A 57,671-nucleotide genomic window follows, 5' to 3' on the forward strand; every position below is an offset into this window, starting at 1 on the left:
ACTGACAAAAACAATAAAAGCCCGAGTAACCAACTAAGGGTTTGCTCGGGCTTTTAGGGATAAAACTCATAAGCTAAATGATAAAAAAGCTTATTTCATTGTCTTTACCGATTATGCAGCTGGGCTATTGGCTTCAACCAACGGCTTTAACTCGCCTGATTGATACATTTGCAAAATGATGTCTGATCCGCCCATTAATTCACCATCAATCCATAACTGTGGAAAGGTTGGCCAGTTGGCAATTTTTGGTAACGTCGCACGAATTTCTGGATTTTCTAAGATATTTACAAAGGCAAATGGACGGCCAATTTGGGTAAGAACCTCAATCGACTTAGCAGAGAAGCCACACTGAGGAAACTGCGGCGTACCTTTCATATAAAGAATGACTTTATTGTCTTTAATTTGATCACGAATCAGCTGTTCAACATCGTTTGCAGCAGTATTGGGGGTTTGCTCAGTCATAAAAGCTCCTATTGATTAAATGGCTTGTGAAGCGTTAAAAATAGTTATATGTAGAAATAAGGTTGGCATGCTGCTGATACATGGGGTGATGAATGCCCTATTACAAGTTTAGATAGCATGGCTTACTGATTATTATTTATTTAATATTGTCAGTATTTATGAAACGCTAGATACTAATAATACCACGGCATTGGCCATGATACCCTCTTGACGACCGGTAAAGCCTAACTTTTCCGTCGTAGTGGCTTTAATGCTGACATTACTCACATCAGTTTGCAAGTCACTGGCAATATTATCACGCATGGCTTGATTATACGGCGCCAGTTTTGGACGCTCGCACATCACTGTGATATCGGCATTGCCCAAAGTATAACCGGCAGCTAACACTTTACCATATACATAACGGAGTAGTACCCGCGAATCAAGACCGGCATGTGCCATATCCGTATCTGGAAAATGCTGACCGATATCACCGAGCGCTAAGGCGCCAAGTAACGCATCGGCAAGCGCGTGCAATACTACGTCGCCATCAGAGTGCGCAAGTAGACTATGGCTGTGCTCGATAGGCACGCCTGCCAATATCACATATTGCTGCTGCTCGCCTGTATTATGAAACGCATGAACATCAATACCTTGACCAATTTTTATCATTATCATTCCAAGTAAGTTAAGGGTCATTAGAATAACTTAAAACCATTATCTGAATTTTCAACGCTGTTTTTCACCCACTAAGGTGCCATAGCTCGCCACCCGTTTCAATTAACTGGTATAATATAACGCTTATTTTATCATAATACTAAATCCAAAAGATAAACCGACACCGTCAACTTGCTAAGTTAACAATTATAACTTTTGCATTTTTTTCAGTGTCAGGATAAAAATTGGACAAAATATAAATAAATAGTTGAGCCGCTCTATGTCAGCCATGCCAAACACCTCAAGCCTACCCGTTTCTGATTCTTTTAACGCCCATCGTCCTTTAACCCTTGCTGATATTGACAACCCTAGCACAAAACATGTGATTGTTGGTATGTCAGGCGGGGTCGACTCTTCTGTTTCCGCGGTTTTACTACAACAAGCAGGCTTTGTGGTAGAAGGTCTGTTTATGAAGAATTGGGAAGAAGATGACGGTACTGAATACTGTACGGCCATGGATGATTTGGCCGACGCGCAAGCAGTGTGTGACAAAATCGGTATCAAACTACATACTGCCAACTTTGCCATGGAATATTGGGATCGAGTTTTTGAGCATTTCTTAGCTGAATATAAGGCTGGACGTACGCCCAATCCTGATATCTTATGTAATAAAGAAATCAAGTTTAAAGCTTTTTTAGATTATGCCTTGACCCTTGGTGCAGACTATATTGCCACTGGTCACTATACCCGCCGCAGTATCAATTATAAAAATAGCGATGGCGTAGAAGTCGCTCAGCTATTACGCGGCCTTGATAACAATAAAGACCAAAGCTACTTCTTACATGCAGTTGGTGGCGATAAACTGGCTAAAACACTATTCCCAGTCGGCGAGCTTGAAAAACCAGTGGTTCGTCAAATCGCTGAAGAACATGACCTGATTACTGCTAATAAAAAGGACTCTACCGGCATTTGCTTTATCGGTGAGCGTCGTTTTAAGGACTTCTTACAACAGTACTTGCCTGCACAAAAAGGCAATATCGTCACTGACGATGGCGTCACTATCGGCACTCATGATGGTCTGATGTATTACACCTTAGGTCAGCGCGGCGGCATCGGTATCGGCGGTGTTAAAGACCGTCCGGAAGAACCATGGTTTGTCTTAGCAAAAGACTTAGATAAAAACCGTTTAATCGTCGGTCAAGGTCACGAGCATCCCATGATGCTGAGCAATGAGCTACACGCTTATAAGCTCGATTGGGTCGATGGTCTATCACCTGCAGATATCTTTAGTAATGAAGGCTTACGCTGTATGGCAAAGTCTCGCTATCGTCAGCCCGACCAAGCTTGTACCGTATTTGCTAGCAATGAAGATGGCAGTGAAGTACGAGTGGTATTCGATGAACCACAGCGTGCGGTCACTCCGGGTCAGTCAGCTGTATTTTATATCGATGAAGTTTGTTTAGGCGGTGGCGTGATTGCGTCTATTGATGCGCCGTGTGGGTTTTAGGCTAAAAATAAAGAGTGAAAAAGATGGTCATCATTGTCTACACCCTTTGGATTGTCATTTTATTATACCTAATTATCAGTATTTTCAGATTTTCCAGTAAAAACAGCCCTAGATATTCACCAAAGAAACGTAATATTTTACTGATAGCTTTGACCATTCAAATTCTTTGCTCAGTGGCTTTTATCATACTATTTATATCCGCAGCGCTTGATGCTGCTGCGTCTTTTTAAAGCCATAATATTAATAGGCTAAGTATTAATTTAAGCATAAAAACAAACAGTTCTTAATTAAAATATTTAACTGATTTTGCACTTTAATTATAATCATTTTTTTACCAACCTGACTGACTTCATTAAAGGATATCTATGACCACCTCTTTATCTGCCTTGACCGCCCTATCCCCAATTGACGGCCGCTACGCTTCTAAAGCTGATAGCCTACGCCCTTATTTATCTGAATTTGGTTTAATTAAAGCCCGTGTTACTGTTGAAATTCGCTGGTTACAATCATTGGCTGATAACGATGCGATTAGTGAATTAGCGGCATTTGATACGAATACCAATGCTTTTTTAAATGCGATTGTTGATAATTTTAGCGAAGCTGACGCGCAAGCGATTAAAGATATCGAAGCGACGACCAATCATGATGTAAAAGCGGTTGAATACTTTATTAAAGATAAATTCCGTGGTCAGGCAGCGCTTGAGGATTCATTAGAATTCATTCATTTTGCTTGTACCAGTGAAGATATTAACAATCTATCGTATGCACTAATGCTCAAAGACAGCCGTGAGATTGTGGTTGCTAAAATGCAGCAAATGACCGATAGCATTGTTGACTTGGCGCTTACTCATGCTGACCAGCCGATGTTGTCACGTACTCATGGTCAAACCGCTAGCCCAACGACGCTTGGTAAAGAGATGGCCAACGTCGCTTATCGCCTAGCCCGTCAAATCAAACAAGTCGGTCAAGTCGAGCTATTGGGCAAAATCAATGGCGCGGTCGGTAACTATAATGCCCACTACGCCTCATATCCTGATGTTGATTGGCAGACCCATGCAGAGAAATTTATCGATGAAAGTCTTGAGCTGACTTTTAACCCTTATACCACGCAAATTGAGCCGCACGATTATATCGCTGAGCTGTTCGATGCAGTAAAACGTTTTAATACTATCTTAATCGATTTTAACCGTGATATTTGGCAATATATTAGCTTAGGCTATTTTAAACAGCGCCTAAAAGATGGGGAAGTGGGTTCTTCTACGATGCCGCATAAAGTCAACCCAATTGATTTTGAAAATTCAGAAGGCAACTTAGGTGTAGCTAATGCGATGCTTGCTCATCTAGGTGAAAAGCTGCCAATTTCACGTATGCAGCGTGATTTATCAGACTCTACTGTTCTACGTAATATCGGTGTTGGTCTAGCACAAAGTATGATTGCTTATGATGCTTGTCTAAAAGGCGTCAGCAAACTTGAATTGAATGCACAGCGTTTGAACGATGACTTGGACAACGCACAAGAAGTATTGGCAGAGCCGATTCAAACGGTTATGCGTCGCTACCGTGTTGAAAACCCATATGAGAAGCTAAAAGCACTCACACGTGGTAATGCCATGACTCGTGAAGCAATGCTGACGTTCGTTGAAAGTGATGAATTATCTGCGGTTAGCGATAGTGATAAAGCGCGCTTACGTGAGATGACGCCAGCGACCTATATTGGTAATGCAGCTGAGCAAGCACGTACGATTAAAGATTGGATTGCTAAGATTTAATGATTAATAAGCCTAATTTAGGTTTATATCGTCTTGCCAGCATGGCTAACTAACAATCCAATGATAATGAAACGATTAATGAACCGTTTTAGCAAACCTGTCGTCATCAGCACCTTTGGGGTCATTCTTGTCATGATATTGGCAAGTATTGATCCCTTAAACTGGTCAGACTACCTGCTTCATCAAGCAGGTACGCTACTGTTTTTAATGATGATGTTAGGCGCTTATCGTCATTGGCATATCAGCTCAAAGTCCTATGTATTTGCGGCTTTGTTTCTGCTTATTCATATTATCGGGGCGCGCTATTTATATTCGTATGTACCCTATGATGACTGGACGCAGCAGCTGTTTAATATAGAGTTAAGCACGCTGTTCGGTTGGCAGCGTAATATGTATGATCGTTTAGTCCATTTTAGTTATGGGCTATTATTGTTTAGCGCGATGTTTGAAAGCTTAAGATATATATTGAAAATTCAGTCACTAAAGCAGCTGATAGCATTAACACTAATGCTAAATATGTCGACTAGTATGCTTTATGAATTGATTGAATGGGGTATTGCCACGACATTGTCACCTGAAGCAGCTGAAGCTTATAATGGTCAGCAAGGCGATGTTTGGGATGCGCATAAAGATATGGCTCTAGCATTACTTGGAGGCATTATTGGTGCGCTAGTCTATCACGTCAGTTTAACTCGTCATTTATAAGCAGCTCTATAGAAGAGCGTGCATAGCATTTATTAAATAATTAGCAATGCTATTACTACCCTTTCTATTCATTTTATTCTTGATCGTCTTTATCTTTTTTATCACTGCTATCGCCCGGTATGATAGCTTTAGTCACAGCGACAGTGCCTTTAACGACGCCTTTGGTGGTTTTATAGGCGACTTTTACAGGTACGGTAACAATCTTGTGCACACAGGCTTGTAGCAAAAACATGCTGGCAATAATGACGATAAAATGCAGTTTTTTCATAAATTTCCTAATAATCGTTAGAGGCGCTGATGACAGTCATCATACAGGCAATAATCATAAACTATTAAAACCCTTCTATAAAGCATCCCTTATTATTAATCCCATACTCATTTAAGCATACGGATCTATCAATGACCTCTATACCTCTTTGTTTACCCGACTCCATGACGCCAGAGCAGTTTTTGGCAGAATACTGGCAAAAGAAACCACTACTTATTAAACAAGGTTTACCGCAACTGGTTGGGATGTTTGAGCCAGATGACATGCTTGGTCTAGCCCTTGAAGAAGATGCCTCAGCACGCCTATTGACCCAAGCAGCAAGCAAGAAAAATGGTCAGCCGCAATGGCAACTTAAAAAAAGCCCGCTCATTGAAGCAGATTTTGATAACCTGCCTGAACAATGGACAGTACTGGTGCAGAATTTAGAGCAATGGTCGCCTGAGCTTGGGCAACTGTGGCAAGCATTTGACTTTATACCGCAGTGGCAACGCGATGATATTATGGTGTCCTATGCACCTAAAGGTGGCTCCGTCGGCAAGCATTATGATGATTACGATGTATTTTTAGCGCAAGGATTTGGATCTAGACGTTGGCAGTTGGGTAAATTCTGTGATAAAGACACTGAATTTGTCGCAGATGAGCCAATTCGCCTCTTTGATGATATGGGCGAGATTGTCTTTGATGAGATACTAGAGGCCGGTGATGTACTTTATGTACCGCCTAAATTATCTCACTTTGGCTTAGCGCAAGATGACTGTTTAACCTTTTCCTTTGGTTGCCGTCGTCCGAACTTGATGCAAATCATCGATAGCATGGCTGATATCGCAACCAATGACAGCGATTTATTTATACCCATGCTATTGCCACAAGCGATGCAAGCGTCAGGTGAATTAAAAGCCGAAAGTATCGATGCTATAAAAACCCAATTATTACAAATGCTACAATCTGAGCGTGGTGATACGATTATTCGTCAAGCCGTGTCTGAAGTGGTGAGCAAGCGTCAATATGATGTACTCGTACCCGAAGAGTCGATCAATACCGATAAAATGATAGCAGCATTGGCTAGTGGCGCTACGCTACAAGCCGACTATAGCAATCGCTTGCTCTATAACCAAAATAACGATGACATCACGCTATACGCAAATGGCCAACTACTAGACAGTCTTGATGAGACCGCAACCGCAATGCTGGTACGCTTAGCAGACGGCGCACATTTGACTCTCAATGATATGGAAGGGATTGACCCCGATGAGGTGATGGAGTGGCTTGAGAATGGCTGGATTTGGCTAAATCATCCTGAGTAATAGGACAGTTATTAGTTAATTTTTACAGAACATTGGCTACTAAGCAGCAGCGTCTATTTACTAAGACTTTAATCTCTTAATAAATAGGCGCTGACTTTTTTAAACTATAAAACTCAATTTCCAATATTTATTTAGTATGTCGCTTTACGCAGCTACCTTTTTATAACGACTCACGCCAGCGATAATCGTTTCTTCAATCACTCTATCATCGCCCAGCATCATGAGCACAAATAATTGCTCATCGAATGACTTGGTCTGCGTCATACGGCGCTCCATTAAATCAGTACCGCCCATATCTATCACCACAAAATCTGCTTCTTTATTGGGCATAAAGTTACCAATTTTATCGTCTAATAATAATGACTGCGCGTTACCTAAAGTTATTTGATATAAGCCTTGATGGGCTGATAACGGATTGTTCTGTAATTGCTGAACTTTATACGCTTCTGATAACGTGGTCAACATCGACAGACTAGTCCCTGCACCCACATCAGTGGCGATACTCACGCCGGTATAACTCAAAGTTTTAGACAAATCAAACAAACCACTGCCCAAAAATAAATTAGACGTTGGACAATGGGCTATTTGCGTGCCAGTATCACGCAGCACTTCATACTCTGGCGTTTCAAGATAAATACCATGCGCTAAAGTAGTGCGCCTGCCAAGCAACCCCATATCATGATAAACGTCTAAATAGCCTTTATGATTTGGATAAAGCTCACGTACAAAGGCGATTTCATCAAGGTTCTCAGCCAGATGCGTTTGAAGATAAACGCTATCATAGCTGCGATAAAGCTCACCCGTCATTTGTAATTGCTTCGGCGTTGATGTAATGGCGAACCTTGGCGTAATGGCGACATGCTGACGTCCACGCTCGTGCCATTTATCGACGATATTTTGCGTATCACGGATACCTTTTTCAGTAGGTACACATAGATGCTCAGGGGCGTTTTGATCCATCAATACATTACCGGTAATCATACGGGTATTGATACGAGTACTTTCAGTAAAAAACGCTTCCACTGACTGCGGATGACTGGTAGAGAAGACCAATGCACTGGTCGTACCATTAGCAAGCAACTGGTTTAAAAAGAACTTTGAAGTATCATGTGCAACCTTTGGATCACCAAAATTTGCCTCAGTCACAAAGGTATAATTATTGAGCCAATCAAGCAATTGCTCACCAAAAGCAGCAATCATATCTATCTGGGGATAATGGACATGAGTATCGATAAAGCCTGGCATGATAAGTTTGTGTTTATGGTCATAAATTTGTACTGGCTCCTTGCCTGCTTGGTTGCTCGCGTTGCCGTTGCCATATCGTGACATAATAGACGTACAGCTACCATAATCTACGACGCGACCAGTCGCATCATCGATCACGAGTGCACCATCGGCAATATACTCAGGATAAACCTTTACGCCTGCCACAACCGGCAGCAATGTGACGTTTTTATCTACTACCGTGATACTAGGACGCTCAGCATTGGTTAAACTAACATTGGTTAAATCATCCGTATCTAAATGGTCGTGCTTGGCTCTTGTAGCCAGATTCTCTTCCGTTAGATAATGCAGCAGTTGAGCTTGATAAATATGTAGGGTCATAAAAAAATCTCACAATGATAGACAAGTATTTTGATTGAAAATTCATCCATATTATGTGTCTATCCTAATACAAGCACAAAGTTACTGAGCGCAGCCTATACCGTATGATGGCTGATGAAGTTGAGAACGATGTCTTAATGCTCTGAAGATAGACAGATAAATAAAGAATTAAAAAACTGTTAATTAGGGTTAATGTTGGTTATAAATTATTATAAAGTTGCATCACTTGCGCCGCGATAGAGATAGCGACTGCCATTGGCTCTTTTCCGCCAGTATTAAGTCCGATTGGCATGGTCAATTTATCCACTATTTGCTCACTATAGTCACGCTGCAGCAAGCGATCTCTGAAACGCTTGGCTTTGGTCGCTGAACTGATACAACCGATATAAGGCATTGACTGTAATCGGCTATCATTGGTGCTGATAGCGTTATTAGCATCTGTATCAATTTTTAGATAGGCGTCTAAAGTGGCACGCACCAAATCAAAATCAAGACTATGATCATGGGTCATGACCAGGATAAAATACTGAGTACCTTTTTTCATTGATGCATTTATTGAGGCACTTTTGATACTTTTAGCGATAAACGGCTGGATAAAATCAACCGGATCTTCATCAATATGCGGGCGAATATGAGTAGGCAATTGGTAAGTTACTTGTCCATCTACAGTGTCCACATTATGGGTCAAATAACGCTCAAACATTTCAGGTCGGCTGTCTATCCACTCTACTTGACAAGGCAGTTCAGCAAGTATGGTCATCAGCGCAGCCGCTACGTGTCCGGCACCAAACACCAACAGCGACATCGGCGGCGTCACATTGAAACATTCAAACATGACGGTGACACTACCGCCGCAGCATTGGGCTAATGTAGCGCCCAATGGATAATGCTTGGTGTAAACTGCATCGCGGCGTACTGCTTGCGCCTTTGCAGACTTCCCTTCTTTTAACGGTTGTGTACTTCTTGCGTCAGTCGCGTTAATTTCACCATTCAGCAATTGCCTTGCCGTTATCGTCACATCATGCTCAAGACTACCGCCACCTAAGGTGTCACAGCACGCGTCAAGCGTCACAATGATTTTAGACTGTAGCTCGCGAGGTGCTGAGCCATTGACCGCAATAACCGTTGCCAAAACGTGCGCAATACCATGCTGTTGATATTGCGCCAGCCCGTCATACCATCTTGTTGGTGATGTTGACGGTGTAAAAGGTGTCGATAACGCTGATGAATTATTCACTATGCGCAGGCCCACGAGCCGTTGATACATTAGGGTTTTCTATAGCTTCAGGCTGCTCGTCAAACAATTGACCTTCAGACTCTGGCGGATTGATATCTTTGCCATGTGCAACTTGCTGCGGCTTGACTTTATCATCATCAATCCCGCAATCGTCATCAGCTGGCGTCAAACTCTCAATAGTTTCAGCGTCTTCTTTAGCAGCAATATCCCACGCCTGACCTTGCATGCGCATCACCGCTTTTAGTACCGCCTCTGGCGTTGCCGGCATAGTTAGCTCAGGGTTTTTCTGGTAATCATCTAAACTTGCAATCGCGTTATTAATCGCGCACCAAACGCTAGCGGCAAGCATAAATGGTGGCTCACCAACGGCTTTAGAGTTATAGATAGTCTGCTCTTCATTTTTACGTTCAAACAGCTTAACGCTCCACTGTTTGGGCAAATCATGCGCAGTTGGAATTTTATAATTCGCGGCACTATTGGACGCAAGGTTGCCCTTTTTATCCCAAACCAGCTCTTCAGCAGTCAACCAGCCCATACCTTGTACAAAACCACCTTCAATCTGACCAATATCAATAGCAGGATTAATTGACTGCCCAACATCGTGCAAGATATCGCAACGTAGCACTTTATATTCACCCGTTAAAATATCAATTTCCACCTCAGAACAAGAGGCACCCAAGGCAAAGTAAAAGAATGGGCGACCCCACGCTTTTGAGCGGTCATAAAATATCTTTGGTGTTTTATAATAGCCAGTCGACGACAAGCTAACGCGATGCTGATATGCCAGTAATACCATTTCTGCAAAGGTCAGTGTTTCTTTATTGCTAATATGGACATGATTGCGCTCAAATTTGATATCTTCTGCACTCACGTCAAAATGTTCAGTAGCAAATTCAACCAAGCGGTCTCTGATGGTAATACAGGCATTTTGTGCCGCTTTACCATTCATATCGGTACCTGACGACGCCGCTGTTGGCGAGGTATTTGGCACTTTATCGGTACGCGTTGCCGTTACTTTTACGGTATCTAAATCGACATCGAATTCATTGGCAACGATTTGGGCAATCTTAATATATAACCCTTGCCCCATCTCAGTACCGCCGTGATTGATTTGAATCGTACCGTCGGTGTAGATATGAACCAAAGCACCCGCTTGGTTTAGCGTTTGCACTGTAAATGAGATACCAAATTTGACCGGTGTTAAAGCCAAGCCAAGGCGTTTGTCACTACCCTCGGCTTCAGCTTTTTGATTGCCTTCTGTGATTTGCTCACGGCGCTGATCATAATCAGTGTCATCAGCTAACGTCTGCATAATAGTCGCCAAATCAAAATGCTCAATAGGCTGACCATAATGGGTACTTTGACCGTTTTGATATAAGTTCGCCAAGCGTACTTGCAAGGGATCTTTACCCAAAGTATAGGCAATATGATCCATCATATATTCAGCCGTCAGCAGACCTTGCGGACCACCAAAACCTCGATAAGCGGTGTTCGATACCGTATGAGTCTTGCAGCGATGACCAGCTATTTGCGCGGCTGGATAATAATAGGCATTGTCACAATGGAACATTGCCCGATCGACAATCGCATCTGACAAATCTGGTGAATAGCCACACAATCCTGATAATTGCATATCAACGCCAAGCACTTGACCCGTATCATTGACACCGACATCATAGCGATTGGCAAATTCATGCCGTTTACCAGTCACGACCATGTCATCTTGACGGTCTAAACGCATACTTACTGGCACATTATGGCGTTTGGCAGCGATACCGCACAGACATGCCCATGCCGCAGCTTGTGTTTCTTTACCCCCAAAACCACCACCCATTCTTCGGACTACTGTAGTCACCGCATGGAACGGCAAATCAACCACTTCGGCGACTAGCTGTTGCACTTCACTAGGATGCTGCGAGGATGTATAGACTTCAAGCCCGCCATCATCGCAAGGTACAACGTATGAAACCTGCCCTTCTAGATAAAAATGCTCTTGCCCCAGCATATGAATATGCCCTGCAATACGAGTGGGTGCACTATCGAGCTCAGCTTGGGCATCGCCACGCGTCATAAAGTGACTTGGACGTACAAACTGCTCTTGCTTTAGCGCCTCATCAATCGTGAGGATTGCTGGTAATGGCTCATACTCTACAATGGCTTTGAGCACCGCTTTTTTTGCTGCACGGTGACTGGTGGCGACCACAGTAAATAGCGTTTGACCGACATATTCTGTAATCTGATCGACCATAAGTGGATCGCCATCAAACACTGCTCCGATATCCGTTTTGGCAGGCAAATCTTTAAAGGTGATAACGTCGATTACCCCGTCGGCTGCTTGTACGGCGCTCAAATTCATACTCAATACACGAGCATGGGCGTGAGCGCTTTTACCAATGGCCAAATGCAGGGTATTTTGTGGTTTTAGCATATCGTCCACATAAGTGGCGGTGCCCATGACATGGCTAATGGCGCTATCATGTTTTGCTTGGCTGCCAATCTTGTCTTTTGGTGGACGCTGTCTGCGGGTACTGTAGCTGTCAAATAATGAAGAATGGTGGCTCATAATGGCTCTCTCTTATATTTTTAGCAAAACCTATCTCTCTAGCAATAGTGTTTTGACTGTCTCTTTTAGCGATGCGATGATTAGGTTAGTTAGCATAATTCAATAAGTTAAAGCACTAAGGCTGTCTATTTAGCCCTCGCCGTGTTTATTGCTTATATGCTTACTTACGCATCTACCATTTGCACATCAGCAACCAATTGCTTACCACACTTGATGATTAAGCGCTGCATCACATGCATCCGATACTCTCGGCTGGCTCTCACATCCGTCATTGGCGAAACATCATTAGGTAGCATTTGTGCTGCCTGCTCAAAGCTAGCAACATTCACTGCTTGCCCAATTAGTGCCTGCTGACACTTTGCCGCCAATAAAGGTATCGCCGCCATGCCGCCAAGTCCAAATTTTGCATCTTGGATAGTCATACCATCAGCTGATAAATCGAGTCTCGCCGCTAGTAAGCACGCTGAGATATCATCTTCGTAACGTTTACTAATCTTATGAATATATAGATGCTGATGGTCTTGCATCAGCGGAATATGAAGGGCAACCACATAGCTACCAGCACGCAGCTTAGTCTTTTTATAATCTAAAAAGAATTCAGATAAAGGAATAATCTCGTCAATACAAGACGCCTGACTTGAATGGACATTATTAGCATTAGTATTGTCGGCAACACTATCGACAGCCGCGCAATGACGCAAATGAATATGAGCATCTAATGCCAATAAAATGGGTGGCAAATCTCCAATCGGTGAAGCGTTAGCAACATTACCGCCGATGGTGCCCATATTACGGATTTGCGGAGAGGCAATACGTTCAAACAAATTGGCGAATTCAGGGAAATACTGTTCAAGCGCAGGCAGCATGCTCTTATAGCTCATGCCAGCGCCCAATACTAGAGACTGTACTTCGCTATCGCCTTTTGACTGCTCATCAGTATTTACGTTTAACGTTTGCAGTGACCACGATTTTAGCTCATCAATCGCGGACAGTTGCACGATAACATCATGATCGACCAGATGTTGCGTCACACTCAAGCCCAAGTCCGTACCACCTGCCCAAATGGTTGCTTTTGGATGGGTAGCTAGTACTTGATTAAGCTCATCAATCGATTGCGGAATAAATAGCTTGCGCGAATCTTGCGTCAGTGCAGGCTCAATGAGATTGTTTGCGGTTGTAGAAGATGAATGCTGCTTGTGCTGCTGATTGCTACTTGCCATCGCATCGGTTGCTAAATGGATGCTCAAATCTTTAGCAGCTATTTGATCAGAATCTCGTTGTTTGCCGATAGCACTCATCGCCAAGCCTGCCTCGATAATAGGACGATAACCCGTACAACGGCAAAGATTCCCTGATATTGAAGCAACGATATCATCGTAGCTCAAATCATCTGTGACTGTACCTTTTGCCACTTGCAGACGATGATTCTCATAGGTGCTCGCCAGCGTCATCACAAATCCAGGCGTACAAAAGCCGCACTGCGAACCATGACATTCAACCATCGCTTGCTGCGCAGGATGCAATAAAGCACGTTCTGGATGATATTCAGGATTGTCCGCGATATAAGCCGCCGTCATTAGATGATGACCATCCATTAATGACAGTAAAGTAATACAAGAGTTTAAGGTATAAAAAGGCGCATCAGAAGCATCTGCACCGCTGGTAGGTAAACGCTGCGCCATAATAGTACAAGCGCCGCAATCGCCGCTGCCGCAGCCTTCTTTGGTATCGGTCTGGCGTTCGTGCAAGCGCAGATACTCAAGCACCGTGGTATTCGGATTGAGGTCAGTTAACTGCTTATATTTACCGTTCAAATAAAAATGAATCATAGCAATGCTCGGCTGTCAGAATAAAAGGAAGATAAAATAATACTTTTATCTTTAATCGAATAATAAAATTTTAACAATCAGTATCTTAAAAGACAGTCGCACAAAAACGTACTGCCCTTAAGCTAGTATTTAATTACCATGTTAATAAAATTTATACGATGATGATCATCATACCTACATCAATACTGAGAGTTATACATGTATTGAATAAGCTGACTGCCTTTCTGACATCTGACTTGCTCAGGCTTAATCTGATTGGTTGTGAACTTCAGTATTTACTGACAATGGATCATTATCATTAGCAAACCTAAAAGTTGGGACAAGAATTAGGGTATCGCGCAATTACCCTATTGGAAAACGAAGACATTAATCATAAGCAATATATCCTTTTTATGGCTAAACGCTCACTAACATTCCGTGTTAGTACCATTTGATTAATATTTAAAGGTTAAATATTAATCGTCAAAATTACTCATAAAACATTTAGTTATAGCTTACTGACTAAATGGTTAACTTATATTAGCACCATATTTATTTCATTTGCAACTCAAAAAAAACAGACCATTAGCTTTATATAAGCGAAATAAATTCATAAAACGACGTCTTTTCGCTTTAAACGTTGAATTTATATGCCTCTGAGATTTTATGTACCTCTGAGACAATAAGCTTGGCAGTCATTATTTCTAATAAACAGTACAGCATAGAGGGCATATAGAAGCCAATAAAAAACGGTCAGCAACCATTCACCAAATCTTTGGGAATAATTACTGACCGTCGTTTTTACTGCTTTAACAATTTTATCTATTATGTTATCGGCAAATAGTTAGCCTAACTAACTACTTACCTAACTGCCCGTCTCTTTACTCTTCTTTAACTCTATTCGGTGCCAAGCTCTAGCAAGCTAGCATTGCCACCGATTGCTGTGGTATTAATCGTTCTTACTCGCTCAGTGACAAAGCGATAGATATAGTCAGGCGTTAGCATTTCTGACAAGCCTTCCATGTCCGTGACAGTAATCACTTGCGTCAAAATACCATCGGTATTGGCAAGTTCTTGGCTGATCGCTTGCACTTCGCTCTGATTACCAGCGACAGCCACTTGGGCGAGACGATCAATATATAGAAGCGTAATCGTTTGCGAGTCATTGGCAACGCTCAGCACATCATCACTGATACCAGACTCATAGAGGATTTTTGCTGCCTCATTACACATCTCATCTTGGCTTGGGCAATGCAATATCACTTCGTTACCGGTTAATAGTGCCGCCATCAACTGCCCAAGTACTGCCATTGCGCGGGCAGACTCTGCACCGATGACCATTGTCTTACCACGGGCTGTCACGTATAAATCGTTTGTTTCACCAGTAGCTCCGGTCATACGATGCACTTCATCTAGCATAGGTGCAGCGCTTAACAAATGAGTAAATAAACGCTTTGCCTTATTAGCATCACCGGTGAGCAATGCCAATTTTGGAACGGCCGCTTGTAGATAAGTGACGCGATCTAATGCGCTAAGTAATCGCCAAGCTTCACAAACCTGGGCATGATTTTTTTTGAATTCAGTCGCCATGTTGCTACTCCTTATGCGAGTTCTGTTTGAGTGATTGATTGGGTCGTATTATTTTTAGCCGCTAACTGCTCAGTCGTCAATGTCATTAAACGAGCGACATAGTGCGGACCACCTGCTTTCGGACCTGTGCCCGATAGACCACAACCACCAAAGGGCTGGACGTTTACCACGGCACCAATTTGATTACGATTAATATAAGTATTACCGACAAAAGCACGGCGTTCAATATGTTCAACATTGTTTTCGATACGGCTATGAATACCTAAGGTTAAGCCAAATCCTGTACCGTTAATGGCATCGATTAACTTATTCAAGTCACGAGCTTGATAGCGCAATACATGCAAAATGGGCCCAAAGTGCTCACCACCAATCACATCAATACTTTTTACTTCAATGGCAGTCGGCAATACAAAGGTCGATTGCTCTTGACTGACCATCGAACTATCACTCATCGGGGTCTGGGCCAAAATAGTGGCCGTTGGCTCAGCGCGCATACGCTCGATATGTGCTTCGAGTCCGCGCTTGGCATCGATATCAATCACTGGACCGACATCTGTGGTTGCATATAGTGGATTGCCTACGACCAATTCCGCCATATTACCTTGCAACAGCTCAATCAAATCATCCGCCATTTCCTCTTGCACGCACAATATACGGCACGCAGAACAACGCTGACCTGCTGAGCCAAAAGCTGATAACACCGCATCTCTAACCACTTGCTCTGGCAGGGCTGTCGAATCAACAATCATGGCATTCTGTCCGCCAGTCTCCGCAATGAATACGGGCAATTCGCCGCTAGCTTGGGCATGACTATTTAGGCTTTGATTAATCCGCTGAGCCGTTTGGGTCGAGCCAGTAAATATAACACCTGCTATATTATCAGCTGCTGTCAATGCAGCACCAACGTCGCCAGCACCAATCACTAATTGCAACGCTTCTGCTGGTACACCCGCTTGATACATCATTTGTGCGCCAAAATGAGCAATCAAGCTGGTTTGCTCTGCAGGTTTGGCCACGACCGTATTACCTGCTGCCAATGCCGCGACGATTTGACCGGTATAAATCGCTAATGGAAAATTCCAAGGGCTAATACAAACAAAGGTGCCACGTGCTTTATAAACTTGACGAGACAGCATGCCTGCCAAATCAGTAAACTCATGTACTTTTACGTCTAAACGCTCCGCTTCATCAGCATAAAAACGGCAAAAATCAACGGCTTCTTTGATTTCATCGATGCCGTCTTGCATCGTTTTTCCTGCTTCAATTTGGCATAGTGCCATCAGTTCAGCATAGTTTTCTTCATATAAGTCAGCCACTTTGCGTAATATCGTCGCGCGCTTAGCAGCGGACACTTTCTGCCATGCGCTTTGGCCTGCTACTGCCCCATCGATTGCTTGACGCGCTACCTCTGCATTAGCATAGGCTACGTTACCTGCGATAACCTCATGGTTCCAAGGCGCACGTACTGTCTGACTATCAAGCTTATGGGTTTCGCTATCCGCTTCATAGTCATTAATTGCCTTGCCATTGATAATAGAAGTCGCTGACCAAGTCTTATGTAAATGGCTATCGATAGCAGCTTTAAGCGGTAACCATTGTGACTCTACAAATATATTTGGACCAAAACTGGCACGGCGTGCACCATAAATATCTAACGGCAATGGAATATCTGGATTGTGCAAAGTAGCATTGGTCAGTAGCTTGTCATATGGATGCACAGTTAGCTTGTCAATTGGATAAGACTTGTCTAATAACTGATGAACAAACGAGCTATTGGCACCATTCTCTAGCAAACGGCGTACCAAGTACGGTAGCAAGTCTTTATGTGCGCCAACGGGTGCATAGATACGTACTGGGATTTGATAAGCTTGTAAAATATGGTCATAAAGCGCATCACCCATACCATGTAGACGCTGAAATTCAAAGTCTCTATGTGCACTCATCGTCATAATTGAGGCAAGCGTATGAGCATTATGAGTCGCAAACTGTGGCCAAATAAGTCCGCGTAAATGCTCTGATAGCAAGAAGCGTGCGCAGGCAAGATAGGCAGTATCTGTGCCTTCTTTACGCGTCCAGACAGGATAGCCTGATAGACCTTTTTGCTGCGCCAGTTTAATTTCGGTATCCCAATATGCGCCTTTTACCAAACGTACGGGGATACGGTCACCTACTTCAGTCGCTAAACGCGCAAGCCAGACTAAAATAGCAATCGCGCGCTTAGAGTAACCCTGAACCACGATACCTAAACCATCCCAATCAGCCGTTAAGTTATCACGGTATAGAGACTCAAATAACTTCAAGGAAATCTCAAGACGATCGGCTTCTTCGGCATCAATACTAAGGTCAACGTTGACCTCACGTGCCGCTTCAATCAACAATAAGCAGCGTTGACGTAATAACCCCATCACTTGTGCTTCTTGGGTGGCTTCATAGCGCGGATGCAATGCAGACAGCTTGATAGATACCGACGGCTTCGGCATGCCCTCTTTAACTTTAATACTGGCAGTCGCTTTAATAGCATGCAGATAATCGTTAAAGTATTTTTCAGCATCTTTATGAGTGATTGCTGCTTCGCCTAGCATATCAAACGAGTAGGTATAGCCTTTATTACGATAAGGTTGGCTATTTTTATTAGCGCCTTCAATGGTTTCACCCAGTACAAATTGATGGCCCATGATACGCATGGCTTTTTGCATTGCACTTCGAATGACAGGCTCGCCCATCTTTTTGGTCATACGATCCAAAAACCCTGATGCAGTGGTATTACTATCAATACTCACCACACGGCCAGTCATCATCATGCCCCACGTTGAGGCATTGACCATAAAGCCATTGTCGTTTTTTATGTGCTTTTTCCAATCGGCCACACTCATTTTGTCGTGAATCAGCGCATCAGCCGTATAATTGTCTGGTACTCGAATCAACGCCTCTGCCAAGCTCATTAGCAGGATACCTTCTTGCGTATCGAGACTGTACTCAAGTAATAATGAGTCGACCATTTTTACCGCTTTGCCATCATTACGTACATGCTCGACCAGCTGGCGTGTCTGCGTGGCAGCCGCTTCACGTTCTGCATCACTAGGTTTTGCTAATGGTAATAATTTCGTCAACCAGCGCTCTTCATCAACGCTATATAAAGGTGAGATACGCGCATGTAGCTCATCTGATGACTGGTCAATATATTCTGGTGACAGCAAATCGATAGGATTAAATAAAATCGGCTCTTGCGGGGTAAACTGCTCTACTGGGTTCATAACAACTCCATAACTATCGTTTAAAAACCATCGTAAATGGTGCTTTAGGACGTCTGATTAATCTGCTTAACTGCTGATAACTACTAATAAATTAAATACAAGTCATTAACAGCTACTCAAAGCTAACTTTTATTCACATGAATAATCAGAATACCAAACAGCGCCATCACAAAACGAGAAAATCCAGCATAGGCTGGAAACGGTCAAGTAGGTCTTTTTAGTGTTAAACGGACTACGTTAACAATATAAAGGCGGCAACGTATAGCTAAGCGGCATTAGTGCCTTCTTCTTGTTAGTAGTGAAAGGAGTACGAGTGCCATATCAGCCATCAAAGTAATAGGCTATTGGCTAAAATTGCACTCTTATATGATGCTAATTCACTGGTAAGAAAAACCTCTACGGCGTTGATTGAGGTGATGCGCTTAACCTTGTCATGGTAACATGAAAAAAAACTTCAAACTAACGGTGTTACTTATTTTAACCAATCAAAATGTTCTTTAAAAACAAATAGTTATTAAAATTATTCCATACGTGACGCTTTGGTTATAATTCATTGTTTACTATCAACAATTAATTGTTTTATGAATCAAATAGTTGCGTTCTTTCATGATCACTTATATCAATTTTAAATACAAAAAAAACCCTTCTCATTATTAGATAATAAGAAGGGTCTAAATAATAAAATAGTCCGCTATTTCAAATAAAACATTAGTTAAACTCTAGCTCTATTTGAAATGCAAGTCCTATATAAATACAATCTTAGCAAGTAAAACAGCCGTCAATAGCAAAACAGGAATATTGAGATCAGAGAATTTACCCGCTACGACTTTGACAGCAGTATAGGTAATAAATCCGAGCGCGATACCGTCGGCGACAGAATAGGTCAATGGTGTGAATAGCAATACAACTACGACCGGCGCAGCTTCCGTTAAATCACTCCAATTGACATCTTTCAGCGTAGCCATCATCAATACGGCCACATAAAAGATAGCACCTGCTGTGGCATAGCCTGGAATCATACCAGCGAGTGGTGAAAAGAACAAGCTGAGTAAAAACAATACCCCAACCGTCACCGCCATCAGTCCAGTACGACCACCTGCAGCAATACCTGATACACTTTCAACAAAACTGGTCGTTGATGATGTACCCAGTAACGTACCTGCTACGGTCGCCGTCGAATCTGCTAGCAACGCTTTGCCCATATTCGGAATTTTACCATCTTTACCAATCAAACCAGCTTGAGTGGTCGTCGCAATAAGCGTACCTGCCGTATCGAATAAATCAACGAATAAGAAGGCAAAGATAACACTGATCATCCCCACATCGAACGCACCAGCAATATCAAGTTGCATCAACGTTGGGGCAATAGGTGGCGGTGCGGACATAATACCAGTGAACTGTGTATTACCCGTAATTAGACTGATAAGCGCCACCAGTAAAATACCAATTGTTACCGCGCCTGGTATTTTTTTATGGGACAGACCAACGATGACGATAAACCCTAATGCTGCCATCGCAGGTGAGAACGTGGTCATATCACCAAGTCCTACCAGCGTTGCATCATTATTGACAATAACACCTGCGGTTTGTAGAGCAATAAAGGCTAGAAATGCACCAATACCAGCGACAACACCTTGTTTGATACTGTCCGGAATAGAATTAATAATGATTTCACGGATTTTAAATAAACTTAACAGGATAAAAATACAACCGGACAAAAACACTGCACCAAGCGCGGTTTGCCACGCGTAGCCCATACCTAAAACCACGCCATAAGTAAAGAAGGCGTTGAGTCCCATGCCAGGCGCAAGTGCGACTGGCAAACGAGCATAAATTCCCATAATAAAGCAACCAATTGCGGCAGCAAGACAAGTAGCGACGAATACCGCGCCTTTGTCCATACCAGCATCGGCAAGCACGTTAGGGTTAACAAAAATGATGTAAGCCATCGTTAAAAACGTGGTTACACCCGCTAAAATCTCCGTTTTGATTGTGGTATTTTGACCATCGATACCAAAATATCGTTCAATTGCGTTCATAAGAGTCGCTTCCAAATTGCAGTAAGTAAATTATCATTATCAAACTGTATTGATAAGTGTCGCTTCCAAGTTGCGACGATCAATGCCGCTTTTAAATCAAACATAAAAAAGATACACCCAAATTGCGACGATAAATGACGCTTCCAAATTGCGACTGTAAATGACGCCTATAAACCACGGTTAAAGATGATGCTTCTAATCCTTTAGCCACACATGATTTGCCAAATATAAAATTAATATGAAATATTACAGCAACAAACCATAACATTTTAGTGAAATTATCTTATAACTTCAATTACTGAAATTCTTTCATAAGCAGAAGAATAAAAAATAGTTGACCATATGGACAATATTATAAAATCAATTCGCTGTCACCAAAAATTTTACAAAAAAACTGTCGATTATGTAATTAACACATTATTAATGATATTTATTCAGATTAGCAGTACACTAGTGGGTTGATAGGAAAGCGCCACTTCGATTGGCTATTATTAATTATCCATGAGTCCATTACATGCCTGAATCCTTAAACATTATCGACCTTATTACTCAAGCTAGCCTGTTGGTTCAGATCGTAATGGCCTTGCTGTTATTAGCTTCTTTGCTCAGTTGGGTCATTATTTTTCGCATGAGTGCACGTCTCGGTACCGCCAAAAACTTTGATCAACAGTTTGAAACTTGGTTTTGGTCGGGTGAGGATTTGGCTAAATTGTACCAAGGCATTCAAGGCTCGCCTGAGCGCCAAGGACTTGAGCAGATTTTTTATGTCGGATTTTCTGAATACTTAAGAATGCATAAAAAACGCCAACCAAAGGATGACATTATTGATGGCGTTGAGCGTAAATTACGGGTGGGACTTGGTCGTCAACAGCAGCTTTTAGAGTCAGGACTCACGACACTTGCCAGTATTGGCTCGGTTGCACCTTATGTCGGTCTATTTGGTACGGTATGGGGTATTATGAACGCATTCTTGGGACTGTCACAAACTGAGCAAGCTACCTTAGCCACTGTCGCCCCTGGTATTGCCGAAGCATTAATTGCAACCGCTATGGGTTTGTTTGCGGCTATTCCTGCGGTACTGGCTTATAACCACTTTACAGCCAAATCCAGTCGCCTATACGACTCACGCGCGTTATTCTGCGATGAGATGACCGGTATGCTACAACGCGAAACCAGTATTGAAAATCTGCAATCTAGCACTCAAGTCAATCAAAGCACTCAGGTAGCTGGTCTATGAAACAAAGTCCCTATCGCCGTGAGAAAAAAGCGCTCAATGCGGAGATGAACGTTGTTCCTTATATCGACGTGATGTTGGTGCTGCTAGTGATATTTATGGTCACAGCGCCGATGCTGATTACTGGTGTCGATGTCGATTTGCCAAAAGAGCAAACGAATACCATGAGTCAAAGCCAGCTGCCAGTGATTGTGTCTTTAACCGATAATGGCGAGATTTTTATCAGTTATGAAGACAATGTTGACTTACCTGTTAGTGAGCCAGAACTGATTGATACCCTCTCTAACCTGCAAAGCAGAAGCAGTGATGCCGGTGCTCAGCCGGTACAAGTCATGATTAATGCTGACCAAAACAATCAATATGGCGCTATCATGACGCTTATGGCGACCTTGCAACAAGCCGGTATCCAAAAGGTCGGGCTATTAACAGGTGCTCCTCTGCCTACCCCTTCATTGTAATAAATTACATGTTTAATTTAGCTTGTCATAATAAAGTAGATAATCTGATGAAATTCTCTATTGAGTGTCGCCTTCTTGATTGCCACGTTCTTGAGTATCAATTTTTTGAGTATAGATGTCATGCATAATGCTCCTGCCGTTTATGTACCGACTGAACCCGAAGGCAATGGGCTAACCTTGCCGACGCTCCTCAGTTTGCTCGCACATGGTCTAGTGATTGGAATACTTATTTACACCTATCAAAATATGGAAGTAGAAACTGCTGGCAGTATCGAGACTGTTATGGTCTCGCCTGAGCAATTGGCTGAGATGCAAGGTCAAATATTAGCCAATCGTGCAGCGGCAGCCAGTGCCATGCAAGCGGAAAGCGGCTCAAGTAGTTCAGCTACTTCAACAGAAGCTTTTGATAGTAGTATCCCGCCAAATCCTAGCCAATCAAACTCTCAGCAAGTACCTGTTTTTACGCGCTCTGATGATCCTGTTAGTCGCCCGATGCTGATGAGTGAAGAACAGCATCAGCGTCTGCTTGAGCAAAATCAAGAATACGAGCGTAATATGGCTGAGTGGGCAGCACAGTTAGATGAGTCTGTATTAGAAGAACATGACCAAATCGATAAAGAAAAAAGACAGCAGCTGATTGAAGAGCAAAAAAAGCTTGGGGATTTTCGTAATAAACAAAATAATCCTCCTAAGATTAAACGCCCCACTGCGACGGATCGAAATATAGAAATTAATACAGGTGGCTCTGGTAGTGCCGGTCAAAATCTTAGCTTATCAGATGACGGGCAATCGACGCTATCTGGCGACATGACAACTTCAAGCACCTCTAAAGGTAATAGTCGTTCAGCATCAAGTGGTGCTCGCGGTGCAAGTAACAGCGAAATCATTAACCTAATCAAGCGTAATTACAATCCACCGATAGCAGCGAAAGGCTCAACTCAGCGAGCTACGCTAACGATCACTGTTAATGCTAGCGGTAATATCGTCAACGTTACGGCTTCTGGACCTGATAGCGCTGTGAATGAAGCTGCCAAACTAGCCGTTCTGAATACCGGTAGCTTACCAATCGATGCCGATGACCCCAAATACCCCACTTTTACTATACAGTTTAAAGGTAGCAATTAATCAGTTGCTCAATCCTTATATTATTGATAACGTTACTTTAAGCGACTTGCGCAGTCAGCCATATTGCCTTACCTTAATACCCAACTTACTGCTTATAAAAAATAATTATTACCTCAATTTAGGAGTTCGACTTGGTCATGCGTACCCATAAAAAACTATGCTTTTCTTTACTTGCTTGCAGCTCAAGCCTACTTATCGCTCCTAGTGTATTTGCGGCGCCGGTCGTTTTAGACTTAGATTACGAGATTCCAGTCCAACAAAGCCAAGTGGCATTTGTGTCCTTTGCTGGCGACTCTGTTTTATCGCCTATTATTTTCAATGATTTGAACAAAACCGAACTAAAAGTCACCAACCAAAATTTACCACAACAGCCACGCAGTAGTAGCGAGCTGGCAGGTACATTACCGGTTTGGCAAAGTATGGGCATTCCTTACCTTGTGGTCGGTAGCACTCGCAGTAATCGCGGTAAAGTTGTGACTGATTATGAAGTCATTGAAGTGAAAACTGGTCGCGTGATAGAAGGCAAGCAAACCTTAACGGCTGAGAACAATAAAGAAAGCATGCGTTACGCCGGTCACGTCATCGCTGATAAAGTATATGAGCTGATTACAGGTATTCCAGGTGACTTCTCAGGGCGTATTGCCTATATCGAAGAAATTGGTGTTGGTAAAGAAAAAGTATCGCGCTTAAAGGTAATGGATGCTGACGGTGAAAATGCCAAAACCATTACTGAAGTGGCAGGTTCTATCTTCTCACCAGCATGGTCACCCGATGGTAACCGTATCGCTTATTCGGTACAACGTGATAAATCGTATCCTGTTATCTATGTACAAAGTGTGAGCGGTGGCGGAGCGACACCATTAACGCCCTTCCCTGGTAGTAATTTAAGTCCCTCATTTTCACCAGATGGCAGCAAAATACTATTCTCAAGTAGCTTTGAGGGCAGCGCTGATATTTATGAGATGAGCGCTAGTGGCGGTCAACCAAGAAAACTTACTAACTGGCCAAGCAGTGAAGTACAACCAAGCTATGCGCCTGATGGCAAATCCTTTGTGTTCGTCAGTGACCGCGCAGGATTTAACAAACCACAGATTTATCGTTATGAGTTTGGCTCAGGACGTACGACCAATGTATCCAAGGGTGGCTATGCAACGAGTCCGCAATTTAGTAGTGATGGCTCACAGATTGCATTTTTAAGTGGTCGTTCAGCCGCCATTATGAATAGCGGCGGTGCTGTCACTACCAATTTGGGAAATACCGGTATCGACGAAGCACCGAGCTTTTCGCCCAACGGTAAGCGCGTTGTCTATGCCTCAAAACAAGGTGGAAAAGGGGTACTAACCATTAAATCATTGAACGGTGGCGAATCATTCGGTAAATCTGGGCAAGGCATCATTCGCTCACCCGTATGGTCAGCCAGTCCAAAGTAGCTAAATGACTTTTACCTCATAGAACACCAATCTTTTAAAAGACCAATCTCTTAAAGCATCAACCATAAAAAAGCGTCCGATAATTTGGGCGCTTTTTTATGGCTTAAAGGATAGCAGTTATTTAAAATGATTAGCAAACATCACTCTCTTCGCTTTAATGATTCTCTTGTATCACTCGCTTGGATCATTTAATCGGATCATTCACTTGGATCATTCACTTGGATCATAACCTGGCGGATTAGCATGTCTCAGCTTTGCCACATCTTCGGCAGTGACCGTATCGGTGAAACCATTTAAATCGCTGACAACGTACTGAGTAACCGCAGCCATCTGCTCATCATTCATCATCATGTGAAATGATGGCATACCGCGAAAGCCATTAATCAAAATATCAATAATGTAGTATTTTGACTGCATTTTACTATTGTTTGCCAGTGGTGGATAGTAGCCCGCCCCCTGCGCACCTTCGCCTTTATGCATGTGACAGCCTGCACATGAGTCATGATAAAGCTTTTTGCCATCCGTAGTCACAAAAGCATTGGTGCCTTCAAACTTCGCTTCCCACTCAGTAATACTTGGATCATTTTCCATACTGGGTAATGAGCTGTCATCAACCACATTGATAGCTGGCGCTTTTAGCTCCTCACGACTCATATAGACACCACCCCAACTGCCCGTGTTTCGACTTGCTTGGTAGTCAGGAGCTTGTGCTGCATCGTGTTTGCTAGCCACAGTCTCTGCATCATCTGCTTGTTGACTACAGCCGAATAGTGCCGTACTGCCTATCATACTCAGCACTATAACCGTCAGTATTTTAGGGGTCATGTTTTTCATGGTTATTTTTTTCATGACTGTTGTTTTCACGATTAGATTGTCCATGATAGCCTCTGAATTTATTATCGTTATCCATAATACTTAAGCATGATTAACCTAGCATTTTTGCTTTTTTATGCAGGCGCTTAGCCGCATCCATGCCAGATAAAATAGCCCCTTCCTGCCATGCTGGAATATGCGAGCAATGCTCGCCTGTCAGCACAATACGATTATCTATACTGCATAAGTTATCATAATGCTGCTCACGGCTAGACTCGCTCCAAATACCATAGCAGCCAAGCGTCCACGGGATACGGTGCCAAACCACTGAAGTACCGGCACGGAATTCTTTTGGATATTGTGGATGAATGTATTTTCCGTAAGCAAGTGCCACATTAATACGCTCTTGCGGGGTCAATGTATTAAACTTATATGACGTTGCACCAAAGCCATAAGCGCCTAACAGCACACCCGTCCCTGTTTTAAACATATTTTCTGACGGATAAGAAATCTGGGTAATAGGCATATCGGTATAGGTTAAGCCGCCATAAATCCACTCATCTTCTTCCCAAAATCTGCGATTAAACTCTAAACCGACTTTATAAGACGTATCATAGGGTACGGCTGCCATGGCTTGTTTCATGGGTTTTGAGACGTTGATATCGAGCTGCGTCAGTACCGTCAATGGAATATTACAGATACACCAATCAGCACGAATGGTTTTGGTCGCGCCATCTGGACTATTACTGTCTACATAGTCGACCGTCACACCCGTTTCATCTTGATGAATCTTAGTAACTTTAGCATTAAATTCAATCATATCACGGCACTCACGCGTGAATGCATCACCGATTTTACCCATTCCACCGACCGGCTGAAACATCGTTGGTTGATGGACATAGACATTATGGTTGCTATAAATATCTGCCCACATACCTGAGTTTAATAATTCCTTCATCGGTAAAACTTTTGAGGGCTTTTCATTGGGCATTAATCCGCCACCCGGTAGCACACTATAGCCGCGATGTTTACTGGTTTCATGACTGGTTCTATAACGATAGTCTTTATCTAGCACACCCCAGCCCTTTAGACCTTCGAGCAGCTTCTCTTTGTCTTCGCTGTTTACTGAGCGATCAAGACTACCAACGTTCACTGCTTTTGATAATAGCTCTGATACATGACCTTGGATATCGTTCTTTACATCACCCAAACGCTGCGGTACGCCACCAAAATGGTCAGTACGATGTAGGTAAGCGCGATCATTGGTTTGGATAAATGGTTGCAACTCAACACCGAACTGTTTGCAATAATGGAATACCGCGTAGTGATGGCTTGGCAAACGCCATGGTCCACCATTAAAGTAATTGCCTTCCTCAAAATCACAAGTGACCTCTTCGCCACCAAGCTCGGTATATTTATCGCCACTGTTCAGCGTCCAGCTACGACCGCCACCACGATTTTGAAACTCGAGTACTTTGACATCGTAACCGGCTTTACGCAGCTCATACGCTGCTGTTAGTCCACCAAGACCGGCTCCCAAGATGACAATGCTAGCGCCAGCAGGGGCGCCCTTTAAATCCATGGTTTCTTTAAAGCTCGACTCTGAGGCAAATCCCAAGGTAGTCATTGCCTGATACATCGCAGTCGCACCTGCTGTTTTACCAATCATCGAGAGCAGTTGACGCCGCGTGGGTGATTGAAGCATGTCTTTCATAATAATGTCCTTAAAGTAGACGTTGGTGCATGACAGTAGGCGCTCGTTTTATTAATAATTAATTACGGTATTAATCTACTTAGCTTAATTTTGCATCTATTTGCCAAATAGTAGCGCGCTACCTTGCTGCCCTTAATCCTTGTCTGATAATAAGACGATAAATTTGTTTATAACATTCTAATATTTATTACTAGGCTGTCTGATTTAATATAAGCATTCAAATTAACGACGACGCTTAGAACGTATGATTGCTCGAACAATAAATATAATGACCGCAATAGCCACGATAATGCCTAATATGGCAAGCAAGCCAGCATACTTAATTAAAAAAGGTCTATCATCACCAGCAGTTGCTATACGATCGACATCCGCTGCACTCACGTCACTGCTAGCAAGACCACCAAAGCTCACACGTACATAATTAGCAATGCTAGCAATCTGTTCATTATCTAGTTGATCAGAAAATGACGGCATAATAGGTGAGGTGTTGGTACTACCTACTACCCCATGAAGAATGATGTTGACTAGCGCATCAGGCTTATCGCGGCGGATACTACTGAGACCGACGATAGGAGAGTATTGAGCATCGGGTTGACCATAGCCATCTACACCGTGACAGCTACCACAAGTTGCCAGATATAAGGCTTCTGGTGAATTACTACCTTTACTGACCGCAGTTTTTGCTTGCGCCAAATAATCTTTTTGGGCAAGTAAGTCATGGGTGATAGAGTCGTTAACGCGGGTTGGTAAACGCGAGACATCGACGGCAGAGACCTTATCATCCGTTTGGATGGCAGGTACTGCTTTTAGATAAGAGGCAATCGCACTCAAATCTTCATTTTTTAGATATTGGGTACTGTGCGCGACAGCTTCACCCATCGGACCGCCAGCAAAAGCACGCTGATCGAGCTCACCGGTACGTAGATAAGTGATAATATCTTGCTCACTCCAGCTACCAATACCACTCGACTCGTCCGGTGTAATGTTTGGCGCGTGCCAATTACCAAGCTGAGCGCCCGATAAATACATTTTTTTATCAAAACCCATCGTACTATTGCGCGGTGTATGACAAGTACCACAATGCTCTAGATTATTGACAAGATACTCACCACGTTGCTGCGTTTCATTGAGACCATCACGCTTTTCGCTAGAAGGAACGTTTAAAAAGTTCCAACCAAGCATGAGCGCACGAATATTAAACGGAAATGGCAAGTCAGTTTTTTGCTTGGGTGCTTCGTCGACTACTGGTACCGTTTGCAGATACGCAAATAACGCACTGATATCTTCCTCTTTCATACCGCTATAGGAAGGATACGGCATGGCAGGATATAACATATGGCTTGGCGCACGCCCTTTTTGCAAAGCATTTTTTAAATCATTCTCGGTATATTTACCGATACCGTAACGCTTAGACGGGGTAATATTGGTGGAATAGATCTCTCCCATCGGCGTTTCAATCGCTGTACCGCCTGTATAGCTTTCACCATGGCATGCCATGCAGTCAGCAGCACGGGCGATATAAGCGCCTCGGTTGACAAGCTCGCTATTGGCTGGACTTATATTAGGTAAGCTAGCATTGGGTAAGCTGGCATTAACAAGGTCAGCACCTTCAGCCATCGCGGCGCTGGAGGTAATACCAATGACGAGCATCGATAGCATCACAGAAAGTGGCTTCATAATATCCTCATATAGCTGGCACCTAGGGTTTTTTATACTAGGGTGTTTTAATAATTGATGGCGCATGACATTCAATATTTATCCAAACTTTCATGATTATTTTTTACCATCTAATTTATAGACCACTAGAACATCTGGTAAATGGTCAGTAAAAATAAAATAGTTGCTGTTGTTAAAGTTATAGAAGTTATAAATAGTTACTAGAGAATGTCTGCTCACCTCACTAATGTAAGACTATTTCGCCTCTATTACTTAAATAGTAACTCATTGCCCTCATTTTTTTACAAAACTTAAAGAACGTGTTTATGGATATTATTTTTTGGCAAATTAATATATATTTTTATATTATAATGATAAGTAATTAAAAAAATCTTTAAAAAACAACCACTAAAGAAATATAAATCCGCTATTTATCTTTTGATACAGATATATAGGTATAGATAAATCTTGAAAATTTAGCTTATTGCTTATGATTCAGAGTTTTAACCGTACATAATAGATACATAGGCTTAAAGCATAATGTCTTCTAGGCTTAGCATCATATTTACATTGCTATGAAACAAGCGCTTGCACAACAGCCTATTTTGTTTATGATAGGCGCTGTTTTAACATCGCCGATTCCTTCTTGAGATACCACTATGAAGTCGTTAACCTTGCTCCATTTATTTGCCGCCGTTCTATTTATGACAGGTTGCCAATCGTTTCAATTTGTTGAAAGCCCAATTCCTGTCAAAAACGCGCCTGTCAAAAATACTCCTGTCAAAAACAGTATGGTTAAAACTACCCCTGCGACGACCATTCCTGTTCAAAGTAGCGCTCAATAAATAGCGCTCAATAAAATAAGCACAGCAAAAAAAAGTAGATATCGGTTTGATATCTACTTTTTTTTAATACATGACTGTCAATAATTCAGTTCGAACCAGTTTTAGCTTTCTGAAGATGCTGGTCCATGCTGAGGTTGATGCTTAATGATGGTTTTAGCCAAGTGATCACCAAACCAAATAGCAGTATCGATATCTCCCGCTCCTGGGGTTTCTTCAGGTGGCCCATCGAGCGACTGGGTCATCAAGCCCAAAAAGCTTGATAAGCGGTTTAAGTCATGTGGCTCATGACCCGTTGGTCTCAGCGGCAACCCAATCCAGTTCATCCCGTGTTGCATGGTATACAAACAAATCTGCTGAAGTACGGCAAGCTTATCACCGCTAAGCCCACCTGAGTTCGCAAAACCTGCCGCCCACTTGCCTTCCCATTTACCGTGATACCAACGCTTTGATGTCGCGTCCATAAAAATTTTAAAGGCTGCCGTCACACTACCCATATATACCGCACTACCAAAAACCAATAGATCTGCTTGATCCAAAAAATCCCAATCGACATCATTCACATCGACAGCTTTGGCCTGTGCTGCTGGTAATTGCTGACGAGCGCCTGTCACTATTGCTTCAGCCACACGTTTGGTATGGCCATAATTACTATGGTAGACGACGGCCATTGATAAAGTAGCAGGGTTATCATCATGAGGTGATACTATAGACGGTGTGACAGATGTATTCATACAAACTCTAATAATGGCTATAAATAATGGAATAAAAAACAAGAGAACTTATCAGACTCGTGAGCCCTAATAGTAAAACAATACGTTTATTATGATGCAGTTACTATTTTTCAGCTATCACGCTTCAGTTGCTAGCTTCAGTTATTAGCTTCAGTTGTTATATGAAAGCACTGCGCGTAATAATCAATGCCATCCGCCCTGTTGCAGGCTGCTGCAAATGAGTCTGACGTCGATAAGAATAATAACGGTCATCAGCATAGCTACAAGGTATCGATGACGAATTACATACTGTAATTCCTACTGCCTGTAATTGATCGGCAGCAAGCTTTGGTAAGTTTATCTTAATTTTTTCTGAGTCGACTTTAGCATAACTTGATAGTTTATCAACTGTGTTATGTAAACTTTGCCTATTGGTATTGGTATTGGTATTGGTATCAACTTCAGTAACAGAATGAATAGCAGCATGGCTATAGTTATGGCTATGATGACAAATATTAGAAGTCATCACATAACATTCATCAAAATGATTGATGCACTCAATCGTCAATGCTTGATTTTCGATGCAACCTGCCAATAACTTATCTCGAACATCGCTACTCACTTCGTAATTTTCTTGACTGATACAAACCCCTATCCAAGCCATAATCTGCCCGCTGTCACTAAAACGTCCAGCTGTTGCCTTAATAACGCCACACGCCAGCCCTTGCCAGCCAGCATGAATAGCTGCCATTTTCCCCGTTGCTTGTTGATATAAAACAATCGGTACACAATCGGCTGTCATTATCGCAAGTCCTACATTAACTTGCTGACTAATCATTGCATCAGCAGCCATTGGCGCCATGCTCAGCGCTGTCGCATCGATATCATGAATTTGTTTACCATGAACTTGATTGACCCAGTGCAAGCTTTTGATAGGCACACCGTTAAGAGGCAAGGTGTTAATAGATGAGTCTTGTGGCGCTACTAATTGCTCATTAACCGCCGTGAGCAAACGCATCCGATTGGTCAATACTGTTTCTGCATCGTCATTGACATGCAGGCCTAGATTCAGCTCACCATAACTTGCTTGCCCTAATTGACACATTTGCTGATTTTTTTTAGACATATCAGCAGCAATGCTTGAAAAAGCGGCCGTTTGAAAAATAGCCACGTCATCTAGCTGCGCGAGTAATGTTATAGGAAGCTTATTAGTCATGGTCTATTCATCATAGCTTAGTCATCACTTATCTTTTATCGCGGCTTATTTAGTAACTTTTTAGTAACTTTTCTAATATCCTTTATACGCTACTTTTTCTTCAGGATCATAGCCGTCATTTAACACGGCAATCAATTTTTCCATATCTTCAGGGATAGGCGTCGTTACCTCCATATCTTCACCGGTCGTTGGATGAACAAAACCCAACGTATGAGCATGTAATGCTTGGCGTGGAAAATTGCTAATCGCTTGACGTTGTGCTTCTGTCAGACCTGATCGCAGTTGACGACGACCACCATAAACGCGATCACCTACTATCGGATAGGTAATATGACTCAAATGTACCCGAATCTGGTGAGTACGCCCAGTCTCAAGACCCACATCCAATAAACAGTAATTGCCATTGAGCGCGGTCACATTTAATAAGTGCGTGACGGCTTCGCGCCCTGCCGTCATCACCGTCATTTTGGTACGTTGATTACGATGGCGACCAATCGGTGCATCGATAAGGCGATGGCGCAGTAAACTTGCTTGATCTCCTGCCACCACACACTGATAATGGCGATAGACCGACTTGTCTTTTAGCTGTTCCATCAATGCCAGTTGCGCAGGCTTGGTCTTGCCAATCAACAATAGCCCTGAGGTGTCTTTATCAATCCGGTGTACCAATCCTGCACGCGGTAGATGGTGCTGCTGAGGATAGTGATAGAGTAGCGCATTGACCAAGGTGCCGGTTTGATTACCCGCGCCAGGATGTACCACCATGCCGACAGGTTTATTGATAACCAATACATCGTCATCTTCATAGACCACGTCGATGTCGATATTTTCTGGCTGATCTTCACTATGCTGCTGCAATGTCGTCGATAAATACAAGACATCACCTGCTTTAACACGGATTTTTGGTTTTTGTACACTACCGTTATACAGTAAGCTGCCGTCAATAACCCAGCCTTGTAGCTGGGCACGCGAAAAATCTGTAAATATTTTTGATGCCAATTTATCAATACGTAAACCTGCTTCGTTTTCTATAACCGTATGCGTGACATCAATAATAACGGGTAACGCCTGCCCCGCTACTGACGCTTCATCATCGCCGTGCTCATCTTCATCATCATCAAGTTCTTCATCCAGCTCTTTGTCAAGGTCGTCATCTAACGCTTCATCGTTGGATAAGCTATCCTCATAGCTATGCTCATCAACCTCTGTCTGATTATCGTCAGGTAACTCACTAGTATTTAAAACGTCATTTGGCATTGGTGACTCTTGTGTTGATAGATCAATATCTGGCGATTGAGTCGCTGGTAATTTGGTAGTCATAGCATTATTATTCATAGCGGATTCATATAGGGCAAAGCCCATAACATTGTTTTGTCAGAAGACTTCATAAGAAAACAGGGTGGCGCTTACTGACCATTAAAAACTATTAAAAATAGTTAGGGTCAAAAAATCGGCAGTAATATCGCCATAGTGTAACATGCTGAGCGTTTAAGCCCTATAGAAGCTGCGTGTTATCTGGTATTTTATGATGCTCGTTTGAGCTTCTACAAGCTGCTATTAACTCTCTAAAATATAACATTGCTGTAATTTACTGTATATTTGTCGATGTCAGCGATATTGGATATCGCTCGTTACAGCGGCTCATGCTAAACTACCGAGCGCAACAGTAATACGCAAAGCGCTTGAAGCTCGTAGCAGATTTAAATTGCCTGTTATTAAAAATACCAGTTATTTGAAGTATCAGTTCGTAATAAAAAATAGTAATAAAAAAGTGCTGCATAATAAAAATAAACAACATATGAGCGGCTTAACTACAAAATAGATAACGAAAAAATAGACGAAGCAAATGTTATTCTATAAAGTAAGCCATGTTTTGCTGTATGCTATTGCACAGTATTATTGTCGGACTTTATTACTATCGAACTGTTTTTATTGTAAGCACCCTATTAAAGTTTGTGGTTTGATTGATTTAATAGATGCATTATCTCATTAAGCTTTTTTAATAATGATAATGGGTATGCTTAGTGATTGGCATACTTAGATTAATAACAGACCATTATTGATGCCTTGTGCATCGTTTTTTATCCTCAATCTAATATTATAGTATGATAGCGCCGCTGCTATTATACGTCTTGTGTCGGAGAAGAAGTATGCAAGCTGTTGGCAATACGTTTATCAAACTGTCCTCAATCACCTTACTGGCCCTAAGTATCAACTTAGTAGGTTGTCAAACGTTTAAAAACCTGACCGGTGGTAAAGACGTGGATGCGGTTGAAACTGCTGAGAAGTCAGAGCAAGGCTATTATAACAACGCCATTGCCCAGATTGATAAAGGTCGCTATACCCAAGCGGTTGAAGACTTGACCAATCTGCGTACCTTTTACCCAACCGGACAATATGCTGAACAGTCGTTGCTCGATATGATGTACGCACAATATGCCAGTGGTAAATACGAAACCGCTGCTGCCAGTGCTGAGCAATTTATTCGTCTATACCCTTCTAATCCGCAAGTCAGCTATGCCTACTATGTACGCGGTGTGGCCAACATGCAAGGCTCGTCTGAAGGTTTAAAACTGTTTAAGCTCAATCAAGCTGAACGCGATACTGCTTATTTGCGTATTGCCTTTGCAAACTTCCAAGAGCTTATCAATAAGTATCCAAACAGCCCTTATGCGCCAGATGCAGCTCAGCGCATGACCTTTATTTACAATCAGTTTGCTGAAAGTGAAATGACCGCCGCCAATTGGTATATTGAACGTGAAGCTTATGTCGCTGCTGTGAACCGTGCCAAATGGGTATTTCAATACTATCCATTAAGTGAATCTGTGCCAGATGCGATTGCCGTCCTTGCTTATAGTCATGAAAAATTGGGTCTGAACGATTTGGCAAAAGAGTATAAGACACTATTGCAGATTAACTATCCAAACTTACTCACTGCTGATGGGCGCGTCAAGCTCAACACCAAACGTGAGCGTAATTTACTCAACAAATTGACCTTTGGGCAATTGAGCCGTTTCAACAAGGACACCTCCGTTGTTGAAGGCAATTACAACGGCGCGACCAAAACCCAAGTTATTCGTAATGCCAGTCAATTAAGACTGCCTAGCGATAATGCCGCGCCTGCTACTAGTGCACCGCTAAATACTTCACCAGTGCGCTCTAATGGTATCAATGTGGGTTTAGGTCTACCTGAAGCGTCAACTGAACGCGTCACTAGCCAATCAAGCGTCGGCGATACCGCGAGAGAAGCTAATGTCGATCCACAAAGAACCAATCCAATACGCCGCACTACCTTGCCTGTTAAAGGTATTAATATAGCGCCTGCGAATGTCGATGGCGTAGATATGACTGATGAATAACGACTTGGGACTGCTTTAGTTTTGAGACGACTTATCTAAGTGAGATAATAGCGCTTCTCTTTTTTTAAGCAGCCTGATGCACATCATCAAAAAATAAGGTCAACGATACGGTTGGCCTTATTTTTTCTGTTTTTATTTATTATTACTGTTATATTTTTTCTTCTGTCTCATTGTCTATGCCCAATATAATCGTCCTATGGTAAACTGTTTTTTACATGAGTATCCCAAACCATATTCTCGAACAATTAAATAGCCAAGCTGACTTAATCAGTATCATTGGGCGTCATACCACGCTTAAACGTGCTGGTAGTGAGTATAAAGGCTGCTGCCCTTTCCATGGCGAAAAGTCGCCATCTTTTTATGTCAATCCACAAAAAAACATCTACCACTGCTTTGGCTGTAGTGTCGGTGGCAACGCCATTAGTTTTTTGCGTGATTATGAAAACTTAACGTTTATTGAAGCCGTCAATGAGCTATCTAAGCAAACGGGCATTGAGGTACCAAAAGAAGAGCAACAAAACGTTAGTTATCAGCGTATTGCGCCCAAACCAATTGCACCACAGCCAGTGGCTAACCCAGCTGTCAGAGCTAAAAGCCCAACGCAAACCATTAATACCCATTCTATTGATTCTGTTTCGGATACTCAGCAACAAAGTCAGAGCGATTATAACAACGATAACAGTTACGACAACTATCCGCCGCTAGATGCTTACGATCCAGTACCCTATTCTACTGATTCTTACGGTTCCGATTATCAAAGTGATGATAACTACCCACCTGCGTGGTTGACAGCCAGCGATGACAGCACACAAGTTCAGGATATAAGCGGTACTGCTGATAAAGACGGCAACTTATATGAGCTGTTAGAACAGATACAGCAGTTTTATCAGCACAATCTCAGCATCCACCCTCATGCCAAGCATTATTTTTTATCGCGTGGTATTAGCGATGAAATCTTTGAAACCTTTGGCTTGGGCTATGCACCCTTTGGTTGGCAGCATCTTGAGCATCAGTTTCCGCAAGATATTGAAGGTCTAAAAGCGCTTGGCTTAGTAAGGCGCTCAGAGTCTGGACGCGATTATGACTTGCTCCGTGATCGCGTCATTTTCCCGATTCGAGACAATCAAGGGCGCACGATTGGCTTTGGCGGTCGAGCGCTGGATGATGAGGTCAAGCCGAAGTATATCAATTCGTCCGACTCGCCGGTTTTTCATAAGCAGCATGTCCTATACGGCTATTACGAATCACGCCAACAGCGTGCAAATGACTGGCTGGTGGTCGAAGGCTATATGGATGTTATTGCCCTTTATCAAGCGGGTATTTATGGTGCCATTGCTTCCATGGGCACGGCGATTAATGAAGCTCAGATATCACGGCTTTTAACGCTAAATCCTACCCTAACATTGAGTTTTGATGGTGATAGTGCTGGACAAAAAGCGGCTTGGCGCACCCTTGAAGTGGCTCTGCCCGTGCTGGCGGACGATAAAGAATTGCGGTTTTTGACCCTCCCCAATAATCATGACCCTGATACCTTTATCAAAAGTCAGGGCGGCGATGCCATGCGTGAGCAAATCGCTAATGCTATGCCGCTGTCACAGTATATTTTTGCTTATTTAAGCGAGCGTCATGACTTAACCTTGGTAGAAGGTAAAGCCAAACTGATGTCGCAAGTGCGTGCCTTGACCACTGCATTACCTAAGGGTAGTAGCTTTCGTTACCTGCTCAATAATGACATTTACCAAAAGCTTGGTGGTAAGCGTAGCCAAAATATTGAGGCCAAAGATGCGCTGCTAGATTTCGATGGCGAGATGACCATCAGTCAGCAGTTGCAGCTGTGTTTTTTATTCCAGCCGCGCGCATTGATTGATGATCCTATTGAGTCGATTTGGCAGCAAGCCGGTATTCATGAGTTACACCTACCTGCTCATATCAAACAAAAAGCAACTGCCGATATACTGCGCCCACTCGCTTGGGAAGACTTACAAGATAGCGCTTTGCTCGATATCGTCAGCACCATCAAACGCTGTCTCAATTATCTGCCTAAAGATGCCAACGCGGCGGCGCACTTTATCTTATCTAATGTTAAGCCCATGACCCAAGAGATACTTAGCCGAGATTGGGGCAGTTTTTATAAAGCCTTGACCACACGTAATATCTTGAGCCTTGATGGTTTAGTCGAAGGATTGGTCAGTCAACTGATCGAACGTCATATGAAGAAGAAAATACAAGATTTGGTTAAGAACCCCGATAATATAAAATTGGCCATTGTCCGTAAGCAATCACAGTTGTTAAATGATTGGTTACGCGCGCAGCAAGCAGAGCAATCCGCACAAATGGCGACGGTTAAATCTTAATATTTACACTTGGCTTTTATTTATCAAGAAGCGACCCTTTAAAAGCATGGCGGTTGCCCCCACTATTAATGATTATGCCCAGTAGTCAAAGCCGACCTTAAACCAACCTTAAAAGAGTGTCAAACATTCAACTGATAGTAAATAATCAGTAAAAAATGGTCGGTAGATATCACTACCTCGTGCTTGATTACACTGGTCTGTGTTAAACTGTGTCGCTATATATTTATAGCACTGCCTGATGGATGGCGATAAGCCTGCATCGTTGAGCACTATTTTAGGTACAAGTTTTAATTATTGTTTTTAGACAGTATTTTGAAGTCTTTTTAGACTGACCAATTTTTAGCGGTTTTTTAGCATTGTTATTGTAGTATTTTGAGCCTTTATTCATATCCACTCATTTTTGATATTATTGACAACCTCTACGCCACTATTTGATGAATCGATTGATTGTATCAACGCACCGAGCGAGCGATAGTAAGTCACAATATAAAAATGTCCGATACAAGTAAGCGAGTATTTATGAACGATAAGTCAGTTTCTAAGTCCACCTCTCAACTGGCCACCTTAATCCAAATGGGTAAAGAGCAAGGGTATTTAACCTATGCTGAGGTGAATGACCAACTCCCCGACTCTATCACTGAAAGTGATCAGATCGAAGATATCGTACAAATGCTAACGGACGTTGGCATTAAAATTTTTGAATCTGCGCCAGACGCTGATGACATCTTGATGAACGATGAGTCAAGCGATGATGAATCAGCAGCCGATGAAGCAGCAGCAGTATTAGCAGCGGTTGAGACTGATCCGGGTCGTACCACTGACCCTGTGCGTATGTATATGCGCGAAATGGGTACAGTCGATCTACTGACTCGTGAAGGCGAGATTGTCATTGCCAAACGTATCGAAGAAGGTATTCGTGATGTGCAGCATGCCATGTCTTACTGGCCGGGTACCGTACAGTTCGTCCTTGACGAGTATCAGAAAGTACAAGATGGCGACAAAAAACTCTCTGATGTCATCACCGGTTTCTTAGATCCTGAAACCGAAGCAGACAAAATCGCTGCCCAAGAAGCAAAAGAGGCGGCGAAAGAAGAGCGCGAGCGCATCAAAGAAGAAAAAGAAAATCCGCCTGTTATCAAAGCCAAAGTAAAAGCGGCGCGCGATGATGATGACGAGGACGAAGAAGAAGTTGAAGAAGAAGCCGAAGAAGAAACCACCGGTATCGATCCAGAAGAAGTACGCTTGCGTCTAGAAGAGATCGAAAATCTATTCATCAAAGCCAAGCAAGCCTTGCTTGATTATGGTCGTGGTAGCACAGAAGCAGACGAAGCCTATGAGCAACTTGCTGTACGCTTTATGATGCTAAAGCTGAACAATCGCTTATCAGATCAAGTGATGGCGATTATGCACGATGTTTATGACGATGTGCGTAAGCAAGAGCGTCAAATCATGCGTTTGGTCATTCGTCGTGGTCGTATGCCGCGTGAAGAATTCCGTAAAACCTTTCCTAGTAATGAAACCAACGTCGATTGGCTCATTGAGCGTATTAAAGGCAAGCCTGCATTTGCTGCCACACTAGAGAAGGTCACCGACGACGTTATTTTATTACAACGTAAAATTCTGGATTACGAGCAGCAGCTCGATATGAAAATCCACGATATGAAAGATGTGGCGCGCCGTATGGCTATCGGTGAAGCAAAGGCTCGCCGTGCCAAAAAAGAAATGGTCGAAGCCAACCTACGTCTGGTTATCTCTATTGCGAAAAAATATACTAACCGTGGTCTACAGTTCTTGGATCTTATTCAAGAAGGTAACATCGGTCTGATGAAAGCGGTTGATAAATTTGAATATCGCCGTGGTTATAAGTTCTCAACCTATGCCACATGGTGGATTCGTCAGGCAATTACCCGCTCTATCGCTGACCAAGCGCGCACCATCCGTATCCCTGTACATATGATTGAGACGATTAATAAAATCAACCGTGTCTCACGTCAATTGCTACAAGAAATGGGACGCGAGCCAACGCCTGAGGAATTAGGCGAACGCTTAGAGATGGACGAAGCAAAAGTCCGTAAAGTGCTCAAAATTGCCAAAGAGCCTATCTCTATGGAGACGCCTATCGGTGATGATGAAGACTCGCACCTAGGTGATTTCATCGAAGATGGTACAATTTCAAGCCCTGTCGACGATGCGACCGCTGCAGGTCTGCGTGAAGCAACTCGCGATGTGCTGAGCAACTTAACTGAGCGTGAAGCGCGCGTGTTAAAAATGCGCTTTGGTATTGATATGCCAACCGATCATACGCTAGAGGAAGTCGGTAAGCAGTTTGATGTGACGCGTGAGCGTATTCGTCAGATTGAGGCAAAAGCGCTACGCAAATTACGTCATCCTTCACGTTCTGAGCACCTACGCTCTTTCCTTGAAAATGACTAATTGTTTATAGAAGCAGTAGCTCTATCACGAATATCTAAAATATCAAAAAAAAGCTGAGTACTCTCAGCTTTTTTGTGGCTGTCGTTTTTGTACTAACTTGTTTTTTGCACCCTCAATCACATCTTTATAAAAATAAGTACAAAACTATGGATTATCAAACACTACGCAATAACTGTCCCACATGGGACGACTATATTGGACATGATTTTGTCAAGCAGTTGGCGGCAGGAACGCTAGCACATGACAGCTTTCGCCACTACCTTGTACAAGATTATTTATACCTCATTCACTATACCCGGGTGATGGCGTTAAGTATTTATAAAAGTGACACATTGGCACAAATGCGAGTCGGTCAAGCAGGCGTCAACGCGATGCTCGATATGGAAATTGGCATGTATTTAGATTTTTGCAGTCAGTGGGGAATAGCGATTGAGGAAGTGGAAAAAACGCCTGAATCGGCAGCAACGATCGCTTACAGTCGTTATGTGCTAGATGCTGCTATGACAGGCTCGCTAGCTGAGCTATATGCGGTGATTGCACCTTGCCTGATGGGCTACGGTGAGATTGGCAAACGCATCAAAGATAAAGGCTTTATTGCTAATAATCCTTATCAAATATGGATAGATGTTTTTGCTAGTGATGATTTTCAAGCCATTACTGCACAAAATGAGGCACATATTAATACGCTATTGGCAGAGGCAAGCCCCGCTCAAGCAAACAAGTTTCAACGGTTATTTAACACCGCTTCACGTATGGAAGTAAATTTTTGGCAGCAAGCGTTGGATCTGTCCTAGCTTACATTTTTATAAGCGCTATTTTTGCAAACGAATATTTTACTTACATTATTACTCAAGGAGAAATATCATGGCAGCATTCGACGAACACGCCAGCGCGTATGACAGCTGGTTTTTTGACAACCAAAACTTACTGAGCAGCGAGCTAAAATTAGTTGCCCATTTTTTAGATAAGCAAAGCAATATCCTATCTATTGGCTGTGGTAGTGGACTGTTTGAGTCGCTATTAGCAAAGGATTACGATATTCATATCAAGCATGGTATTGAGCCATCAAAAGACATGGCAGCTATCGCCGAAAAACGCGGTATGCAAGTCGATATCAGTCCTGCTGAAACCTGTGAGATTGAAGCTAATAAGTTTGATATCATCCTATTTAACGGTAGTGTCAGCTATATCAATGATCTAGATGCTTGTATAAAAAAAGCATTTGATGCTCTAAAAACTGGCGGTAAACTGATTCTTATCGATGTACCAAAAGAGAGTGGCTTTGCCAGCTTATATAATCTAGCCAGCTCATTAGATACTTGGGAGCATCCATTACTCGAGCATATCTCGCCTGCCAACCCTTACCCTATTGAACTCGTTAAATCAGCAAATTGGCGCACTTCCGATGAAAAGATTACGCTGATGCAAGACAATGGCTTCGTCGATTTTGTATATGCACAAACTTTGCTGACCCATCCTATGTATGCCAACGACAAGGTACAAGCAGTCATTGAAGGCTATGACCGCGGTGATTATGTGGCGATTTGTGCTTATAAAAAATAAATGAGGTATTTTGTATAGTGATGATTGTTCGTTTCTGTCATTAGTATGGCAGAGCATATTGGAGGGTGCACTTGCGCCCTTCAAAACCTATCAACATCTAAACAATAGATATCTATCATTAGCCTAGTCCATTTAAAAACCGTGATACTGCCTTAACAACCTACTTCTATAGCACTTGAATAATCGAATAACTGCCACTATAAATAGTGAATACAAAGACTATTCTTAGAAAAGCGAGATAAACCTATGAGTGATGCTCTAAAAGATACTACTAATAAAAACTCTAGCAATCAAAACTCCAGCAAGAAAAATAATGACCAATCAGAGCAAACGACTAAAAAAGAGCTTAACATAGCCGAATTGGAGACCAATACCGATAACTTAAAAGGTAAGAAAACGGACGTGCAAAATCCTGAGCTTTGGGTATTTCCGATGAACTATCCCTTAAGTATCATCGGTCATGAAGGCGAGCATGAGAGCTTACTAAATGAAGTGAAGCTGATTCTTGGTAGTCAATTTCCAGAATTTGATTTGGCATCTACAGAAGTTAAGCCTTCAAAAACTGGTCGCTTTCATTCGGTTCGTGTCAACTTGTATTTAACCAATGTTGAGCAAGTAAATACTTTATATGCTGCACTTGATAACGCAAAAACGGTACGTATGGTCGTATAACGACTTTGTAAATTATTTAGAAGAAACCAGTTCCTTTTTCGTCCGAATCGTCACTCATATGGGTGGCGATTTTTTATGGTTTGGGGTACAATCATCCCCCGAAACATACATGACATGACGCTGATAATTGCTCATCAATTTGCCAAACCATAAAAATTAAATCTGCGTCATTTTTACAAAACTTTTATTATTTTTATCATTACCGTCTATCCCTTATCCCATCGTCCTTTGCCAAAATTTGGACACCTCGCAACCTCTGAGCAACATAGTTTGACGCTAAAATCAATATAGCATTTTCAAAATTTTCCCGCTATATTGTGTCCACCTACTAACAAATACCCTATATGTAGTGCTCAGTGATTTAATCTATCACTATGAGTAGTGGCAGCTCTTTGCCTAAAAAAACACGCTGCCATGACAGGATGTTATCGCGTCATAACAGCGCAGCATCACAATAAATAATTAAATAATGAACAAACAAGCAATCAACTTACGAGGTCAGCATGACACATATCGATAAAATCCAAGTAACCAAACGTGATGGACGTTTAGAGCCAATTGATTTAGATAAAATTCACAAGGTTATTGAGTGGGCAGCTCATGGTTTAGATAATGTGTCGGTGTCACAAGTTGAGCTAAAGTCGCACATTCAGTTTTATGAAGGTATCAAAACCCGTGATATTCACGAGACTATTATTAAATCTGCCGCTGATCTTATCTCTGAAACCACGCCTGATTATCAGTATCTGGCTGCACGTTTGGCGATCTTCCATTTACGTAAGATTGCCTATAATAAATTTACCCCGCCACATCTGTTTGATCATGTGCAAAAGCTTACCGACGCAGGCAAATATGACGCCCATATCTTAGCTGATTATAGCCGTGCAGAATTTGATGAATTAGAAGAATATCTTGACCACTGGCGCGATATGAATTTGGCTTATGCTGCTGTTGAGCAAATGGCGGGTAAATACTTAGTGCAAGATCGTGTCAGCAAGACCGTCTTTGAGAGCCCGCAGTTCTTATATATGCTCGTTGGCATGTGTTTATTTGCTAGCTATGACAAGTCAGATCGTCTCGACTATGTGAAGCGCTTTTATGATGCAACGTCAGAGTTCAAAATCTCGCTACCAACGCCAATCATGTCAGGCGTACGTACGCCTTCACGTCAGTTCAGCTCATGCGTATTGATTGAATGCGGTGACAACCTTGACTCTATCAACGCCACCACCAGCGCCATCGTCCGCTATGTATCACAGCGTGCTGGTATCGGTATCAATGCCGGTCGTATCCGCGCCCTTGGTAGCCCTATTCGCGGCGGTGAAGCGCAACATACTGGTTGCGTACCGTTTTATAAGCTCTTCCAAACAGCGGTTAAATGCTGCTCACAAGGTGGCGTTCGTGGCGGTGCAGCAACATTATTTTACCCATTATGGCACTTAGAAGTTGAATCGTTATTGGTACTGAAAAATAACCGCGGCGTCGAAGACAACCGTGTCCGTCATATGGACTATGGCGTTCAGTTAAACAAAACCATGTACACGCGTCTTATTAAAGGTCAAGATATTAGCTTATTCTCACCTTCTGATGTCCCAGGCTTATACGACGCTTTCTTTGAAGATCAAGACAAGTTTGAAGAGCTATATACTAAGTACGAGAATGACCCTAGCATTCGTAGCCGTCAAATTCCAGCCACAGAACTGTTTAGCTTAATGATGCAAGAGCGCGCCAGCACCGGACGTATCTATATCCAAAACGTCGACCATTGCAACACCCATAGTCCGTTTGACCCGACTGTCGCACCAATTCGCCAATCAAACCTCTGTATGGAAATCGCCCTACCGACTAAGCCACTGGATAACATCAATGACGAAGCAGGCGAGATTGCCCTTTGTACGCTATCAGCGGTCAACTTAGGTAAAGTTGAGCACGTTAGCGATATCGAAGAGCCAGCAGAACTCATCGTCCGTGCGCTTGATGCCTTGCTTGATTATCAAGACTATCCAGTCAAAGCCGCCGAAAATGGCAGCATGCGTCGCCGTACCCTAGGCGTTGGCGTGATTAACTATGCGTATTACCTTGCGAAAAATGGCGTCCGCTATTCAGACGACAGCGCACTTGGTCTAACCCATCAAACCTTTGAAGCGTTGCAATTCTATCTCTTAAAAGCGTCAAACAAATTGGCAAAAGAGCAAGGCGCGTGTCCTGCCTTTAATGAGACTACCTACTCGCAAGGTATCTTGCCAATTGATACGTATAAGAAAGACTTGGATAAAATCTGCCAAGAGCCGCTACATCTCGATTGGGAAACGCTACGTACTGAAATCACCACTCACGGTCTGCGCAACTCTACCCTAACTGCCTTGATGCCTTCTGAGACCTCTAGTCAGATTGCCAATGCGACCAACGGTATCGAGCCACCACGCGGTCTGGTGTCTATCAAAGCGTCAAAAGATGGCATCTTAAAGCAAGTCGTGCCTGAGATTGATAAGCTAAAAGATCAGTACGAGCTACTATGGCAAATGCCGAACAATGACGGTTACATAAAGCTGGTCGCGATCATGCAGAAGTTCGTCGATCAAAGTATTTCTGCCAATACCAACTACGATCCCGTTCGTTATGAAGGTGGTCGTGTACCAATGAAGATATTGCTAAAAGATCTGCTAAACGCGTATAAGCTGGGCGTGAAGACTTTGTATTATCACAATACTCGTGATGGTGCGAACGATGCCCAAGCGGATATGGAAGATGATTGTGCTGGTGGCGCATGTAAGATTTAGGCTTGATGGATGGCGGGTTTGGCTTTTGGGTTAAGCTCGCTAACTATTGTGTTGTAACATAAATCGCTATATTTTTCTTAGTTTATAGAACAAAAGTCTAAATAAAATAATTATAAAGTCCTTTAGAAAAGTAGAGACACCTATATGAAGAAAAATATATTAATTAAAAAGCTAGTAAAAGAAATAGCGTCTAACAACTTAGCAATTTTTGCTGGTGCTGGGTTATCAGTTGGAGCAGGTTATATTGACTGGAAAAGCTTATTAAGGGAATTTGCTGAAGAAATTGATTTAGATGTTGACAAAGAACATGACTTGGTTTCTTTAGCTCAATATTATATCAATGAAAAAGGTGGTATTAAATCCACAGTAAACGAACTTATTTTAAATGAGTTTTCTCAGAAAGCAATTCTAACTGAAAATCATAAAATACTAGCAAGACTTCCAATAGATACCTTTTGGACGACAAATTATGATCCTATGCTCGAAAAAGCACTTGAAGACTCTGGAAAAATAGTTGATGTAAAGCATAGCACTGATCATCTGTCTACCTCAATCAGAGGTAGAGATGCTGTCGTGTATAAAATGCATGGTGATGCTTTAGACTCAAGTAATGCTGTATTAACAAAAGATGATTATGAAGAATATAACCTTAAAAGGAATGAATTTTTTACTGCACTTAGAGGAGATTTAACAACTAAAAAATTCTTGTTTCTCGGCTTTAGCTTCTCTGATCCTAATATAGATTACATTTTAAGCCGTATACGCCTATCACATGGGAAAAACCAGTCAGAACACTACTGTATTCTCAGAAATGTAACACAGTTACCTGATGAAGAGCAGGCTGACTTTGAATATAGAGAACGTAAGCAAGAATTATTTATTAATGACCTCAGACGCTTTGGTATTCAAACGGTATCAATCAATGAATACGAAGAAATTACTGAGATATTACTAGAAGTTGAAAAGATTCAAAAGCAAAAGACTATTTTTATCTCTGGTGCTGCTGAGGATTATGCTCCCTACTCTCAACAAGAAGTAGAAAATTTTGTTTCTTCTTTAACGCAAGAAATTTTGAAACTTGGCTATAGAGTTGTAACTGGTTTTGGACTTGGTATTGGTAGTTCCGTAATCTCTGGTGCAGTGAAATACTTATTAGAGAATCGTTTAAAGATAGACGAGGATCATCTAGTCCTTCGACCCTTTCCTCAAAATGAAGAAGGAAGACAATTATGGACAGCATATCGAAAAGACATGATCAGTTATGCTGGTATTTCAATCTTCCTTTTCGGTAATAAAATTGACTCTGAAGGTAAAATTGTAGATTCAAATGGTATGCAGGAAGAGTTTGATATTTCGAAGACCAATGGCAATACTTTGCTTCCAGTTGGGGGAACAGGTTCCATATCGAAAAATCTATGGAAAAACATGTTAGATAACGAAGGTAATAATCAAACAATAGATATAAACAGCCTTGCACCTTCAGTCACTGACTTAGAAACTATCAAGAATAATATTCTGACTATTCTAAAAGGAATCAAATCATGACTAGAAAAGTTTTTTATAGCTTTCACTATGAAACCGATGTCACAAGAGTACAAGTAGTTAGAAATATTGGCGTAATTGAAAAAAACCCTCTTGTTACTCCAAATAAGTGGGAAGAATTAAAGAAAAAAGGTGACAAAGCTGTCAAAGATTGGATTGATAATAATCTCAAAGGTAAAAGTTGCCTAATTGTTTTGATAGGTGCTGAGACAGCAGATAGTAAATGGGTAGACTATGAGATTCGACAGGCATGGAATGCTGGTAAGGGTGTTTTTGGAATACATATTCATAATCTTAAGGATCTGAAAGGTAATAAAACTAATAAAGGACAAAATCCTTTCGATAGTATTGAGCTTAAGAATGGAAATAAACTTTCAAGTTATATTACTTGTTATAACCCTTCTTTTACTAATACATATCAAGATATTGCTAATAATTTAGAAAACTGGATTGAAAAGGCTATTGCTTCAAGATAACTTATATTTTTTATAGCAACTATTAGAGAAATAATATGTATAGAAGTATAGAGGTCACAGACTTTCATCTTTTTAATCCACCTGAAAATATTTCTAACTCAGACGTAATGTTATATAAATCTCGAAAAAAAGAAGCTTTAAACGACTTGAAAGATTACTTACTAGTTGATGGTAATAGTTTAGATGGTAGTGAAATACAAAAATATTTATTCCCTGATGACGACGTTGATATATTTTTATCTCACTCGCATAGTGATGCTGATGAAGCTATAAAATTAGCAATTGCTTTAGAGAGTAAAGGTTTGAAAGTTTTCATTGATTCATGCGTTTGGGGCAATGCGTTTGATTTATTAAAAGTTATAGATGACCAGTATTGTCGTAATTTCGACGATAGTATGTATGACTATAATAAGAGAAATCATTCAACATCTCATGCATATATGATGCTGAATACTGCTTTACATAAAATGATAGATAGATGCGAGATTTTCCTATTCTTAGGTACACCGAACTCTATATCAGTAAAGAATGGCATTGAAAATCAAGAATCGTTAAAATCACCATGGATTTTTTCGGAGCTTGCTTTTATACAGCATGTTCGTAGAAAGAGTTCATTAGAGTCTACATCTCTAGCAGAAAGTTTAGAAAGCAGAGAAAAGATGGCAATGGATTCGCTAGAGGTTCATTACGATAAACCTAGACTAGATTATAAAATTGAAAGTTATGTATTGGAAAATCTATTATCAGGATGCTACTCAGGAAGTAAACTGGTATTGCATCATTTATATAATCGCTTAAATAGTAGATTTGGTTAGAAAGACCTACTTTTATTTAAAGAGGTCGTTTAGCCCCGACTATAGCGGTATTCTGCCAACGCTGATGGCGATGCAGATACAAGCGGTAGGCGAAATTGGCTACCCAAACTTTTTAAATTTAATACAATAACAAATAAGACCCAATTTTCGTGCTAAAATTAGCCCTATATTTAGAGCTTAATATTAGCGGAGAATGAATCATGCAACCCATATTTGCAACACAGACAGCAAGTATCTCAGAGTTAAAGACCAACCCTTCAGCACTGATTAAACAGTCAGACGGTGAGTCTATTGCTATTTTAAACCACAATAAACCCGTGGCTTACTTGGTTTCCACAGATATGTTTGAACGCATGATGGAAGCAATGGACGATATGGGATTAAGCCAAACGGTTAGCGCACGGATGAATGACGGGCAAGTACCTATAAAGGTAAGTTTGGATGACTTATAATCTTGAGTTTCATCCTTTAGCGTTGAAAGAATGGAAAAAGATAGCACCTAGTATTCAGCAGCAGTTTAAGAAAAAATTACAGCAGCGCTTATTAAATCCGCGTGTTCCTGCTTCACAACTCTCGAGACATGCAGACACTTATAAAATTAAATTACGCACCATAGGTTACCGTCTGGTATATACAGTCAAAGATGATGTGGTCGTGGTTTATGTATTAGCAGTAGGCAAAAGAGAGAATAACAAAGTATATGACGTGCTTGCGACACGCCAACCATAATTAAAACACAGACAGAATAAAAATGACGGAGGTCATAGAGTGCAATATACCGCAATCATCAAAGACGGTGGTTTGTTTATCCCTAACGTATTTTCAGACCTAAACGATGGTCAGTCCTATATCGTGCAAGTCACCGTTGATATCGAAGACGCTCGCCAGCAGCTAAGTGGGCATGGCACAGCAAAAAAAGAAGCATTTAAACAAACCGCAAAAGAGCCAAAAAAAACAGTAAAGAAAGTGTCGAAAAAAGAAGCACTAGACGTTGATTTGGAGACACTGCGTAAGAGTGCTGTCGATGAGCTAGAAGGCTTGGATGATGTCGAGCTTAGCGAGATATTTAAAGCCTATATGAATGATGGGCACGCAGCGACACAAATATCATTAGAGAATTTATAATAGAGAGCCTATAACCCATTTTGCTGATATTTTAAAACCGTATTTTTAGAAACCGCATCTCAAACTTCAAATTCATAACTGTATTTATTATAAAGGTAGCACGATGACTTATTCAATTTTTTCCCAAAAGCCAAATAATGCTTTGCTCGAACCGATGTTCTTTGGTAATCCGGTTAACGTGGCGCGTTATGATCAGCAAAAGCATCCTATCTTTGAGCAGTTGATCGAAAAGCAGTTGTCGTTCTTCTGGCGTCCAGAAGAAGTCGATGTCTCACGTGACCGTATGGACTATGGCAATCTGTCGTCACATGAGCAGCATATCTTTATCAGTAACCTAAAATATCAGACCCTACTCGACTCTATCCAAGGTCGCAGCCCAAACGTGGTGCTATTGCCACTAGTATCAATTCCTGAGCTTGAGACGTGGATTGAAACGTGGACATTTTCTGAGACCATTCACTCGCGCAGCTACACCCATATCATCCGTAATATTGTCAATGACCCTGCTATCATCTTTGATGACATCATGTACAACGAGCACATTTTAGAACGTGCCTCTGACATCGCCAAATACTACGATGACTTATATTACAGCTCATCGCTATATAACCTATACGGCGCAGGCACGCATACGATCAATGGCAAGGAAATTACCGTTGATTTAAAATCACTGAAAAAGCAGCTTTATTTATGCTTGATGGCAGTCAACGTCTTAGAAGCCATTCGTTTTTATGTGTCGTTTGCTTGCTCGTTTGCCTTTGCTGAGCGTAAGCTGATGGAAGGTAATGCCAAAATTATTAAGCTCATTGCCCGTGATGAGGCACTACATTTAACGGGTACTCAGCATATTTTAAACCTCATGCGTATCGGACGTGATGATCCAGAGATGGTCAATATCGCCAAAGAATGCTATGAAGAAAGCATCGAGATATTCCGTAAAGCAGCAGAACAAGAAAAAGAATGGGCAGGCTATCTATTCAAAGACGGCTCAATGATTGGTCTAAATAAAGACATTCTTTGCCAATATATCGAATATATCACCAATTTACGTATGGAAGCGGTTGGCTTGCCAGTGGCATTCCCGAAATCTAAATCAAATCCTATTCCGTGGATTAATACGTGGTTGTCTTCTGATAACGTACAAGTTGCCCCGCAAGAAACGGAAATCAGCTCATACTTAGTTGGTCAGATTGATTCAGATTTATCAGATAGCGACTTTGATGACTTTGAGCTATAGAAGATAGTTCTTCAAGATTGAGCTTTTAATAGAGTCGATTCATCATAGAATAAATGCAGTGGCAGTACTGCTGAGATAAGTTTTGCGCAGCCTCTGTCTGCGTAGGCACAGCAAGCAAGTAAAATTTTTCTCAGTAGCACGTTATAATACTTGTACTTATTTTATTTAGGATTGAATTTGTTATAAAAAGGTAGGATGCAACGATGACTTGGGTAATGACGAGTAAGAAGCAATTTTACCTGCATGACGATGAAAGTCTGCTTGATGGCTTGCTACGCACCGGACATGATATCAATTATCAATGTAAGGAAGGCTACTGTGGCAGCTGCCGAATCAAGCGTATCGCCAGCTCACATATTGTAGATTATCCGTTTGAGCCGCTTGCTATGATTGAAGAAGATGAAATCTTACCCTGCTGCTGTAGAGTGCAAGGGGTGATTTATATTAGCCATGATTCTGTTGAAAAATAGTCTGTAAACCCATTAAAAAATCATAAAAAATCGCGCTGTCTTAAAGATAGCGCGATTTTTTTATCAAGATTTTTCTTGTAAAGAATAGGCTAAAAACTATTTTTATTAACGTATTCTTTATCAAGACCCCTTTATTGAGGGGCGCCATCTCTTTCAAATAACTGTAACAACTCTTCGCGCATACGATCACGCTCTGCTTCTGACATCATCGGTATCTCTTGTCCTTCACCTTGTTCTTGACCTTGCAGTCTTGGATGAGCCCTACCCTCAAGCGCCTCATCAGGGATAATAACAGGAACTACCTTAGGCTCTTCTGCTGGACGCTCCTCTAACAATATCTTCACTTGCGCATTTTTACCTTGACGTAAGATTTGAGCGTAGAGGGTAGTATTGGGTGCTTTACGAGCAACATACTGAATCAAGGTATTGGCATCCGTCATCTCAACCCCATCAATCGTAAGGATGACATCGCCAACACGCAGACCACTCTTAGCCGCTGGGCTTTTAGGAACGATGCTTAATACTTCGACACCGATTGAGGTTTCAAGCTGTGTTGGATCACGAAGTTGTGATTGTATCTCGATACCGAGCCAACCACGGCTGACCTTACCATCTTTAATAATGGCATTCATCACTTGCTCAACGATAGCGGTAGGAATGGCAAAACCAATGCCCATAGAGCCACCTGAGCGTGAATAAATTGCGGTGTTGATACCAACCAGCTCGCCATTAGCATCAACCAGCGCGCCACCTGAGTTACCCGGATTGATAGCTGCATCCGTTTGGATAAAGTCTTCAAACTTATTAACACCGAGCCCTGTACGTCCAGTCGCTGAGATAATACCTTGCGTGACTGTTTGACCGACACCGAACGGATTACCAATCGCTAAGGCTACATCGCCAACGCGAATCAGGTCTTCACGGAATCCCAATGGCGTTAGTCCCTTCATATCGACTTTAATCACCGCCAAATCGCTGTCTGGATCGGTGCCAACAAGCTTAGCACGGCTCTTGCGACCATCATTAAAAGCGACAGTTATCTCATCTGCCTTCTCAATCACATGCGCATTGGTCACGATATAACCATCTTCTGAGACAATCACGCCAGAGCCTAAATTGGTATTACCCTGCTCTTCTGACGGTCCACCATGGAATTCAAAAAACCGGCGTAGAGCTGGATCATCCATGTAAGGATGCTCTACCATCGTTTGGGTCGTATAAATGTTGACCACTGATTGCGAAGCCCTAGCAACGCCATTATGATAAGAAGAAATAGGTTCTGCTGCATCTCCTACAGGTGTAGAGGCTTGTTGCTCAGCAGGCGTGTTCCTCGGCGGCTCCCACTTTGCCTCTGAGGCGGTCTTCATACTCGCAAACAACCAGACAAATGCTGCAATCATGATAAGCAACAAAAGCCAAGGTAACCACTTTAATAGACCCGCTTTGTTGTTGGCATTTCGAGATGACGACATATAAAACCTCTATAAAATTTTGTAAAAACAGACAATAATAAATACAGTGAAACCGCTCTTGCCAATCATGTGTTATTAACATCTGTTATTAACATGTGTCATTAACAAGGTAAGATGCGTTAAACGCTATTAATCATGCAGGTTCAGCTATGCAAATTATAACTGGCAAAACAGCCCAATAGTAACGCATCGTGTACCGTTTCAGTTATTAGGCTTGTCTACTCTTTTACCGCATCATGTTAATATGACTATTATGAAAGATTATCTACATTCTATAAATACTTGAGCCACTGTAAACGCTTTAATCATTGAAACAGCTATAAGGGAATGCCATGAGCGCGTACGATATCTTAACCGAATCATCAAATCCAATCATTACCGCACAAGCCTTAACCAAATTTTGTGACGATTACTTGTCAGCGGATGCCTTTAAAGATTATGCACCCAATGGTCTACAAGTAGATGGCGGACAGCCAATCCAGCGTATTGTCAGCGGTGTGACCGCTTGCGAAGCGTTGATTGATGCCGCTATTGCCGATAATGCTAATGCCATTATGGTACATCACGGTTATTTTTGGAAAGGGGAATCTGCGCCCCTCACTGGTATGAAAGGTCAGCGTATCCGTAAATTGATGCAACATGGCATCTCTTTGATTGGCTATCACCTACCACTCGACGCTCACCCTGTCATTGGCAATAACGCTAAGCTGGCTGAGTCATTAGACATGACCATCATCGGGGCATTGTATCCTACTGAAACGCACCCCGTTGGCAATATAGCTATTTGCACACCGCAGAACACTCAAAGTCTTATTGCCCAGATTACCAAAGCATTGGGGCGTATGCCCTTACATATTTCTGCGGATTATAAAATCTCGACTGGCTCTGAGCATGATGAGCAAAACAACAGAATGATTGAACGGGTGGGTATCTGTACGGGCGGCGCACAAGATATGATTGAGCAAGCGGCATTGATGGGCTGTGATGCGTTTATTTCTGGTGAAATATCAGAGCGTACTACCCATATTGCTCGCGAGCTTGGGATTGACTATTTTGCTTGTGGGCATCATGCAACAGAACGTGGTGGCATTGAAGCGTTGGGCAATATCATTGCTCAGAAATTCGGACTGCCCGTCACTTTTGTTGATATTGATAATCCTGCTTAATTCTACTTACTCACGTAGATATCTGTCACGTAGATATCTACTTTATTTAGGAATGAATATATCAGCTTCAATCTAATTAATAGCTAAAACAGAGCTGTTTTTTACCGTCTGTAGCTCGATTGTTAAGTTTTATCGCTATTCTATTAACTTTACTTGAATAATATAACAAACATCCGCATATTAGCACCTGAAGAAAGAACGTTTTGTCATGAGACTTCCATTTACTATAGCTTCCGGTTATGGCGTTAAAATGCTGTTTATTATCTGAAAATTTTACTATTTTATTGCTTACTATATTATTGAATAGACAAGGTTTTATGTAATGAACACAGGCAATACTATCCCTGCTTAGATTTTTTAGCAGTACAGTATGCTTTATTTTAGCGTCGCAATAATGACTAGGCAAAGCCTGTTTGATGGTTTTTATATCCACCATTAGATAGGTTAACTTGCTTAGCCTTATTGCTGGACAAACAGTATTAGTTGCCATGGATTCTATTCGCTATTTACTCCATTAAGAGTGATGCAAAGAATGCTTGGTGACTAATACTAGCGTAGCAAAACTTGGCTATATTAATAGTCTGCTTACGCCCTATGTTTGTTTCAATAATTTATTCATGACCTTACCTATGTTTCATATAGTTATCTAAATAACAGTCAACGCTATCATCGATGAAGGAATCATCCGATCTAGATCCTTCTCAGTATTGTGCATCCTAGTTTTTGGGATGATGTTTTGAGAGTGATATATTCATACTTTTAAACTATATGGCAATATACAATTGAATCGCTGATAGAGACTGTAGCGCTATATTTAAACAAGCTGTTATGGCATTTATGTATTTTATAAATGCCATAACAGCTAAAGTGCACATACATTTATGCTTAATATCTCAGCATAGAGTGACTATAAATGTATGTACATTTTTACGGTAAGCAGGATGGCTGAAATCAGGAGACATCCATGCAACGTATTACTTATCGTGTGAAAGTATCTGCGCGAGGGGCGAAAAGCCGTATCTCATACATGCTGCGTCCATCTAAACGCTTACTGAGCACCAAAAGTAACATCGTTTCATCAGTTACACCTATCGTTTCATCTGTTGCACCTATCAAGGTAACTCGTTTTGCCAAAACTAAAAAATTGGTACAAATATCTAGTATTGCCCTTCTATCCCTCCCTGCTGAGAGTTTGACGACAATGCGTACGCAGGTACCAGCCTACGATCATGTCATGCTGGAGAATACCTTGACGATTGCTGCTGTTCCAGGTGACAGCACATATTTTGCGACTGACGGCTTCCAACATGGCTTTGGTTACGACTTAGTGCATAACTATGCTGATCAGCTCGGGGTAAATGTTATCCTGAAAGCTTATGCGGATGAAGAAGCGGCGCTCAGAGCGTTACAGTCAGGCGATGCCGATATGGCTCTGACCACTGCCAGCACGCAATTAAAGAGCCAGCTTAATTTATCTTCTATCAATGTCAGCTGTGGTTATGATGCCAGTTTAACCAAAAATGGCTTACACCCTAAAGTCAGCTGGACGTTCAATTCAGCCAATGACCCATTATCACAAAAAGCCAGTTACTTTTTATGCGATAACATCAAACTCGAAAACACGCAAAAGCTAGCTGCTTTTTATAATCAAGACTTGCTAAAAGATGCCTACAGTCAAGATCACTTCAAAAAAACTCTAACAGAAAAGTTGCCCGATTATCAGTCTTCGTTTAAAGAACAAGCCCGTAACTATAATCACGATTGGGAGCTGCTGGTTGCCATGGGTTACCAAGAGTCACATTTAGATGCCAATGCCGTCTCTCCAACAGGCGTACGCGGTATCATGATGTTGACCAATAATACGGCAAAAGCAATGGGGGTCTCAGACCGTGTTGATCCTTACCAAAGTATCGGTGGCGGCGCTCGTTACTTGGAGCAGATGAAGTCTGATTTCGCTGATGTACCGAAAACGGACCGGATTTGGTTTGCGCTAGCGGCTTATAATATGGGTCCAAATGCCGTAAAAGGTATCCAGCGTAAATTGAGTGCTCGCGGTATCGATGATAAAAATTGGGCAAATATATATGCCTATTTGTCTGAAAATAAAGCGTCTAATAGTCGTTACGGTCAAGCGATGCATTATGTGACTAATATCAGAAGTTATCTTGAGACGATTAAAACTACCACTGTCTAATGATAGTTTTTAGTGACTATTTTAAATAAATACTTTTATTTAAACAACTTCTAAGAAAAAAATTCTAAGAAAAAACCTCTAAGCGAAAATCTTTAAATAGTTATAGCCAAATAAAAAGCTGCTCTTTAATAAGAGCAGCTTTTTTAATGCATAACATTTATAAAAATGCAGCTGTCTTAGCGATTAGGTACCGTGAGACGTTGACCGCGTTGTAGCATCGTATCCACTGCAATGTTATTCATATCAGCAAGCTCTTTGGTTGATACGCCATATTTACGTGCTAAGCCAATTAGACTGTCACCTGAGCCAACCGTATAGCTGACCGTTACTTTCGGTACTTTAATCGTCTGCCCACGTTGTAACTGCGCATTGGTCGCTATATTATTAGTCGCTGCTAAGTCTTCAACTGACACACCGAATTCGCGTGCTAACGCAATCAAACCATCGCCAGACTGGACTTTATAGCTCTCTGTGTTACCAAGCTTTTTGCCGCTGCTACTAGTGGCCGTCGACGTATTAGCACTGCTTTTCGTCTCTACAACAGCAGCACTGTTACTCTTGCTGTTGTTACTGGAAGCAGCACTGCTATTACTAGAGGTAACGACGCTAGCTTTAGCAGGAATGGTAATCGTACGACCAAGTATTAGATTAGCATTGGTTTTCAAATTATTCGCTGTTGCCAAATCACTCAAACCAATATTATAGCGTTGGGCAACACCCGTTAGCGTATCACCTGATTTAACCTTGTAGCTAACCGCTTCATCATTGAGCTGACGATCAACCAACTCTTTAGATACTGGTACTTTAATCGTTTGTCCACGTTGTAAGCGCGCTTTCGCATCAAAGTTACTGTTTACGGCAGCAATATCTTCGGCGCTAACGCCAACGCTGTTAGCAATACCAATCAAGGTATCGCCTGATTTGACTTTATAGTTGGTCGTTGGTACCGAACTTGAACTACTGGTTTTACTGGTATTGCTAGTAGTAGTCGCTTTACTAGTACTAGTAGGCGTACTGCTCACAGGGGTGAAATCCACACTGGCAGGAACTTTCAATGTTTGACCAACATACAATGAGTCTGTCGTACCGATATTATTTAGGCTGGCTAATGTCTCAGTCGAGACATTAAATTGGCGGGCAAGCGCAATCAAACCATCGCCGGCTTTTACTTTATAATTTTTGGTTGCCGTCGTCGATTTACTTGGTTTAGTAGAGGGCGCAGCAGGAGTACTGGCTGGCGCCGTTACTTTACCTGGAATCAACCATAGTTTCTGACCTCTTAATAAATCAGCACGGCTACTCAAGTTATTATAAGTTGCTAACTGTGTCACTGATAAACCAAAGCGATTGGCAGTCCCTATCAATGTATCGCCACCTTGTACTACATAACTATCTGGTTGACTCGCACTTGTCGCACTGGCATTGCTTATCGGCGCAATTGTTTTGGCATCATACAAATACAAAGTACTGCCAGATAACAATTTAGCGTTGGCATCTATCTGGTTCCACTCTGTAATATCGCGCCAGCTTACACCAGAGCGACTGGCAATATTGGCTAAAGTATCACCACGTTTTACCGTATAAGTAGTACGTGTGCCTTGAGGTTTTGGTTTACTAACCGCAGTTTTTGGAAAGCTCAGTTTCTTCTCTTTTCCTGTAGCTTCTAAAACAGACTGCTGCGTCTGTACTGCCGATAGATTGATATTACCATCAGCGTTAATAACATTGGTTTCAGGGGTATTGATCCGGATTTGACTGGCAATAAAATCACGCTCTGCTTTACTTAGCGGCGGTTCTTGAATGATGGTATTGTTCTGGGTAATCTGCGCCGATGTGGTCGGTAAGCTGTTACTACTTTTTAGCTCAGCATTGATTTTCTTGGTTTCTGCCGATGTTAGCGGCGGCTCAGTACGAATGGATGCACTGCCACTGTAAACAGAGCTACTCGTCGTTGATGCCGTTGGTGAGATATAGCTTGTCGTCTGCTGCGGTACACTGGCACTGGCAGCATAATCAGCGAGGGCACTACCGCTAGAGGGCAATGATACGCCGCCACTATAGGGCT

The 57,671-nt window shown here is 42.0% G+C and carries 44 protein-coding genes (1 of these 44 only partly in view); 26 read left to right on the forward strand and 18 right to left on the reverse strand.

Going from position 1 to position 57,671, the window contains the following annotated elements:
- Positions 1 to 111: 111 nt before the first annotated feature.
- Both grxD and ispF read right to left on the reverse strand, forming a co-directional pair.
- Positions 112 to 462, reverse strand: a complete 351-nt coding sequence (grxD, locus tag WAZ74_RS11305; protein WP_147221934.1) for a Grx4 family monothiol glutaredoxin — start codon at positions 460 to 462, stop codon at positions 112 to 114.
- Positions 463 to 618: 156 nt separating this feature from the next.
- Complete coding sequence (gene ispF, locus WAZ74_RS11310) at positions 619 to 1,119, reverse strand: 2-C-methyl-D-erythritol 2,4-cyclodiphosphate synthase (protein WP_422308517.1); 501 nt, start codon at positions 1,117 to 1,119, stop codon at positions 619 to 621.
- A 259-nt stretch (positions 1,120 to 1,378) separates the two neighbouring features.
- On the opposite strand from ispF, the gene mnmA reads away from it, so the two are divergent.
- The 3 genes from mnmA (at position 1,379) to WAZ74_RS11325 (ending at position 5,079) form a co-directional block, all read left to right on the forward strand.
- Entirely contained in the window at positions 1,379 to 2,605 is a 1,227-nt protein-coding gene (gene mnmA / locus WAZ74_RS11315; RefSeq protein ID WP_422308398.1) for a tRNA 2-thiouridine(34) synthase MnmA, read from the forward strand.
- A 365-nt stretch (positions 2,606 to 2,970) separates the two neighbouring features.
- Complete coding sequence (gene purB, locus WAZ74_RS11320; RefSeq protein WP_422308399.1) at positions 2,971 to 4,374, forward strand: adenylosuccinate lyase; 1,404 nt, start codon at positions 2,971 to 2,973, stop codon at positions 4,372 to 4,374.
- Between the two features lie 78 nt (positions 4,375 to 4,452).
- Entirely contained in the window at positions 4,453 to 5,079 is a 627-nt protein-coding gene (locus WAZ74_RS11325) for a DUF2238 domain-containing protein (RefSeq protein WP_422308400.1), read from the forward strand.
- Positions 5,080 to 5,152: 73 nt separating this feature from the next.
- Here WAZ74_RS11325 and WAZ74_RS11330 read toward each other — a convergent pair whose 3' ends face one another.
- Positions 5,153 to 5,347, reverse strand: a complete 195-nt coding sequence (locus tag WAZ74_RS11330) for an NF038104 family lipoprotein (protein ID WP_422308401.1) — start codon at positions 5,345 to 5,347, stop codon at positions 5,153 to 5,155.
- A 131-nt stretch (positions 5,348 to 5,478) separates the two neighbouring features.
- Between WAZ74_RS11330 and WAZ74_RS11335 the strand changes: the two genes are divergently transcribed.
- Positions 5,479 to 6,651 carry a JmjC domain-containing protein gene (locus WAZ74_RS11335; protein ID WP_422308402.1) on the forward strand — a complete coding sequence of 391 codons (1,173 nt, stop codon included), beginning with the start codon at positions 5,479 to 5,481 and terminating at the stop codon, positions 6,649 to 6,651.
- Between the two features lie 144 nt (positions 6,652 to 6,795).
- Here the strand turns inward: WAZ74_RS11335 and guaD are convergent, their stop codons facing one another.
- The 7 genes from guaD to WAZ74_RS11370 all read right to left on the reverse strand — a co-directional run bounded on the left by guaD (position 6,796) and on the right by WAZ74_RS11370 (position 20,747).
- Positions 6,796 to 8,256 (reverse strand): guanine deaminase, encoded by a 1,461-nt coding sequence (guaD, locus tag WAZ74_RS11340; RefSeq protein ID WP_422308403.1) that lies wholly within the window; start codon positions 8,254 to 8,256, stop codon positions 6,796 to 6,798.
- A gap of 199 nt (positions 8,257 to 8,455) precedes the next feature.
- On the reverse strand, positions 8,456 to 9,493 hold the full coding sequence (xdhC, locus tag WAZ74_RS11345; protein WP_422308404.1) for a xanthine dehydrogenase accessory protein XdhC: 1,038 nt from the start codon (positions 9,491 to 9,493) through the stop codon (positions 8,456 to 8,458).
- Positions 9,486 to 12,056: a xanthine dehydrogenase molybdopterin binding subunit gene (gene xdhB / locus WAZ74_RS11350; protein WP_422308405.1), complete on the reverse strand. Its 2,571-nt coding sequence runs from the start codon at positions 12,054 to 12,056 to the stop codon at positions 9,486 to 9,488. The genes xdhC and xdhB overlap by 8 nt, the downstream gene beginning before the upstream one ends.
- A 164-nt stretch (positions 12,057 to 12,220) precedes the next feature.
- Positions 12,221 to 13,885 carry a xanthine dehydrogenase small subunit gene (locus WAZ74_RS11355; RefSeq protein WP_422308406.1) on the reverse strand — a complete coding sequence of 555 codons (1,665 nt, stop codon included), beginning with the start codon at positions 13,883 to 13,885 and terminating at the stop codon, positions 12,221 to 12,223.
- A gap of 876 nt (positions 13,886 to 14,761) precedes the next feature.
- Entirely contained in the window at positions 14,762 to 15,454 is a 693-nt protein-coding gene (locus WAZ74_RS11360; RefSeq protein ID WP_422308407.1) for a 1-pyrroline-5-carboxylate dehydrogenase, read from the reverse strand.
- Positions 15,455 to 15,465: 11 nt separating this feature from the next.
- Positions 15,466 to 18,708 carry a bifunctional proline dehydrogenase/L-glutamate gamma-semialdehyde dehydrogenase PutA gene (gene putA / locus WAZ74_RS11365; RefSeq protein WP_422308408.1) on the reverse strand — a complete coding sequence of 1,081 codons (3,243 nt, stop codon included), beginning with the start codon at positions 18,706 to 18,708 and terminating at the stop codon, positions 15,466 to 15,468.
- Positions 18,709 to 19,451: 743 nt separating this feature from the next.
- On the reverse strand, positions 19,452 to 20,747 hold the full coding sequence (locus tag WAZ74_RS11370; protein WP_422308409.1) for an NCS2 family permease: 1,296 nt from the start codon (positions 20,745 to 20,747) through the stop codon (positions 19,452 to 19,454).
- A 514-nt stretch (positions 20,748 to 21,261) separates the two neighbouring features.
- Between WAZ74_RS11370 and tolQ the strand changes: the two genes are divergently transcribed.
- The 4 genes from tolQ to WAZ74_RS11390 all read left to right on the forward strand — a co-directional run bounded on the left by tolQ (position 21,262) and on the right by WAZ74_RS11390 (position 24,994).
- Complete coding sequence (gene tolQ / locus WAZ74_RS11375) at positions 21,262 to 21,984, forward strand: protein TolQ (protein WP_422308410.1); 723 nt, start codon at positions 21,262 to 21,264, stop codon at positions 21,982 to 21,984.
- Positions 21,981 to 22,439, forward strand: coding sequence for a protein TolR (tolR, locus tag WAZ74_RS11380; RefSeq protein ID WP_422308411.1), 459 nt, complete (start codon positions 21,981 to 21,983; stop codon positions 22,437 to 22,439). Before tolQ ends, tolR begins: the two co-directional genes overlap by 4 nt.
- Positions 22,440 to 22,559: 120 nt before the next feature.
- Entirely contained in the window at positions 22,560 to 23,564 is a 1,005-nt protein-coding gene (locus WAZ74_RS11385) for an energy transducer TonB (protein ID WP_422308412.1), read from the forward strand.
- Positions 23,565 to 23,701: 137 nt separating this feature from the next.
- On the forward strand, positions 23,702 to 24,994 hold the full coding sequence (locus WAZ74_RS11390; RefSeq protein WP_422308413.1) for a translocation protein TolB: 1,293 nt from the start codon (positions 23,702 to 23,704) through the stop codon (positions 24,992 to 24,994).
- Positions 24,995 to 25,204: 210 nt separating this feature from the next.
- On the opposite strand, the gene WAZ74_RS11395 is transcribed toward WAZ74_RS11390, so the two are convergent.
- The 3 genes from WAZ74_RS11395 to WAZ74_RS11405 all read right to left on the reverse strand — a co-directional run bounded on the left by WAZ74_RS11395 (position 25,205) and on the right by WAZ74_RS11405 (position 29,198).
- Entirely contained in the window at positions 25,205 to 25,828 is a 624-nt protein-coding gene (locus tag WAZ74_RS11395) for a c-type cytochrome (RefSeq protein WP_422308518.1), read from the reverse strand.
- Between the two features lie 91 nt (positions 25,829 to 25,919).
- The gene (locus WAZ74_RS11400) at positions 25,920 to 27,521 is read right to left on the reverse strand and encodes a flavin monoamine oxidase family protein (RefSeq protein WP_422308414.1); all 1,602 of its coding nucleotides are present in this window, start codon (positions 27,519 to 27,521) and stop codon (positions 25,920 to 25,922) included.
- A 222-nt stretch (positions 27,522 to 27,743) separates the two neighbouring features.
- On the reverse strand, positions 27,744 to 29,198 hold the full coding sequence (locus WAZ74_RS11405; protein WP_422308415.1) for a c-type cytochrome: 1,455 nt from the start codon (positions 29,196 to 29,198) through the stop codon (positions 27,744 to 27,746).
- Positions 29,199 to 29,836: 638 nt separating this feature from the next.
- On the opposite strand from WAZ74_RS11405, the gene WAZ74_RS11410 reads away from it, so the two are divergent.
- Positions 29,837 to 30,022 carry a hypothetical protein gene (locus WAZ74_RS11410; RefSeq protein WP_422308416.1) on the forward strand — a complete coding sequence of 62 codons (186 nt, stop codon included), beginning with the start codon at positions 29,837 to 29,839 and terminating at the stop codon, positions 30,020 to 30,022.
- Positions 30,023 to 30,123: 101 nt separating this feature from the next.
- Here WAZ74_RS11410 and WAZ74_RS11415 read toward each other — a convergent pair whose 3' ends face one another.
- The 3 genes from WAZ74_RS11415 to WAZ74_RS11425 form a co-directional block, all read right to left on the reverse strand.
- Entirely contained in the window at positions 30,124 to 30,753 is a 630-nt protein-coding gene (locus WAZ74_RS11415) for a flavodoxin family protein (protein WP_422308417.1), read from the reverse strand.
- A gap of 157 nt (positions 30,754 to 30,910) precedes the next feature.
- Positions 30,911 to 31,948, reverse strand: a complete 1,038-nt coding sequence (locus tag WAZ74_RS11420; RefSeq protein ID WP_422308418.1) for a polyphenol oxidase family protein — start codon at positions 31,946 to 31,948, stop codon at positions 30,911 to 30,913.
- 72 nt (positions 31,949 to 32,020) lie between these two features.
- Positions 32,021 to 33,268: an RluA family pseudouridine synthase gene (locus tag WAZ74_RS11425; RefSeq protein ID WP_422308519.1), complete on the reverse strand. Its 1,248-nt coding sequence runs from the start codon at positions 33,266 to 33,268 to the stop codon at positions 32,021 to 32,023.
- A gap of 830 nt (positions 33,269 to 34,098) precedes the next feature.
- Here WAZ74_RS11425 and WAZ74_RS11430 point away from each other — a divergent pair.
- From WAZ74_RS11430 to yfaE, 15 genes are all read left to right on the forward strand, one after another.
- A complete protein-coding gene (locus tag WAZ74_RS11430; RefSeq protein ID WP_422308419.1) occupies positions 34,099 to 35,307 on the forward strand; it encodes an outer membrane protein assembly factor BamD in 1,209 nt (402 codons plus the stop codon).
- A 215-nt stretch (positions 35,308 to 35,522) separates the two neighbouring features.
- Complete coding sequence (locus tag WAZ74_RS11435; RefSeq protein WP_422308420.1) at positions 35,523 to 37,661, forward strand: DNA primase; 2,139 nt, start codon at positions 35,523 to 35,525, stop codon at positions 37,659 to 37,661.
- A gap of 519 nt (positions 37,662 to 38,180) precedes the next feature.
- Positions 38,181 to 40,094 (forward strand): RNA polymerase sigma factor RpoD, encoded by a 1,914-nt coding sequence (rpoD, locus tag WAZ74_RS11440; protein ID WP_422308421.1) that lies wholly within the window; start codon positions 38,181 to 38,183, stop codon positions 40,092 to 40,094.
- 146 nt (positions 40,095 to 40,240) lie between these two features.
- The gene (gene tenA, locus WAZ74_RS11445; protein ID WP_422308422.1) at positions 40,241 to 40,888 is read left to right on the forward strand and encodes a thiaminase II; all 648 of its coding nucleotides are present in this window, start codon (positions 40,241 to 40,243) and stop codon (positions 40,886 to 40,888) included.
- Between the two features lie 70 nt (positions 40,889 to 40,958).
- Positions 40,959 to 41,657 carry a class I SAM-dependent DNA methyltransferase gene (locus tag WAZ74_RS11450; protein ID WP_422308423.1) on the forward strand — a complete coding sequence of 233 codons (699 nt, stop codon included), beginning with the start codon at positions 40,959 to 40,961 and terminating at the stop codon, positions 41,655 to 41,657.
- A gap of 351 nt (positions 41,658 to 42,008) precedes the next feature.
- Entirely contained in the window at positions 42,009 to 42,329 is a 321-nt protein-coding gene (locus WAZ74_RS11455) for a YbeD family protein (protein WP_422308520.1), read from the forward strand.
- A 503-nt stretch (positions 42,330 to 42,832) separates the two neighbouring features.
- Entirely contained in the window at positions 42,833 to 45,109 is a 2,277-nt protein-coding gene (nrdA, locus tag WAZ74_RS11460; RefSeq protein ID WP_422308424.1) for a class 1a ribonucleoside-diphosphate reductase subunit alpha, read from the forward strand.
- A gap of 144 nt (positions 45,110 to 45,253) precedes the next feature.
- A complete protein-coding gene (locus WAZ74_RS11465; protein WP_422308425.1) occupies positions 45,254 to 46,654 on the forward strand; it encodes an SIR2 family protein in 1,401 nt (466 codons plus the stop codon).
- A complete protein-coding gene (locus WAZ74_RS11470; RefSeq protein ID WP_422308426.1) occupies positions 46,651 to 47,127 on the forward strand; it encodes a TIR domain-containing protein in 477 nt (158 codons plus the stop codon). Before WAZ74_RS11465 ends, WAZ74_RS11470 begins: the two co-directional genes overlap by 4 nt.
- A gap of 35 nt (positions 47,128 to 47,162) precedes the next feature.
- On the forward strand, positions 47,163 to 47,942 hold the full coding sequence (locus WAZ74_RS11475) for a toll/interleukin-1 receptor domain-containing protein (protein ID WP_422308427.1): 780 nt from the start codon (positions 47,163 to 47,165) through the stop codon (positions 47,940 to 47,942).
- Between the two features lie 200 nt (positions 47,943 to 48,142).
- A complete protein-coding gene (locus tag WAZ74_RS11480; protein ID WP_422308428.1) occupies positions 48,143 to 48,394 on the forward strand; it encodes a type II toxin-antitoxin system Phd/YefM family antitoxin in 252 nt (83 codons plus the stop codon).
- Positions 48,384 to 48,671 carry a type II toxin-antitoxin system RelE family toxin gene (locus tag WAZ74_RS11485; protein WP_422308429.1) on the forward strand — a complete coding sequence of 96 codons (288 nt, stop codon included), beginning with the start codon at positions 48,384 to 48,386 and terminating at the stop codon, positions 48,669 to 48,671. Before WAZ74_RS11480 ends, WAZ74_RS11485 begins: the two co-directional genes overlap by 11 nt.
- Before the next feature lie 39 nt (positions 48,672 to 48,710).
- Entirely contained in the window at positions 48,711 to 49,067 is a 357-nt protein-coding gene (locus WAZ74_RS11490; RefSeq protein WP_422308430.1) for a hypothetical protein, read from the forward strand.
- Positions 49,068 to 49,170: 103 nt separating this feature from the next.
- On the forward strand, positions 49,171 to 50,304 hold the full coding sequence (gene nrdB, locus WAZ74_RS11495; RefSeq protein ID WP_422308431.1) for a class Ia ribonucleoside-diphosphate reductase subunit beta: 1,134 nt from the start codon (positions 49,171 to 49,173) through the stop codon (positions 50,302 to 50,304).
- 203 nt (positions 50,305 to 50,507) lie between these two features.
- Positions 50,508 to 50,774: a class I ribonucleotide reductase maintenance protein YfaE gene (yfaE, locus tag WAZ74_RS11500; RefSeq protein WP_422308432.1), complete on the forward strand. Its 267-nt coding sequence runs from the start codon at positions 50,508 to 50,510 to the stop codon at positions 50,772 to 50,774.
- A 131-nt stretch (positions 50,775 to 50,905) separates the two neighbouring features.
- Here the strand turns inward: yfaE and WAZ74_RS11505 are convergent, their stop codons facing one another.
- Complete coding sequence (locus WAZ74_RS11505; protein WP_422308433.1) at positions 50,906 to 52,246, reverse strand: S1C family serine protease; 1,341 nt, start codon at positions 52,244 to 52,246, stop codon at positions 50,906 to 50,908.
- A gap of 332 nt (positions 52,247 to 52,578) precedes the next feature.
- Here WAZ74_RS11505 and WAZ74_RS11510 point away from each other — a divergent pair, with 332 nt between their 5' ends.
- Positions 52,579 to 53,412 carry a Nif3-like dinuclear metal center hexameric protein gene (locus WAZ74_RS11510; RefSeq protein WP_422308434.1) on the forward strand — a complete coding sequence of 278 codons (834 nt, stop codon included), beginning with the start codon at positions 52,579 to 52,581 and terminating at the stop codon, positions 53,410 to 53,412.
- 964 nt (positions 53,413 to 54,376) lie between these two features.
- Entirely contained in the window at positions 54,377 to 55,606 is a 1,230-nt protein-coding gene (locus WAZ74_RS11515; protein WP_422308435.1) for a transglycosylase SLT domain-containing protein, read from the forward strand.
- A 176-nt stretch (positions 55,607 to 55,782) separates the two neighbouring features.
- On the opposite strand, the gene WAZ74_RS11520 is transcribed toward WAZ74_RS11515, so the two are convergent.
- A protein-coding gene (locus tag WAZ74_RS11520) for a LysM peptidoglycan-binding domain-containing protein (RefSeq protein ID WP_422308436.1) crosses the window boundary here: on the reverse strand, positions 55,783 to 57,671 show its 3' portion. The gene runs 1,192 nt beyond the window's last position; 1,889 of the gene's 3,081 nt are visible here — the last part of the coding sequence; its start codon lies off the right edge, out of view — the gene reads right to left on this strand; the stop codon is at positions 55,783 to 55,785.

It is taken from the genome of Psychrobacter sp., from assembly GCF_049295055.1.
Lineage (GTDB): Bacteria > Pseudomonadota > Gammaproteobacteria > Pseudomonadales > Moraxellaceae > Psychrobacter.

Excerpts from the sequence above, each read along its gene's own strand:
- guaD (WP_422308403.1), bottom strand. The coding sequence starts at position 8,256 with ATGACCCTACATATTTATCAAGCTCAACTGCTGCATTATCTAACGGAA.
- WAZ74_RS11395 (WP_422308518.1), bottom strand. The coding sequence starts at position 25,828 with ATGAAAAACATGACCCCTAAAATACTGACGGTTATAGTGCTGAGTATG.
- nrdA (WP_422308424.1), top strand. The coding sequence starts at position 42,833 with ATGACACATATCGATAAAATCCAAGTAACCAAACGTGATGGACGTTTA.
- WAZ74_RS11425 (WP_422308519.1), bottom strand. The coding sequence starts at position 33,268 with ATGACTACCAAATTACCAGCGACTCAATCGCCAGATATTGATCTATCA.
- WAZ74_RS11330 (WP_422308401.1), bottom strand. The coding sequence starts at position 5,347 with ATGAAAAAACTGCATTTTATCGTCATTATTGCCAGCATGTTTTTGCTA.
- WAZ74_RS11480 (WP_422308428.1), top strand. The coding sequence starts at position 48,143 with ATGCAACCCATATTTGCAACACAGACAGCAAGTATCTCAGAGTTAAAG.
- nrdB (WP_422308431.1), top strand. The coding sequence starts at position 49,171 with ATGACTTATTCAATTTTTTCCCAAAAGCCAAATAATGCTTTGCTCGAA.
- tolR (WP_422308411.1), top strand. The coding sequence starts at position 21,981 with ATGAAACAAAGTCCCTATCGCCGTGAGAAAAAAGCGCTCAATGCGGAG.
- WAZ74_RS11405 (WP_422308415.1), bottom strand. The coding sequence starts at position 29,198 with ATGAAGCCACTTTCTGTGATGCTATCGATGCTCGTCATTGGTATTACC.
- WAZ74_RS11505 (WP_422308433.1), bottom strand. The coding sequence starts at position 52,246 with ATGTCGTCATCTCGAAATGCCAACAACAAAGCGGGTCTATTAAAGTGG.
- WAZ74_RS11385 (WP_422308412.1), top strand. The coding sequence starts at position 22,560 with ATGCATAATGCTCCTGCCGTTTATGTACCGACTGAACCCGAAGGCAAT.
- WAZ74_RS11435 (WP_422308420.1), top strand. The coding sequence starts at position 35,523 with ATGAGTATCCCAAACCATATTCTCGAACAATTAAATAGCCAAGCTGAC.
- putA (WP_422308408.1), bottom strand. The coding sequence starts at position 18,708 with ATGAACCCAGTAGAGCAGTTTACCCCGCAAGAGCCGATTTTATTTAAT.
- tolQ (WP_422308410.1), top strand. The coding sequence starts at position 21,262 with ATGCCTGAATCCTTAAACATTATCGACCTTATTACTCAAGCTAGCCTG.
- WAZ74_RS11410 (WP_422308416.1), top strand. The coding sequence starts at position 29,837 with ATGAAGTCGTTAACCTTGCTCCATTTATTTGCCGCCGTTCTATTTATG.
- WAZ74_RS11515 (WP_422308435.1), top strand. The coding sequence starts at position 54,377 with ATGCAACGTATTACTTATCGTGTGAAAGTATCTGCGCGAGGGGCGAAA.
- WAZ74_RS11390 (WP_422308413.1), top strand. The coding sequence starts at position 23,702 with ATGCGTACCCATAAAAAACTATGCTTTTCTTTACTTGCTTGCAGCTCA.
- ispF (WP_422308517.1), bottom strand. The coding sequence starts at position 1,119 with ATGATAATGATAAAAATTGGTCAAGGTATTGATGTTCATGCGTTTCAT.
- grxD (WP_147221934.1), bottom strand. The coding sequence starts at position 462 with ATGACTGAGCAAACCCCCAATACTGCTGCAAACGATGTTGAACAGCTG.
- WAZ74_RS11485 (WP_422308429.1), top strand. The coding sequence starts at position 48,384 with ATGACTTATAATCTTGAGTTTCATCCTTTAGCGTTGAAAGAATGGAAA.
- rpoD (WP_422308421.1), top strand. The coding sequence starts at position 38,181 with ATGAACGATAAGTCAGTTTCTAAGTCCACCTCTCAACTGGCCACCTTA.
- purB (WP_422308399.1), top strand. The coding sequence starts at position 2,971 with ATGACCACCTCTTTATCTGCCTTGACCGCCCTATCCCCAATTGACGGC.
- WAZ74_RS11415 (WP_422308417.1), bottom strand. The coding sequence starts at position 30,753 with ATGAATACATCTGTCACACCGTCTATAGTATCACCTCATGATGATAAC.
- WAZ74_RS11360 (WP_422308407.1), bottom strand. The coding sequence starts at position 15,454 with ATGGCGACTGAATTCAAAAAAAATCATGCCCAGGTTTGTGAAGCTTGG.
- yfaE (WP_422308432.1), top strand. The coding sequence starts at position 50,508 with ATGACTTGGGTAATGACGAGTAAGAAGCAATTTTACCTGCATGACGAT.
- WAZ74_RS11325 (WP_422308400.1), top strand. The coding sequence starts at position 4,453 with ATGAACCGTTTTAGCAAACCTGTCGTCATCAGCACCTTTGGGGTCATT.
- mnmA (WP_422308398.1), top strand. The coding sequence starts at position 1,379 with ATGTCAGCCATGCCAAACACCTCAAGCCTACCCGTTTCTGATTCTTTT.
- WAZ74_RS11400 (WP_422308414.1), bottom strand. The coding sequence starts at position 27,521 with ATGAAAGACATGCTTCAATCACCCACGCGGCGTCAACTGCTCTCGATG.
- WAZ74_RS11470 (WP_422308426.1), top strand. The coding sequence starts at position 46,651 with ATGACTAGAAAAGTTTTTTATAGCTTTCACTATGAAACCGATGTCACA.
- WAZ74_RS11335 (WP_422308402.1), top strand. The coding sequence starts at position 5,479 with ATGACCTCTATACCTCTTTGTTTACCCGACTCCATGACGCCAGAGCAG.
- WAZ74_RS11370 (WP_422308409.1), bottom strand. The coding sequence starts at position 20,747 with ATGAACGCAATTGAACGATATTTTGGTATCGATGGTCAAAATACCACA.
- WAZ74_RS11450 (WP_422308423.1), top strand. The coding sequence starts at position 40,959 with ATGGCAGCATTCGACGAACACGCCAGCGCGTATGACAGCTGGTTTTTT.
- WAZ74_RS11510 (WP_422308434.1), top strand. The coding sequence starts at position 52,579 with ATGAGCGCGTACGATATCTTAACCGAATCATCAAATCCAATCATTACC.
- xdhB (WP_422308405.1), bottom strand. The coding sequence starts at position 12,056 with ATGAGCCACCATTCTTCATTATTTGACAGCTACAGTACCCGCAGACAG.
- WAZ74_RS11475 (WP_422308427.1), top strand. The coding sequence starts at position 47,163 with ATGTATAGAAGTATAGAGGTCACAGACTTTCATCTTTTTAATCCACCT.
- WAZ74_RS11430 (WP_422308419.1), top strand. The coding sequence starts at position 34,099 with ATGCAAGCTGTTGGCAATACGTTTATCAAACTGTCCTCAATCACCTTA.
- tenA (WP_422308422.1), top strand. The coding sequence starts at position 40,241 with ATGGATTATCAAACACTACGCAATAACTGTCCCACATGGGACGACTAT.
- WAZ74_RS11355 (WP_422308406.1), bottom strand. The coding sequence starts at position 13,885 with ATGATTCATTTTTATTTGAACGGTAAATATAAGCAGTTAACTGACCTC.
- WAZ74_RS11420 (WP_422308418.1), bottom strand. The coding sequence starts at position 31,948 with ATGACTAATAAGCTTCCTATAACATTACTCGCGCAGCTAGATGACGTG.
- WAZ74_RS11465 (WP_422308425.1), top strand. The coding sequence starts at position 45,254 with ATGAAGAAAAATATATTAATTAAAAAGCTAGTAAAAGAAATAGCGTCT.